At 40.9% G+C, this 57,671-nt stretch carries 57 protein-coding genes, 3 pseudogenes and 1 riboswitch; of the genes and pseudogenes, 9 read left to right on the forward strand and 51 right to left on the reverse strand.

The genetic code is table 11. The features are described from left to right. Nucleotides 1–211: pseudogene (locus AWV70_RS23700) on the forward strand (SRPBCC family protein); the annotation flags it as partial. A 183-nt stretch (nt 212–394) separates the two neighbouring features. Here AWV70_RS23700 and AWV70_RS02740 read toward each other — a convergent pair. The 14 genes from AWV70_RS02740 to AWV70_RS02805 form a co-directional block, all read right to left on the reverse strand. Further along, nucleotides 395–1,627 (reverse strand): Zn-dependent hydrolase, encoded by a 1,233-nt coding sequence (locus tag AWV70_RS02740; protein WP_060204125.1) that lies wholly within the window; start codon nt 1,625–1,627, stop codon nt 395–397. A 65-nt stretch (nt 1,628–1,692) separates the two neighbouring features. Beyond that, nucleotides 1,693–2,922 carry a hypothetical protein gene (locus AWV70_RS02745; protein ID WP_060204127.1) on the reverse strand — a complete coding sequence of 410 codons (1,230 nt, stop codon included), beginning with the start codon at nt 2,920–2,922 and terminating at the stop codon, nt 1,693–1,695. 250 nt (nt 2,923–3,172) lie between these two features. After that, nucleotides 3,173–3,586 carry a MarR family winged helix-turn-helix transcriptional regulator gene (locus AWV70_RS02750; RefSeq protein ID WP_060204129.1) on the reverse strand — a complete coding sequence of 138 codons (414 nt, stop codon included), beginning with the start codon at nt 3,584–3,586 and terminating at the stop codon, nt 3,173–3,175. Nucleotides 3,587–3,699: 113 nt separating this feature from the next. Beyond that, nucleotides 3,700–4,434 (reverse strand): SDR family NAD(P)-dependent oxidoreductase, encoded by a 735-nt coding sequence (locus AWV70_RS02755; RefSeq protein ID WP_060204132.1) that lies wholly within the window; start codon nt 4,432–4,434, stop codon nt 3,700–3,702. A gap of 13 nt (nt 4,435–4,447) precedes the next feature. Then, on the reverse strand, nt 4,448–5,197 hold the full coding sequence (locus AWV70_RS02760; RefSeq protein ID WP_060204133.1) for an SDR family NAD(P)-dependent oxidoreductase: 750 nt from the start codon (nt 5,195–5,197) through the stop codon (nt 4,448–4,450). A gap of 51 nt (nt 5,198–5,248) precedes the next feature. Next, a complete protein-coding gene (locus AWV70_RS02765) occupies nt 5,249–6,511 on the reverse strand; it encodes an MFS transporter (RefSeq protein ID WP_060204135.1) in 1,263 nt (420 codons plus the stop codon). 35 nt (nt 6,512–6,546) lie between these two features. Continuing rightward, nucleotides 6,547–7,341: an SDR family NAD(P)-dependent oxidoreductase gene (locus AWV70_RS02770; protein WP_060204137.1), complete on the reverse strand. Its 795-nt coding sequence runs from the start codon at nt 7,339–7,341 to the stop codon at nt 6,547–6,549. Nucleotides 7,342–7,813: 472 nt separating this feature from the next. After that, nucleotides 7,814–8,227, reverse strand: coding sequence for a universal stress protein (locus AWV70_RS02775; protein WP_060204139.1), 414 nt, complete (start codon nt 8,225–8,227; stop codon nt 7,814–7,816). 12 nt (nt 8,228–8,239) lie between these two features. Further along, entirely contained in the window at nt 8,240–9,649 is a 1,410-nt protein-coding gene (locus AWV70_RS02780; protein ID WP_060204140.1) for a SulP family inorganic anion transporter, read from the reverse strand. A 244-nt stretch (nt 9,650–9,893) separates the two neighbouring features. After that, complete coding sequence (locus tag AWV70_RS02785) at nt 9,894–11,105, reverse strand: amidohydrolase (protein WP_060204142.1); 1,212 nt, start codon at nt 11,103–11,105, stop codon at nt 9,894–9,896. Next, nucleotides 11,102–12,349, reverse strand: a complete 1,248-nt coding sequence (locus tag AWV70_RS02790) for an amidohydrolase (RefSeq protein WP_060204144.1) — start codon at nt 12,347–12,349, stop codon at nt 11,102–11,104. Before AWV70_RS02790 ends, AWV70_RS02785 begins: the two co-directional genes overlap by 4 nt. A 96-nt stretch (nt 12,350–12,445) precedes the next feature. Further along, entirely contained in the window at nt 12,446–13,036 is a 591-nt protein-coding gene (locus AWV70_RS02795; protein ID WP_060204228.1) for an ankyrin repeat domain-containing protein, read from the reverse strand. Between the two features lie 259 nt (nt 13,037–13,295). After that, on the reverse strand, nt 13,296–13,679 hold the full coding sequence (blaI, locus tag AWV70_RS02800; RefSeq protein WP_060204146.1) for a penicillinase repressor BlaI: 384 nt from the start codon (nt 13,677–13,679) through the stop codon (nt 13,296–13,298). A 43-nt stretch (nt 13,680–13,722) separates the two neighbouring features. Continuing rightward, the gene (locus AWV70_RS02805) at nt 13,723–15,495 is read right to left on the reverse strand and encodes a BlaR1 family beta-lactam sensor/signal transducer (protein WP_060204148.1); all 1,773 of its coding nucleotides are present in this window, start codon (nt 15,493–15,495) and stop codon (nt 13,723–13,725) included. Nucleotides 15,496–15,850: 355 nt separating this feature from the next. Here AWV70_RS02805 and bla point away from each other — a divergent pair, with 355 nt between their 5' ends. Continuing rightward, nucleotides 15,851–16,786 carry a class A beta-lactamase gene (bla, locus tag AWV70_RS02810; RefSeq protein ID WP_060204150.1) on the forward strand — a complete coding sequence of 312 codons (936 nt, stop codon included), beginning with the start codon at nt 15,851–15,853 and terminating at the stop codon, nt 16,784–16,786. Between the two features lie 131 nt (nt 16,787–16,917). Next, a complete protein-coding gene (locus tag AWV70_RS02815; protein ID WP_060204152.1) occupies nt 16,918–17,793 on the forward strand; it encodes a LysR family transcriptional regulator in 876 nt (291 codons plus the stop codon). Nucleotides 17,794–17,868: 75 nt separating this feature from the next. Here the strand turns inward: AWV70_RS02815 and AWV70_RS02820 are convergent, their stop codons facing one another. From AWV70_RS02820 to AWV70_RS02865, 10 genes are all read right to left on the reverse strand, one after another. Beyond that, nucleotides 17,869–18,372 (reverse strand): PadR family transcriptional regulator, encoded by a 504-nt coding sequence (locus AWV70_RS02820; protein ID WP_060204154.1) that lies wholly within the window; start codon nt 18,370–18,372, stop codon nt 17,869–17,871. Nucleotides 18,373–18,376: 4 nt separating this feature from the next. Continuing rightward, nucleotides 18,377–20,839, reverse strand: coding sequence for an FtsX-like permease family protein (locus tag AWV70_RS02825; protein WP_060204156.1), 2,463 nt, complete (start codon nt 20,837–20,839; stop codon nt 18,377–18,379). Next, entirely contained in the window at nt 20,808–21,527 is a 720-nt protein-coding gene (locus AWV70_RS02830) for an ABC transporter ATP-binding protein (protein WP_060204158.1), read from the reverse strand. The genes AWV70_RS02825 and AWV70_RS02830 overlap by 32 nt, the downstream gene beginning before the upstream one ends. Nucleotides 21,528–21,699: 172 nt before the next feature. Further along, a complete protein-coding gene (locus AWV70_RS02835; protein ID WP_060204160.1) occupies nt 21,700–22,395 on the reverse strand; it encodes a response regulator transcription factor in 696 nt (231 codons plus the stop codon). Further along, a complete protein-coding gene (locus AWV70_RS02840; RefSeq protein WP_060204162.1) occupies nt 22,367–23,860 on the reverse strand; it encodes a sensor histidine kinase in 1,494 nt (497 codons plus the stop codon). Before AWV70_RS02840 ends, AWV70_RS02835 begins: the two co-directional genes overlap by 29 nt. A 239-nt stretch (nt 23,861–24,099) precedes the next feature. Next, nucleotides 24,100–25,095 carry a DUF4822 domain-containing protein gene (locus AWV70_RS02845; protein WP_060204164.1) on the reverse strand — a complete coding sequence of 332 codons (996 nt, stop codon included), beginning with the start codon at nt 25,093–25,095 and terminating at the stop codon, nt 24,100–24,102. A 157-nt stretch (nt 25,096–25,252) separates the two neighbouring features. Next, entirely contained in the window at nt 25,253–26,218 is a 966-nt protein-coding gene (gene ftsZ, locus AWV70_RS02850; RefSeq protein WP_060204230.1) for a cell division protein FtsZ, read from the reverse strand. A gap of 262 nt (nt 26,219–26,480) precedes the next feature. Next, nucleotides 26,481–27,623: an MFS transporter gene (locus tag AWV70_RS02855; RefSeq protein WP_060204167.1), complete on the reverse strand. Its 1,143-nt coding sequence runs from the start codon at nt 27,621–27,623 to the stop codon at nt 26,481–26,483. 64 nt (nt 27,624–27,687) lie between these two features. Continuing rightward, nucleotides 27,688–28,284 (reverse strand): TetR/AcrR family transcriptional regulator, encoded by a 597-nt coding sequence (locus AWV70_RS02860; RefSeq protein ID WP_060204169.1) that lies wholly within the window; start codon nt 28,282–28,284, stop codon nt 27,688–27,690. 60 nt (nt 28,285–28,344) lie between these two features. Further along, nucleotides 28,345–29,523 (reverse strand): MFS transporter, encoded by a 1,179-nt coding sequence (locus AWV70_RS02865; RefSeq protein WP_060204171.1) that lies wholly within the window; start codon nt 29,521–29,523, stop codon nt 28,345–28,347. A gap of 100 nt (nt 29,524–29,623) precedes the next feature. Here AWV70_RS02865 and AWV70_RS02870 point away from each other — a divergent pair, with 100 nt between their 5' ends. Beyond that, complete coding sequence (locus tag AWV70_RS02870) at nt 29,624–30,490, forward strand: LysR family transcriptional regulator (RefSeq protein WP_060204173.1); 867 nt, start codon at nt 29,624–29,626, stop codon at nt 30,488–30,490. A 382-nt stretch (nt 30,491–30,872) separates the two neighbouring features. Here the strand turns inward: AWV70_RS02870 and AWV70_RS02875 are convergent, their stop codons facing one another. The 4 genes from AWV70_RS02875 to AWV70_RS02890 form a co-directional block, all read right to left on the reverse strand. Continuing rightward, a complete protein-coding gene (locus tag AWV70_RS02875; RefSeq protein ID WP_153009882.1) occupies nt 30,873–31,250 on the reverse strand; it encodes a hypothetical protein in 378 nt (125 codons plus the stop codon). Between the two features lie 292 nt (nt 31,251–31,542). Beyond that, nucleotides 31,543–31,857, reverse strand: coding sequence for a hypothetical protein (locus tag AWV70_RS02880; RefSeq protein WP_060204177.1), 315 nt, complete (start codon nt 31,855–31,857; stop codon nt 31,543–31,545). Between the two features lie 507 nt (nt 31,858–32,364). Further along, nucleotides 32,365–32,880, reverse strand: a complete 516-nt coding sequence (locus AWV70_RS02885; RefSeq protein WP_060204179.1) for a GNAT family N-acetyltransferase — start codon at nt 32,878–32,880, stop codon at nt 32,365–32,367. Then, nucleotides 32,846–33,325, reverse strand: coding sequence for a MarR family winged helix-turn-helix transcriptional regulator (locus AWV70_RS02890; protein WP_060204181.1), 480 nt, complete (start codon nt 33,323–33,325; stop codon nt 32,846–32,848). Before AWV70_RS02890 ends, AWV70_RS02885 begins: the two co-directional genes overlap by 35 nt. A 143-nt stretch (nt 33,326–33,468) precedes the next feature. On the opposite strand from AWV70_RS02890, the gene AWV70_RS02895 reads away from it, so the two are divergent. Both AWV70_RS02895 and AWV70_RS02900 read left to right on the forward strand, forming a co-directional pair. Then, the gene (locus AWV70_RS02895; RefSeq protein WP_060204183.1) at nt 33,469–33,945 is read left to right on the forward strand and encodes a GNAT family N-acetyltransferase; all 477 of its coding nucleotides are present in this window, start codon (nt 33,469–33,471) and stop codon (nt 33,943–33,945) included. Between the two features lie 233 nt (nt 33,946–34,178). After that, nucleotides 34,179–34,896, forward strand: a pseudogene (locus AWV70_RS02900) (IS110 family transposase); the annotation flags it as partial. 275 nt (nt 34,897–35,171) lie between these two features. Here AWV70_RS02900 and AWV70_RS02905 read toward each other — a convergent pair. The 4 genes and pseudogenes from AWV70_RS02905 to rlmD form a co-directional block, all read right to left on the reverse strand. After that, the gene (locus AWV70_RS02905) at nt 35,172–35,873 is read right to left on the reverse strand and encodes a CPBP family intramembrane glutamic endopeptidase (protein ID WP_235588530.1); all 702 of its coding nucleotides are present in this window, start codon (nt 35,871–35,873) and stop codon (nt 35,172–35,174) included. After that, nucleotides 35,857–36,141 carry a MarR family winged helix-turn-helix transcriptional regulator gene (locus tag AWV70_RS24315; protein WP_235588531.1) on the reverse strand — a complete coding sequence of 95 codons (285 nt, stop codon included), beginning with the start codon at nt 36,139–36,141 and terminating at the stop codon, nt 35,857–35,859. Before AWV70_RS24315 ends, AWV70_RS02905 begins: the two co-directional genes overlap by 17 nt. 594 nt (nt 36,142–36,735) lie before the next feature. Then, nucleotides 36,736–37,692: pseudogene (locus AWV70_RS02915) on the reverse strand (beta-propeller fold lactonase family protein); the annotation flags it as partial. Between the two features lie 440 nt (nt 37,693–38,132). Beyond that, complete coding sequence (gene rlmD, locus AWV70_RS02920) at nt 38,133–39,506, reverse strand: 23S rRNA (uracil(1939)-C(5))-methyltransferase RlmD (protein ID WP_060204234.1); 1,374 nt, start codon at nt 39,504–39,506, stop codon at nt 38,133–38,135. Nucleotides 39,507–39,722: 216 nt separating this feature from the next. On the opposite strand from rlmD, the gene AWV70_RS02925 reads away from it, so the two are divergent. Beyond that, a complete protein-coding gene (locus AWV70_RS02925; RefSeq protein WP_060204187.1) occupies nt 39,723–40,955 on the forward strand; it encodes an MFS transporter in 1,233 nt (410 codons plus the stop codon). A 5-nt stretch (nt 40,956–40,960) separates the two neighbouring features. On the opposite strand, the gene AWV70_RS02930 is transcribed toward AWV70_RS02925, so the two are convergent. The 14 genes from AWV70_RS02930 to ahpC all read right to left on the reverse strand — a co-directional run bounded on the left by AWV70_RS02930 (nt 40,961) and on the right by ahpC (nt 51,863). Continuing rightward, on the reverse strand, nt 40,961–41,854 hold the full coding sequence (locus tag AWV70_RS02930; protein WP_235588532.1) for an AraC family transcriptional regulator: 894 nt from the start codon (nt 41,852–41,854) through the stop codon (nt 40,961–40,963). Nucleotides 41,855–42,217: 363 nt separating this feature from the next. Continuing rightward, complete coding sequence (locus tag AWV70_RS02935; RefSeq protein ID WP_060204190.1) at nt 42,218–42,955, reverse strand: hypothetical protein; 738 nt, start codon at nt 42,953–42,955, stop codon at nt 42,218–42,220. Next, nucleotides 42,945–43,445, reverse strand: coding sequence for an RNA polymerase sigma factor (locus AWV70_RS02940; RefSeq protein ID WP_060204192.1), 501 nt, complete (start codon nt 43,443–43,445; stop codon nt 42,945–42,947). Before AWV70_RS02940 ends, AWV70_RS02935 begins: the two co-directional genes overlap by 11 nt. A 183-nt stretch (nt 43,446–43,628) precedes the next feature. Beyond that, the gene (locus AWV70_RS02945; RefSeq protein ID WP_060204194.1) at nt 43,629–44,267 is read right to left on the reverse strand and encodes a FusB/FusC family EF-G-binding protein; all 639 of its coding nucleotides are present in this window, start codon (nt 44,265–44,267) and stop codon (nt 43,629–43,631) included. Nucleotides 44,268–44,556: 289 nt separating this feature from the next. Beyond that, the gene (locus AWV70_RS02950; RefSeq protein ID WP_060204196.1) at nt 44,557–44,946 is read right to left on the reverse strand and encodes a DoxX family membrane protein; all 390 of its coding nucleotides are present in this window, start codon (nt 44,944–44,946) and stop codon (nt 44,557–44,559) included. A 106-nt stretch (nt 44,947–45,052) separates the two neighbouring features. After that, the gene (locus AWV70_RS02955) at nt 45,053–45,577 is read right to left on the reverse strand and encodes a nucleoside deaminase (RefSeq protein ID WP_082713445.1); all 525 of its coding nucleotides are present in this window, start codon (nt 45,575–45,577) and stop codon (nt 45,053–45,055) included. A 90-nt stretch (nt 45,578–45,667) separates the two neighbouring features. Beyond that, a complete protein-coding gene (locus tag AWV70_RS02960) occupies nt 45,668–46,216 on the reverse strand; it encodes an alpha/beta fold hydrolase (RefSeq protein WP_201024305.1) in 549 nt (182 codons plus the stop codon). Next, nucleotides 46,206–46,460, reverse strand: a complete 255-nt coding sequence (locus AWV70_RS24100) for an alpha/beta fold hydrolase (protein ID WP_060204200.1) — start codon at nt 46,458–46,460, stop codon at nt 46,206–46,208. Before AWV70_RS24100 ends, AWV70_RS02960 begins: the two co-directional genes overlap by 11 nt. 25 nt (nt 46,461–46,485) lie before the next feature. Continuing rightward, nucleotides 46,486–47,241 carry a phosphotransferase family protein gene (locus AWV70_RS02970; RefSeq protein WP_060204203.1) on the reverse strand — a complete coding sequence of 252 codons (756 nt, stop codon included), beginning with the start codon at nt 47,239–47,241 and terminating at the stop codon, nt 46,486–46,488. An 18-nt stretch (nt 47,242–47,259) separates the two neighbouring features. Then, entirely contained in the window at nt 47,260–47,748 is a 489-nt protein-coding gene (locus AWV70_RS02975) for a DinB family protein (RefSeq protein WP_060204205.1), read from the reverse strand. A 15-nt stretch (nt 47,749–47,763) separates the two neighbouring features. Continuing rightward, on the reverse strand, nt 47,764–48,297 hold the full coding sequence (locus tag AWV70_RS02980) for a GNAT family N-acetyltransferase (protein WP_306464356.1): 534 nt from the start codon (nt 48,295–48,297) through the stop codon (nt 47,764–47,766). Between the two features lie 275 nt (nt 48,298–48,572). Next, nucleotides 48,573–49,193, reverse strand: a complete 621-nt coding sequence (locus AWV70_RS02985; protein ID WP_060204209.1) for a superoxide dismutase family protein — start codon at nt 49,191–49,193, stop codon at nt 48,573–48,575. Between the two features lie 202 nt (nt 49,194–49,395). After that, a complete protein-coding gene (gene ahpF, locus AWV70_RS02990) occupies nt 49,396–50,925 on the reverse strand; it encodes an alkyl hydroperoxide reductase subunit F (protein WP_060204211.1) in 1,530 nt (509 codons plus the stop codon). A 368-nt stretch (nt 50,926–51,293) separates the two neighbouring features. Further along, complete coding sequence (gene ahpC, locus AWV70_RS02995) at nt 51,294–51,863, reverse strand: alkyl hydroperoxide reductase subunit C (RefSeq protein ID WP_060204213.1); 570 nt, start codon at nt 51,861–51,863, stop codon at nt 51,294–51,296. Nucleotides 51,864–52,430: 567 nt separating this feature from the next. On the opposite strand from ahpC, the gene AWV70_RS03000 reads away from it, so the two are divergent. Further along, nucleotides 52,431–52,778 carry a PadR family transcriptional regulator gene (locus AWV70_RS03000; RefSeq protein ID WP_060204215.1) on the forward strand — a complete coding sequence of 116 codons (348 nt, stop codon included), beginning with the start codon at nt 52,431–52,433 and terminating at the stop codon, nt 52,776–52,778. Then, nucleotides 52,765–53,775, forward strand: coding sequence for an HAAS signaling domain-containing protein (locus tag AWV70_RS03005; protein WP_060204217.1), 1,011 nt, complete (start codon nt 52,765–52,767; stop codon nt 53,773–53,775). The genes AWV70_RS03000 and AWV70_RS03005 overlap by 14 nt, the downstream gene beginning before the upstream one ends. A 169-nt stretch (nt 53,776–53,944) precedes the next feature. On the opposite strand, the gene thiW is transcribed toward AWV70_RS03005, so the two are convergent. Genes thiW through tenA form a run of 5 tightly spaced genes read right to left on the reverse strand, consistent with a single transcriptional unit; the run spans nt 53,945 to nt 57,407 of the window. After that, nucleotides 53,945–54,439 carry an energy coupling factor transporter S component ThiW gene (thiW, locus tag AWV70_RS03010; protein ID WP_060204221.1) on the reverse strand — a complete coding sequence of 165 codons (495 nt, stop codon included), beginning with the start codon at nt 54,437–54,439 and terminating at the stop codon, nt 53,945–53,947. Then, a complete protein-coding gene (thiE, locus tag AWV70_RS03015; RefSeq protein WP_060204239.1) occupies nt 54,436–55,062 on the reverse strand; it encodes a thiamine phosphate synthase in 627 nt (208 codons plus the stop codon). Before thiE ends, thiW begins: the two co-directional genes overlap by 4 nt. A 19-nt stretch (nt 55,063–55,081) precedes the next feature. Continuing rightward, nucleotides 55,082–55,921, reverse strand: coding sequence for a bifunctional hydroxymethylpyrimidine kinase/phosphomethylpyrimidine kinase (thiD, locus tag AWV70_RS03020; RefSeq protein WP_060204223.1), 840 nt, complete (start codon nt 55,919–55,921; stop codon nt 55,082–55,084). After that, complete coding sequence (gene thiM / locus AWV70_RS03025) at nt 55,918–56,727, reverse strand: hydroxyethylthiazole kinase (protein ID WP_060204225.1); 810 nt, start codon at nt 56,725–56,727, stop codon at nt 55,918–55,920. The genes thiD and thiM overlap by 4 nt, the downstream gene beginning before the upstream one ends. Next, on the reverse strand, nt 56,724–57,407 hold the full coding sequence (tenA, locus tag AWV70_RS03030; RefSeq protein WP_060204241.1) for a thiaminase II: 684 nt from the start codon (nt 57,405–57,407) through the stop codon (nt 56,724–56,726). The genes thiM and tenA overlap by 4 nt, the downstream gene beginning before the upstream one ends. A 100-nt stretch (nt 57,408–57,507) precedes the next feature. Continuing rightward, nucleotides 57,508–57,615: riboswitch (TPP riboswitch) on the reverse strand. Between the last annotated feature and the right edge of the window lie 56 nt (nt 57,616–57,671).

Consider the following 57,671-nt stretch of genomic DNA (forward strand, 5'->3'; position numbering starts at 1 on the left):
GAATGAAAACTTCGCGGGCAATGGCTATTTCAAGGCAGAAGTAATCTCGGAGACCCAAACCGTGATGCACGGGAACCTGGACATCACTGCAAAAGGGGTAATGGGCCCGATGATCAATGCAATTTTGAAATCATTTGTCCCCAAAACCGCCGAGGACTTAACGAAAGCAATTGCAGAGGAAATCACGAGTATTGAATTGAAAAGAGTGTAATTCCTATAAGGTGACCGCCTTCCCTAGAAGGTGCCAGTGCAAGGTGCATTTATGACAATTCAATATACTGGATAAAAATAAGGCGTGGAACCGATCAAAGATTGATGCGATCGGTTCCACACTTCTTTTTTATTCAATTGTAGTGTATTGTCTGAATAGTCCCATGCATAGGCACCACAAATTTTAGAGTGTCTTTGCTTGTTGCAGTAGGAAGGCACGTAGTATGTCCGCGCCTTCCATGAGCTGTTCCATAGATGTATACTCGGCCGGATTATGGCTGAGCCCATCCTTTGATGGGACGAAAATCATGCTTGTCGGACAGAGCGACGCCATATTCATCGCATCGTGACCAGCACCGCTTGGCATTTCGAACCATGCCACTCCTCTTTCTTCACAGATTGCTTTTAACTCAGCTACGAGTTTGCTGTCCATCTGAACAGGTTCTTCTTCTGAAATCTTGTCCATCCATATGTTCAGTCCACGTGCTTTCGCCACGTCATTGAGTGCTGTTTCGAGTGCAGCAGCTACTCGCTGGCGTGATTCCCGGCTCGTTCCCCGAATATCGACGTACAGATCCGCAGAGCCCGGTACGACATTCATCGCACCTGGCTGAATAGAAAAGACACCAACTGTGCCGACCGTGCCGTGCTCGAGCTCCGCGAGTGCCGCCCGCTCGACAGAAAGGGCGATTTCAGCGCCTCCAAGCAAAGCATCATGACGGTAATCCATCGGCGTCGTGCCGGAATGATCGGCTGTCCCGTCAACATGCACATGAAAGCGGATAGGCGCTGCAATGGCAGAGACGACACCAATCGCCTTCCCTTGCTTTTCCAGAACTGGGCCCTGTTCAACGTGTAGCTCGACAAACGCTTTGATTTCATCTTGAAAACGCATCGCCAAATGGACCTCTTCCAAATCTAGGCCATTTTCTTCGAATGCCTGCATCAGCGTAACGCTGGTTTTGTCAGCGAGCGACCTCGTATACGCGGGATCCAGACGGCCTGTCATCGCTTTGCTTCCTAAAGTGGAAGCGCCGAAACGAGCTGATTCCTCGCATGCAAAAATGATGACTTCAAGCGGGTGATCCGTTTCCACGCCTTCATCGGCTAGAGAACGCATCACTTCAAGTGCAACAAGGACACCAGCGGTCCCATCAAACTCACCTGCCGCATAGACGGAGTCGATATGCGAACCTGTCGCGACAACCGGCAGATCGGGGAATTTCCCTTCCCGGCTCGCAATGACATTTCCCGCGTAATCGGTACGCACTGTCAATCCAGCACATTCAAATTGCTCAATCAAAAAATCGCGTGCATTCCGCTCGGTTTCGGTGTAGGCCAGCCGATTGATGCCTTCCCCTTCGTCTGTAAACCTTGCAAGTTCTTCAAATGACTGACGCAAACGTTCCAGCTTCATGGTGGCAACCTCCATTTCATCCTCTTAATTATCACAATTTCACTTAGGCCTGTCTTACAATTCCTTCAAGCCTTTTTTATGAAATAACTTCCTTTTACGTTCTCAAGTCCATCGATAAAATTGAATTGCTCACTCTCCGAAGGCGTATGTGAGCCATATCGAACAGCATTGTAAATCGATAATATATTTTCGTTATTCTCCCAACCCATGCGCGAAAACCATTCTTTCACAGTCTCCTCATGCGACCGATGCAGTTTATATTTTTGCGCTTCCTTTTCGAATCGTTCGAATGATTTTCGAACTTCATCCCTGGCGATTGAATAATCATACAACGGTTTTCGTTGCTTCTCTTCAGGTCCCCTTTTACCTTTAAATGAAAAAAAGTAAGTTTCCTGTCGATCATTAAATCGTTTGTTTTTATTCAGCACAATCAGAGCGGCAATGAACATTATAAGAACAACTACAACAAATATGAGCAACGAGTATTCAAATATGGAGGAGGTGGCCTCGCGTTCTCCAAAATAGAAGAAACGGGGCTCACTTTCTTCAGCGTTGTCTTCGCTGACCTCCTCGGTACCAATTTTAAAGAATTCCAGTATAGGGTCGATTGCTTTTCCGAATACCATGGATAACCCGCCAAATAGAAAACCCATCGTCTCAGTAATGAGCAACCTCACAGGCTTGTGGACAGTCAGGACCATGGAAAATACAAAGGCGCCTAGCCCAATGATGATACTAAAAACTTTCCCCGCTTCCCTTACTTTAAAATTGCCTAACTGCCTACTATTTATCGTAATTGTGACCATACGTATAAAATAAAACAGAAATGATGTTAACAAGTAGAGAATCATTTGTTGCTGCATTAATTCCTCAGGACGATCATTTACAAAAATCAGTCTTGCCAGGACATACATTGAGATGAAAACGACCGTGTTAGCAACAGTTATAAACGGCCAGCCATGAATTCGGGAACCACTGAAATTCGCTTGAATTCTCCAGAGCACATATACGAAAATAAACAGTATATTCATCAAAGGAGCTCCGAATAGAAACAAAGGCACCGTTACCCCTACTGCCAGTCCAATACCGCGGCCAAGTGAGTAAGCATGGGAATAGAATATGAAATAGGCCGAAATTCCACATGCAATGGAGATCAGAAGCCAAATATATGGTATTGCGGAGCCAGTTTCCCCTAAGAAAAAGATGAAAATATAGGATAGAAGAAACATGTCTGCAACTAGATATTCAGAGAGGTTAAATCGGTTCTGGTCATTTTCAAACCTTTCCTGTCCCATCCATCTTCGCCCCTTTCACTCTAGCGCCATATCAATTACACCAACATTCAGACAGTAATTGGTATGTACTTTCGAACAGGTGCCTGCGCAACAACCAATTATGACTATTCGATGAGAAGTATACTAATACGAAAAGAAGCCACCTGATTGTCGATATAGTTGGCTCCTCTAATTATTTCATGTAATTGTAGTGTATAATCTGAATTGTGTGCTGCACAGGCACCAAAAGATGGCGCAAAAAAGGCAGTTCTTACTCATTCAACTTCTGATAAATACGGAGCATTTGCTGTTGCTCCTCGAATGATAGTTTTTCAAATAGATTTCTTCTCAATACCTGGCCTTCCAGGTTTGCGCGTTGTAAAATTTCTTTCCCCGCTTCTGTAATACTCAAATAGACGATACGTCTGTCTTCTTCATCAGTCGAGCGCACGGCCAGTTTCTTTTTTACAAGTTTCTCTGATAAATGAGTCACAGTGGGAGGGGTTAGCCCAAGTACTTTCGCGATATCGGATGGCCGGCTTTTCCCATTGGAAGAGATATGACCAAGCAGGAGTATATGTGATACACCCAAATCTTCATTAAAGATCTTATTCCATTGAATGATTAAGTTATTCGTAAACTTGTCCATATTGTGTATGATTTCAAAAATCGTTTCTTCTTTCATTTTTTTCCCTACTTTCTAATTACACAATTCAATTTTATCATATACAGCCCATTAAATGAAAATGAACCCAAACTCAATTTGATTTGGGTTCATTCATAAAAACACCTATTCAATTATTGTGCCGAAAAGCCACCGTCGATGACAATTTCTGCGCCTGTAATATACGAAGAATCATCACTTGCCAAAAATAGTGCTGCATTGGCGATATCAGCAGGCTTTCCAAGACGTTGCAAAGGCGTTGCGCGAACGAGCTGGTCAAGCAACTCCTTGGATGTGCTCAAGCTTTGTGTCATTGGCGTTTCAATAATTCCAGGGAATAGCGCGTTTACACGCACGCCAAGACGTCCGAATGTTGTCGCTGCTGCCTTTGAAATCGCGCGGACAGCCCCTTTGGATGCGGAGTAATGGTTAAACCCTTGTCCGATTTGTGCTGTATACGATGAAATATTAACGATCGAACCACTCTTTTGTTCAGCCATGATTGGCGCTACATGCTTCATACCTGCAAATGGACCGAAGCTGTTGATTGCCATCATTTTTTGCCAATCATCCATGCCGATTTCCGCATACGGTTTTTCAGAGGAAATGCCGGCGTTGTTCACAAGAATATCAATGCGGCCGAATTTTTCTTTCACTTCTTTTGCAAATGAAGCCCACTCTTCGTCGGACGCTACATTCAACTTCATGCCATGCACATTTTCCTTTTCACTTGCACGTTGTAAAGCTTCTTCATTAATGTCCGCTGCAATCACAATCGCACCTTCCGCTTGGAATAGATCAACCATTCCTTCGCCGATACCAGAAGCTCCACCTGTTACAATCGCTACTTTTCCGTCCAATTTACCCATATCGAACATCTCCTTATCGTAATTTAATTGAACCGCCGTCAACCATGATTGTTTGTCCTGTAATGTAATTCGCATCGTCGCTCGCCAAAAATACAGCTGTGCGGCCGATATCGCCTTCCGGATCACCTAAACGGCGCAACGGAATGCGGTTGATCATCGCTTCATACATGTCTGGTGCACTTTGTTTCCATGCTTCCACGCCAGGTGTCAACGCAATCGGTGAAATCAGGTTTACATTGATGCCTTCAGGACCCCACTCATTCGCCGCCACACGTGAAATCGCGCGGATCGCTTCTTTCGCTGCTGCGTAAGATGCTTGTGTCGGCTGGCCATCCAAACCAGCACCCGATGCGAAGTTAATCACTTTACCTTTTGTCTTCTTCAACTCAGGATACGCAGCTTGCATGAAATGGAATGTCGGGTAAAAGCCTGTCCCAAAAGACAAGTCAATCATTTCCATCGTCGTTTCAGCGAACATAGCTTGTCGGGACGCGTGCGCATTATTGACAAGTATATCCAACTTGCCGAACTTCGCTACGACTGCTTGTACAATTTCAGTGACATTTTCAGGTTTCGAAATATCTTTGATGAACAGCATGCTTTCAGTAAGCTCGTTCAATTCTTTTAACGTCTCTTGCCCTTTTTCTTCATTAATATCAACAACCGCGATATGGGCGCCTTCTTTCGCCATTGCAAGCGCCATTCCTCTTCCAATTCCTGATGCACTTCCTGTAATGATTGCTACTTTTCCTTGTAATCTCATTGTAGTCCTCTCCTTATCGTTCATAATGAAAACCATACGTACCTTACATCATTAATCTGTCCAGAAACCTTGTTCAACCAACTTCTTTTTATTGTTAAATGCGACGAATACACAACCAATATTGATAACGAGCATAATAATGATTGCATAGAGGACAGACGTATAGCTGCCTGTCGCATCATATACGAAACCATATGCCGGCAATGCAATAATTGAAGCGATTGCAAGACCTAGAGAAGCTGTAGAGTAAATTTCACTATACGCTTTCTTACCGAAAATCGTCGAAGCCAATGCGGGCGCAATAATTCCAATCGAAGAACTAATCAACCCGAACAGACCAACGGCAAATGTAATAATCGCTGTACTATTATTTGCGAAAAGAAGTAAGCTGATCGCTATGATTCCGGAAGCCATCGCCAGAATCGCCGTATATTTCGAGCCAAGCTTATCGACAAGGAATCCAAGAATGAGCGACCCTATCAAAATTCCGATCATATACGTTCCCATGACATTCCCTGCAAACGTAATATCAAATCCTTGATTGACTAGATACGTAGGAATATGCATGGAGAAGCTCGCAATCGATGTGATGAAAAAGAAGAACAGCATTAACGCGTAAAGAGCTGTTGATTTCTTAGCTGTCACCATATCAATGCCAGCCTCGCCGACTGTTTGATGCTGACTATCTTGCCCTACCACTTCCGTTGCGCCGTACGGCAATACGCCGTGTGCTTGAGGAGAACGTTTTATGAGCAACATTGCGATCGGCACGACAATAATAATCGCTGCAATGCCGACAATCATATAAGCAGTACGCCAGCCGAGCCCATCAATCAAGCCCGCCGCAACCGGTTGTGCAATCGCACCGATTCCGCCGCCGACCGCGCTAAGCACACCTAATGCCAATCCATTGCTCTTTTTGAACCATTGGTTAATGATGACGGGTCCTGCAATGACAGTGATGAAGACCCCGCCTACCGCCAAAGGAATCGCTAGTACATACCAGCCCCACACGGAGCTCATCAAACCGAATAATGCAAACGCTCCTGCTTGCAACACGATGCCGACCGATAAAATCAAACGGGTATCATATTTCGCCATCAGCTTTCCGCCAATTGGTAAAAAGAGCATCGTCACGACAGCAGAAACACTAAAGTAAAGCGATAATTTCCCCATCCCGAATCCGAGATCATTTGTCACACTCGTTAGAAAAAGACCCGAAGTATTATTAATGGCTCCTTTTCCGACCCCCACGATAATGCTGAGCGCAATTAGTATCCACCATGCATAGTGAAGTTTAGATTTCTGTTTCATTTTTGTTTTTCCTTTCTCAACCAGCAAATATATAGTTAGTTAAACATTTCTTTGAAGTCCGGAGCCGTCGGGTTCCCGAGATAATGGCCACCTTCAACTTGGATCGTCTGCCCGGTGATGAACTTGGATTCATCAGACGCTAAGAAGAGGACAGTATTTCCGATATCATCCGCTTCTCCGTGATAAGGCAATGCGTTATACTTCGCGAACACGTCCAATAATTCCTGAGACATATTGTTTTTTGCTGCCGGTGTCAAAATCAAACCAGGAGCTACTGCATTACAACGGATATTATGTTTTCCGTATTGTGTCGCTGTATATTTTGTTAAATTGATGACGCCAGCTTTTGAGGCACCGTACGCAACGCGAATTGCATCACTGAAAAACCCTGCCATCGAAGCGGTATTAATAATCGAGCCGCCGCCATTTTCAATCATGTGTGGAATCGCATATTTGGATCCTAAAAGGACACTTTTCAAATTGACATTGATAAGTCGATCCCATTCATCCAAATCGATATTGACAATGTCCAAGTCTTTACGGATATTCGTCAAGCCGACATTATTGAAAAGGATATCGATTTTTCCATAGTGACTAACTGTATGCTCAACTGCATGCTTGATCGATTCTCCATCGCCAGCATCTAAGAAAATACCGATTGCTTCCCCGCCTTGTGCACGAATCTCTTCAGCCGCATTGCGAGCGCCCTCCTCATTGAAATCTGCCAAAACGACTTTTGCGCCTTCTTTTGCCAATAGTTGCGCAGAAGATAAACCGATCCCTGAGGCGGCACCTGTTACCAACGCGATCCTATTTTCTACTCTGCCCATCTTTGTCATTCCTTCCTGCTTGTAATATGAAGCAATTGAACAGAAGAAAACTCATCTTTATTTATGGTGGTTGAAATCGCAAAATCTACACATCGAGATGAACGACTCACTCACTATTAATTTATGGTGTTTAATAATTAGATGACTAATCATTGTTCAACTAAAGATTAATCAACTATCAGAGAAAAAGCAACTAAAAAAGACTATTTTGTGACAGATTTATTTTTTCCGAAGCAAAAAACGCACCTTTTCTATTGACAAATCACCCTCTCTTACATAGAACACACCTACACCTGAACAACGTGTCTTATAACAAGTTCAAGGCAGGTGCCTGTGCGTCAACCATTTATGACTATTCGGTAAAATGTATAGTAATACAAAAAGAAGCCACCTAATCGTTGACATAGTTGGCTTCTCCAAATATTTTATGCAATTGTAGTGTATTCACTGAATAGTGTGCTGCACAGGCACCTTATTTCACAACCGTTACCGGGCAATTTACATGCTTCATTACTTTATGGCTGACACTGCCGAGTATCATTTCCTGAAATGTATTTAAGCCTCGGCTGCCGATGACGAGTTGATCGATCGCTTCTGCGTTCACATATTTAATGATTTCCTGGCTTGGGTCTCCTTTTAACATCGTCATTTTCGCTTGCACGCCGGCATTATGGGCTAGTTCCAAAACAGGATCGACTTTTTGCTTTCGTTTCAGCTGAAGACTTTCTTCGCTTTGCGATAAGAGCCGTTCGTCTTTCGCTTTATTAAAATCCGCTACATAGATGAATTCCAATTGCGCTTCCGGGAAGTGTTGGGCGAGCGTAATGGCGTGTTTCGCAGCGCGCAGCGCATTTGTCGATCCGTCGATAGCTACAGCAATTTTCATGTCAATCCTCCCTTATTGTAACTTCTCATATAGCTGTTCACTTGAAGAATTCAGCCCTCGGATTGTCACAGAGACCCCCTCTTCCTCAAGCTTCCCCTTCACTTTACTAATCGCACCGACAGCAGACTCGTCCCATAACTGGCTATCCCCAAAGTCGATAATGATGTTCTTTTCCTTAACGTCTTTAAATGATTGGATGAATTTTGTCGTGGACGCGAAAAACAGCGGTCCTTTTACTTTATATTTGCCCGCATCTCTCGTCACAGTCACACGAGAGATGTTGGCGACGAAAAATAATGAACTCATGATGACACCGACAACAACGCCAATCGCCAAATTATGCGTATACAAAATGATTGCAACAGTGATCAGCATGACGATCGATTCTGTTTTCGGCGCTTGTTTCAGGAACTTGAACGAACTCCAATTGAATGTCGTCATCGCCACCATAATCATCACTCCTGCCAGCACCGGCATCGGGATTTTCACAACGACATCTCCTAATACAATAATCAAAAACATGAGGAAAACACCTGCCGTAAATGTCGATAGACGTCCGCGACCACCTGATTTGATATTGATCATCGATTGCCCGATCAACGCACATCCTGCCATTCCTCCGAAAAATCCCGTGAAGAAGTTGGCGATGCCTTGCCCGCGGGCTTCCCGATTTTTATCGCTCGGCGTATCCGTCATATCATCCAGCACTTGGGAAGTGAGCAATGATTCCAATAAACCAACAATCGATAACGCCAATGAATACGGGAAGATGATTTTCAGCGTTTCCAAATTTAGCGGAATATCCGGAAGGAAAAACGTCGGCAGTGAACTCGGCATCTTTCCTAAATCACCAATTGTTTGCAGCGATACGCCGCTTAAAAGTGCAATGCCTGTCATGACGACAATCGCAATGAGTGGCGCGGGGATAGCTGTAAAGAAACGCGGGACCGCGTAAACGAGAACCAATGTCGCGATTGCAAAAACAAACGTCATTGTGCCATGTCCACGCAAGTATGGGAGTTGGGTGATGAAGATCATGATGCCGAGCGCATTAACGAAGCCCAACATGACGGAGTTTGGAATGAAGCGCATTAAATTCGCAACCCCGAGGCCTCCGAGGATCAATTGAATAATACCGGTCAATACCGTTGCCGCCAATACATATTGCAAGCCATGATCCGCCATCAAGTTGACGAGGACTAACGCCATGGCACCGGTCGCAGCTGAAATGAGACCCGGACGGCCGCCGACAAATGAAGTGATGACGGCGATTGTGAATGAAGCGTAGAGTGCGACACGCGGATCCACTCCAACGATGAACGCAAAAGCTAGCGCTTCAGGAATGAGTGCAAGTCCTACAACGATTCCAGCTAATATATCGGCCCGGATATTTCCGAACCATTGTTGTTTCAAAGTATGCATATATTGTTCTCCTCTTACTAGTTGCATTGTAAATCGTTCTTCATTATAACAGAATAGGCGCTTTGTAGCTGAATTGATTGGGTACCTGTGCATCAACCATTTATGACTATTCAATAATCAGTATAGTAATGCAAAAGAAGCCACCTACTAGTTGACATAGTTGACTTCTCCAAATATTTTATGCAATTGCAGTGTATTTACTGAATAGTGTGTTGCACAGGTATCTTAATCCTATTTCTATGCCTTATTTGTACAACTTCCCTTTATGCATCAACTGTCTGTTTTTCGGTAGTCTGGCAACGGCTTCTGCGCTGCAGCTCGCATCTACAAATACAAAACTGGCCTCATCGCCAACCATTGGCCACACTTGTTCACCTTCACGATTCAAAGGCGTTACTCCTTGTGTAATCAAACTTAAACTTTCGCGTAACGAACGTTCGCTTGATTTTCCTGTATAGTCGCAGAAATTATGCACTTTTTCCAAAACATCTCCAGGAACATAAGGGCTCCAAGAATCAAAGAAACCGTCACAGCCTAAGGCAACTTTAACACCTTCCGCTCTCATAATATCAATTGGAATGAGTTGAGAGTTTATAGAAATCGGGATAGTAGACATAATTTCCACGTTATGCTCGCTCAATTTTTTGGCAAATTGCTTTTGCATATGAGGCGTCAATTTGCTTAAACCAAATGCATGACTAAAAGCAGTGGATCCTTTAAAATCTTGTTCTTTCACCATGTCCAGCCATTTATCCATTGTATAGAAACCCACTTGTCCTCTATCATGCAGATGCATGTCGACATCGACATCATACTCTTTCGCAATATCCATTGTGACTTGCAATGATTTTTCGATATCTTTATCAATGCCTGCCGGGTCAAGTCCCCCTAAGATTGTTGCGCCAGATTCCAATGCTTGTCTTAATAAGTCTGGCATTTCTTCATGAGCTAACAAGCCATGTTGCGGAAACGCGATAATTTCATACGTTACATATTGCTCATAAGTTTTCAGTGCTTTTTTAACGCCTTCTAAATTTTTCAATTTAATGAAGGGATCAATATTCACGTGTGTTCGAATATGATTCACGCCATTATTCAAATGCAGTTCAATCATGGCAGATGCTCTTTGTTCCGCTGTTTCAGCAAGTTCCTCTAACTCAGCAGCTTCAAGAGCCAATCGCTCGGATAAACTCTTTACAGGACGACAAGCTCTCCATCCTAATGACAAATAAGTTTTATCCAAATGATTATGCATATCTTTGAATGCAGGAAGCGCTAATTTCCCTTCCATATCAATTGCATCAGGATCTGGCACAATTTCAGTTGCAGAAATAATCGTCTGAATTCCTTCTTCCGAAACTTGAATATGAAACAAATCGGTTACGGTTTGTATGCTGCCATCTTCATACGTTGTTTCACCAATTTCCAGTCGAACGTTTCGTAGCCATGTGCTCATCGGAATTCCCCCTTTAGCTCTATCTCTTCTTTATGAATTATGTTCCCTTTTGAAATCACTGTTGAAATAGGGCATTGTCTAGCAATCAGATGTGCGGAGCTTACTGCATCCACGAGTAGCGCATTGGCTGTATCGCCAACTTTTGGCCACTGTTGCGCGCCTTCGTCATTTAATGGTGTTAATCCACCTGTAGCATATTTCAAGGATTGTCCAATATGCCATTCGTCAATATAGCCAAAACGTTGTACAAACTGATTTAATTTTTGAATCGTATCGCCGCTTCCAAAAGGAGACCAATGATCAATAAGGCTATCATGCCCAAAAGAAACTTTTACGCCCCGATCATACATATACTTCACAGGAATTGTAATCGGACCTGCGCCAATTGGAACCGTTGTTGTCACTCCAACATTATGTGCAGCCACTCGATCGATTAGATTGTCTAATAATTGTTGTGGCAAATCCGCAAACGCGAATGCGTGACTGAGAGTTACTTCTTTATTAAAAGATCTTCGTTCGATTTCATTCAGAATTTGGTGGATTTCGAATTCCCCTAATGTATTTCGGTCATGTAAATGAATGTCGATTGCGACATCGTATTTTTCAGCTAATTGAAAAGTAGTTTTTAAAACTTCCCCACTATTGCGATCCATTGTAGCAGGGTCCACCCCGCCAATATGGGTCGCTCCCATTTGTAATGCTTTTTCAAGGATTGTTATAAATTCTGGACCGTTACGTAACAAACCATGTTGTGGGAATGCAACGATTTCATACGTAATTTGATCTTCATAACTTTCTAAAACACGCTTTGCTATTTCTATATGTTTCGTCTTAATTTGTGGGTCAACATTCACATGTGTACGAATATGTGTATGTCCGTTTTTTATATAATGCCGCACCATCGCATGCGCTCTCTCTTCAGCTACATCCAATTGTTTAGGCAATAAAGTCGCTTCTTCTTTTAAACGAGTAAAAATCCCTTCTGTAGCTGGAGTTGGTGCTTTCCACTCCCCACCGAAGTATGTTTTATCGATATGTGTATGCATTTCTTTGAACGATGGAACGAGTAGTTGCTCTTTGGCATCTACTACTTCTGCATCGTTCGCTTCGATTGTTGGGGCTATTTCAACAAACTCGCCATTTTTAATCAAGATATCAACTATTTTCGTTTCTGTAGCTGTGACAAAAGTTTGATCATACAAATATCCTGTTTCCAAACGTACATTCTTTAATAATAATGTCAAAACAATCTCTCCCCTTTTATAAATCTATCCCTTGAATTCAAAATAGAATGAAAACTTATTCTAAAATGATAAACATAGTTTATCACTATAAAATTATCACGCACCAGCTTCTTTCAAAATACGTTCAATTTCTTTAAATCCACGTTTTTCCGCATGTTCCAAAGGGGTAACTCCATCTTTATCACTAATATTGACATCAGCACCATGGTCAACTAATAATTGCACGATTTCTTGATAGTTCTCCTCACCATTTCCTAAAATGACAGCTTCCAATAATGCAGTCCAATGCAAGTTATTCAGGTGATTCACGTCCGTGTCAGAGTTCGTTAAAAGCTCTTTCACAATATCTACATGTCCTCGATCCGAAGCCGGAATGAGCGCAGTTCCACCAAAGCGATTTGTAATTGTTGTATCGGCCCCAGCTTGAACGGCAAGTTTCACGATTTCCAGCAAACCTTCTGCTCCTGCATATAAAAGCACATTATCTTTATTGTTATTGCGGATATTGATGTCTGCCCCTTTTTCAATAAGTACTTTAACTGTATCTACTTTATTCTTTTGCGTCGCAGCCATCACTGCTGTAACTCCCTGATTATTTGTCGCATTGATATCTGCTCCGTCTTCTAGTAATTCCAAAACGGTTTTTGTGTCTCCTTCTGCTGCTGCAGAAATTAACTGTTGTTCCATATTCTTTCCCTCCCTATTTTCTTGTATAGGTGAACCTTCCTCGGAGTTTGGAGTCGTGCTACATGCAGTAAGCATAACTACAAGGAAACTTATAAAAATCCCTTTCAGCTTCATAATAGTCTGCACCTCCTATATAAACATGTTATCATGAGGGTATTTATATGAAAAATATTAATAAAATTTGTTCTACTAATGTTTTGCATATACAAAGAGACATAAAAAAAGATGCTTATTATAAAATAATAAACATCCCCTGCATTCACTTCTTTTTAGGCTTTTCGTTCAAAATGGAACGTAATTCTTTAATATCCGTTTCCGACAAGGAATCATCCTCCACGAACTGAACTAACATCGACTTTAACGTCCCACCATAGATTCGTTTAATAAATGAACGTGCTTCGGCTCTCTGACATTCATCTTGCGAATAAAGCGGGAAAAAAGTATAGACTCTCTGATCTTTATTAACCCCTATCACTTTTTTGTGAACGAGACGATCCAAAAGAGTGCGTACGGTTTTCGGCTTCCAATCAATTTTCTCCTGCAAGGAGGATATAACGTCATTGGCCGTTTGTGGAGCCTTTTCCCACAGGACATTCATTACTTCCCATTCTGATTCTGAAATATTTGGGATTTCTTTCGTCAACCTTATTCCCCTCCTTCTCTTGAATGACGACTTCCTTTTATCGTTAATAGATTCCTTTATCTTTTAAAATTGATAACGTGATTTCCGCTGCCTTGCTTCCATAACTATTATCTTCATTTTGTATATTTGTTGCAAAGAAATAAGTATTGTCCTCAGTCTCTACATATCCAATGAACCAGCCGTTTACATTCTTGCCATTAACATTGCCCGTACCTGTTTTCCCAGAGAGGTGGTAACCATCGTATCCCTCTAAAATTAGGGAATCTTTAACCGCTTGGATATTCTTGTCCTCGAATCCAAATTGATTTGTATAAAACGCTACTAGCAATTGGACCTGTTCAACTGGAGATATCCTTAATGAAGATTCCAGCCAATAGTCTTGTCCACCAGAAAGATCATCATTTCCATAGCCCATCTGTTCCACATACGCTTTTGTAGTTTTCCGTGGGATTTTTTCGTCCACTTCTTGAAAATACCAGGTCACTGAATTTTTCATGGCCGTTGATAAGTTTTGGTCTGTATTCCAAGATACATAAGGATATTTCGTTCCATTCCATTTCATCGTGGAATTGTCACTTGTTATCACATCTGATTCCAATCCAATTAATGCACTATACATTTTGTAAGTAGAATTCGGAGAAACTCTTAGCGTGCTTTTATCCTCATTATAAATACGATATTGACCAGCTTCCAAGTCATATAAGACAAAGCTTCCATCGTACCCATCAAAATAAGAGCTTAAATCCTCATAAACCGTGTCTTCATTATTAAAATCGTAGTGGTCATTCGTAGTGGCCATTGCGGAAATAAATGGTACCTGACTCGCTACAAATACACCTATCAATGTAAAGATTGAAATACTCTTCAACTTCATCCACTTTGACTCAATTGTAAAGGATGCGATTCTTTCAATCCGCTTTTTCATTTGCTCCTTTGAACCGTTAAACTGATTGGCCAAAGCAAAATCTTTAGAGTGGGATGTCATAGCTGCGAAATTAATAATCGCATTCCCGTAATCTAGGTGACAATGCTCATCTAAAGATTTCAAAACAGCTATGTCACAAGCTATCTCACGATCCAATCTCATTTTTTTAAAAGCAATCCATACGAGTGGATTAAACCAATACAAAATTTGATAAATAATCATGAGATAATTTGTTGCTATATCTTTGTATTTATAGTGATGCAGTTCATGCATAAAAATATATTCGATATCTTTTATAGACATCCATTCGTCAAGATGTTTCGGCAGCACAACATACGTCTTAAACAGACCGAATGTCATTGGAGATTTGACAAGGGATGATTCTCCAACGGTTAAAGGTTTAGATATATGTAAATGATGCTTGCATCGTTCAAATAAGTGTACAACGTCTTGATTGTTCAAGACTGTTGTCGTATTTTTGATTTTCCTTACTTTGAACCACGCTTGTAGGAATAGAACAGCCATAACGAGCATGCCTGCAATCCAAATAGTTGTTAATCCGACAGTTAAAAACTTCAGATTAAGTTGATTGACAGGTATTGCAAAGTCCTGCATCCAGTTTACGTTACTAAGCCTTGAACCTTCAACGGTGCTTATAGAGGAGTCGCCGACTTTATTGCTTTGATTTATATGAAAAAAAATAAAAGGATTTTTAAAATGAATCAATTGCTTAGGTATAAATGGAAGCGTTAATGCGATCAATAATAAAAACCATAGATTGTATTGCCATTTTGCTGAAAGCTGCTTAGAGAATAATTTCCTAATAAGCAAAATAACCACTATCGTAATAGTAGATACAAAAAAACTTGTGATTAAATGGGTGAAAAACATACTTCTTAACCTCCTTTTCCCGAAGTACCACGATTAATGCTTTACATTCAGCTGATTCCCTTCAAGAAAATTCAACAACCCTATCCATTGGTACTCGAAGTTTAACACTTCATTACAATCTTATCAATTCATCATTTTTTCGAAATGGACTTTATGATTTTTTCCTTAACGGTAGAGTGAGGATTTTTTTAGTTTAACAGGTTGACATTTTTCGATTACAATTGTAATATCAGACTACAGTTGTAGTCAACATTGAGAGGAGGTAAATATTTGATCGGCTACATCTGTGAGTTTAGATTGGTGCTGTAAGTAATGAAACAGTAACTAACTAACAGATAAAAACTAGAAAGAGGTTATGAATGTGATAAAAACATATAAACACAAATTCAGCATGCAGCATTTTACATTGCTCATGTTATTGGTCGCAGCGCTTACACTTACTGCTTGCACGGAGAAAGACAAGCCGTCTAAAGAGGAGAATGAAGTAGGACAAACAGTAAATATAGATGAAAAGTTTAGCCAACTCGAGAATGAGTTTGATGCACAGATTGGTGTCTATGCCATTGATACAGGCTCGAATGAAACCATTGAATATAAACCAGAAGAGCGCTTCGCTTTTGCCTCTACTTACAAAGCATTAGCTGCAGCGATCTTGCTGCAGCAGAACTCTTTGGAAGATCTTAAGGAAGTCATTACTTACACCGAGGAGGATTTAGTTACCTATTCTCCGATTACAGAAAAACATGTCGATACCGGGATGACCCTTTTGGAATTAAGTGAGGCGGCGGTTCGGTTCAGTGATAACACCGCGGGGAACCTCTTATTTGAAGCATTGGAAGGGCCTAAAGGATTTGAGCAAGCATTACGAGAAATAGGTGATAACGTTACAATTGCGGATCGGTTTGAACCAGATTTGAATAATTTCACACCAGAAGATTCCCGTGACACTAGCACACCGAAAGCTCTTGCTACGAGTCTTCAGGCATTCGCAGTTAGCGACTTACTATCTGATGATAAACGGGAAATGTTCACGGATTGGCTTAAAGGAAATGCTACAGGAGACAAACTGATTCGCGCAGGCGCACCTAAAGGCTGGGAGGTTGGTGATAAGAGCGGAGCGGGTGCTTATGGAACAAGGAATGACATTGCCGTTGTTTGGCCGCCAGACAGAGCACCAATTGTCATAGCGATTCTGTCTAAACATAATACGGTGGATGCTAAGTACGATGATAAGCTGATCTCGCGGACTGCTGAGATTGCACTTAACGCTTTGAAGGAATTAAGAGACTGATACGTTATTATTAAGGAGTTGCATAATCATTCATTAACACCTGAACATGCTATGATTAAGTTATATGAAAAACATTAATAAAATTCATCCAATATATGTTTTGCATATACCTAATGGAAAGGGTGTTAATGATGGATATTCGGCAATTACGCTATTTCATCGCGATTGTTGAAGAAAGAAAGATTTCTGCTGCTGCTAAAAGACTTCATATGTCCCAACCTCCATTAAGCCAGCAATTGAAAGCGATGGAAAAAGAACTCGGTTCAAAATTGGTCGAGCGAAGCGGAAAGTATTTGGAAGTGACAGAGGCAGGAAATGCTCTATATAAAAATGCTTTGGAAATAACTCAATTGATGGAAGAAACGAAAACTGAAGTAATGGAAGTCGGTAAAGGCGTAAATGGAAGGCTAACGATTGGAGTCAACACCTTTTCGGTCAGCGGATTGCCTGAAGTTCTTGAGAAGTTTCAAACACAATTCCCAAAGATCACGTATAAAATTCAACAAAACGAATCCTCACATCTTTGTCAATTAGTCAGGGATCGAATTGTGGAATTAGCAATTATCCGCTTGCCACTGCCGTTGGACGATTTTTCTGTGCTCCATCTATGTAATGAACCATTTTATTTCATTACATCTAAGGAACACCCATCATTTGATGAAGAAATCTCACTTACTGAGATTCAACATCATCCTCTTCTTTTTCCAAGTACAGAAGGATTAGGTGTGCATTATTTGATTCTAGAAGCGTTTTCCCGATTCAAGCTACAGCCTACTATTGTTGGTGAGTGTTCTGATATTAGTCTTTTGATGGATCTCGTTTCAGCTGACTTTGCCGCATCTATTGTCCCAGAAACCTTACTTCATCGATTCCGAGGATACCCGATAAATGCTTATCGAATATCAAGCTCAACCGAGTTGACTGGATCCGTCGGATTAATATGGCTCAAAGATCATAGCTTGTCCAAGGCTGCTCAAAATTTTATTGAGATAATTCAAACTATATAAGGGCCTATTCTTTATTAAACAACTGCATTAAAAAACCCAATTTCTCCTTAATAAATAGAGAAATTGGGTTAAGTTTCAACGGTTCCGGTTTACGACTTGGTTGATCCAGTTTAAATCTGCGTCTAAATGGAATAACATGCCGGTGGTCAATAAATATTTTGTTTCGTCCCCCTCAAATAGAAATTCCGTTTTTAACTGGGTCAACTCCATCACTTCTTGAATAATCAACGTTTTCTGTTGCTCCAGCATCTGCTGTTCATCGTGGAACTGAATTTTACGAGCACAACTCCATTTAAAGAAAAAATCCTCTTTTGATGTGTTGTAAGGCACCGGCTCCAACAGCCACTTTTCCAATTCTTCCTTGCCTTTTAGCTCCAATTCGTATACCTTTCTCTCCTGCTGATCCATCCCCGCCGAAGAGACAAGCTGATCGCGAATAAGACGATCCAAAGTTGTATAGATTTGGCCCGGATTAATTTTTGCTTTCGTGCCAAGAAGGGAATCCAATTCTAACTTCAATTCATAGCCATGATTTTTTTGCTTGTATAATAACGTTAAAATACCGTATTTGACTGACAAATTATCAACCTTCTTTGAGTAATGTTTGGATATCCATTTTACTCGCACTCTTGCTGGAAATCCAGGCTGCAACCAAGCTTAGAAAAACGCCTGCAACTATTGCTAGCAACATGTCACTATATGGCAATTGGAAAGATAGAAACCCGTCCATCAGCTGTGATTTGCTAGTCAAATAAATTAAAAGGATGCCAGTTGCCAGTCCTCCCAATATTCCTGTCAGTCCAATGAGCAAACCTTCAGCCAGTATCATATTCCGTACTTGCCGTTTCGTAAACCCAAGAGCCCGCATCGTTCCAAGTTCTGATACACGTTCCAATGTATTCATCAACAATGTATTCGCTGTTCCGATACTAGCTAACCCGACGACGAGGACTAACATGACAAAGAGAAGCTCGTTCATTCCTGAAATTGCGGAAGTTGTCGACTGTATTTCATCCTCGACTGTTTCTACCTTGGAAAGGTGGCTACTAAAATCAGTCCATAATTGATCCCGTATTGTATCATACGGCTCCTTATCTACGGATAGCAGCAAATCAAAACTGTTTGCCCATCCGAATACATCATTCATGACGAGAGCATCCATAAAAGCAACATAACCGGCATAATGCGATGTTTTCCCAACACCGATCACTTCAAAAGACTTTTTTCCGTTCGGGGTATTCAAGACAATACTTTCGCCAATTGTACCTCCCCACTCGGCAAAAGCACGTTCGCCAAGCAGGACGGAAGGATTTTGCCGTAAACGATTCATAATGTCCTTTTCCTGTCCGTGAGTATATAAGGAAGGGCCGTTTTCCCGTACCGCCAGAACGGAGAATTGTCTCATTTGCCCTTCAATCGTTTCCCACGTAATAGGAGTTGCCTCAGCTAATGGTTCAACATTTGTCACGCCACTATACGAAAGTATTTTTTCCATATCTTCAGCTAACCACGGTGCCTCTGATTTGACTCTCATATTTCCGCCATAAGTGCTTCTAATATCATTATCGATTCCTCTTGGTGCTGATTCTACTACCGCGCTTAACAACAAAATAACTGCTATGCCAATGGCTAGGATCGCCGCTGTATTTCCATTTCGGTTTAATTGTCGCGTAACATTACGGGACGCCAATGTACCGGGATACTTATAAAAGGTAACGAACACCGGTTTCATGAGTGCACTGAGACCCTTTAACAGGTACGGGAATAAAAGGATGGCTCCTGCGATAATCGCTGCATAGGAAACAGGGTGATCGATTGTTCCTAATAAAAGGAGCACGACGCCGAAGAACGCTTTTACATAATGCCGTTTGGATGTGGAAGTCGTACGATCTGCCATCTTCATTGTCAATAAGATTGAAGTCTTTCCCGCATAATAGATTGGAAAAAGAGAAAATACAATCGGAAATAGCAAACCGATAAGAACACCTATCAAGGAAGGCATTTCCCAATTCATTGTATAAACCATATCGAATTCAAATACTCCGAGAAGAGCTTTCATGAACAGATCTCCAAGCCAAATTCCAAGCGGTACGCCAATCGCAGTACCGATAAATGCCAATAGTGTCATTTCAATCAATACAAGCTTGGAAACGGAAGATTGCGTATAACCGAGACTTTTCATGATAGCGAATTCTTTTTTTCTTTCAATCACGCTTGTGTAGATCATATTAAAAACGATAAACCCACTGATGAAAATGGATAAACCGGCGATTAAATAGAAAAACGTGTAAAGCCCACCGATGTCATTGCTCTGTAGGTCATCCGCAACGACCGGTTCAATATATGTGCTCGTTCCTTGGAAATTTTGCTGGAAAGTGTTAAAAAGCTCCGTTCCATCCCCTTCCACTTGAAATCGCATATAGGAGATTTTATCCTGTTTTCCGGTCCATTCTCTGAGTAATGAAAGAGGAGCCAATACACGAAAACTAGTTGATTCAGCCCGTTCCCAATTGGAGGGACTTGCTAGTAGTTGGGTGTACTCGACGATGGCGGAAATTTTTGCTTCCCCCATTCCGGTAAACTGAATTGTATCACCGACACCCTTCCCTAAAAGTTCTGCGACCGGTTCTGGTACGATGAGTCCTTCATTATCCAACTTACCTTCGATGACCGGAAGTGTTAGTAGAGGACTGCTTTGATCGCTCACCCCTGTAATTCGCACGGCCCTTTGACTGAGGGACCGATCATCCGCAAGCTCGAAGAAAGCTTGCTTATCAAGTGCAAGCAATGAGTTTGACACAATGGGTTCATTGAGGATAGGTGAAATCAGATCTTCCGGGAACGTATAGTCATCACTTAAAACCCAATAATCCGCATTCGCCACATACATTTGCTCATAGTAATCAAACACATCATCCGTCGTTTTATCGGCAATTAACATGGACGTTACAAAAGCCGTTCCTAAAACCATCGCAAGTAAAGTGAAGAATAACCTTTTTTTGTTTTGCGTCATGTTACGCCATGAAATTCGCCAAATACTTAGCATAGTCACTATCCTCCCTAGAGATAACTTGATCGATGATTCCATCTTTAAAGAGAATGATACGATCCGCGAATCCAGCCGCAAAAATGTCATGAGTAACCATTACAATCGTTTGTTTGTTTTTACGATGAAACGTGGACAGCAAAACGAGGATCTCCTCCGCCCTGGCTCGATCCAAATTCCCTGTCGGTTCATCAGCCAATAAAACGGTTGGGTGATTCGCTAACGCTCGTGCAATCGCGACACGTTGCTGTTGGCCACCACTTAAAAGATTCACACGCTTGTCATTCAATCCTTCTAATCCAACAGATCGGGTTAACTCATGAATCCACTCAATGTTTTCTTTCGTTAATTTTCCGTCCGCATGAAGAGGAAATGCTATATTTTCTTCCACCGTCAAGTTTGGGAGCAATTGATAATTTTGAAATACGAAGCCCATATTCTTTCTCCGGAAGACTGTTCGTTCCTTTTCCTTCATGGCATGTATTGGTGTATGATCAATTTCAATTTCTCCTTTAGTAGGTACATCAAGACCTCCAAGCAATTGGAGCAACGTGCTTTTTCCGGAACCACTTGGTCCCATAATCGCTATGAATTCTCCCTCTTCAATATTTAAATTTACTCCCTTTAACACTTGTGTTGACTCTTGCCCATTCAAAAATTCTTTTTGTAAATTGCTAACTTCAATCATATGAATTCCTCCCATTCCTGCTTTATTATATACTAAGTATATATTTTTTCAAAGAAAATTCGTTGAATATAACTAAAAATCATTAATTAAAGTTGATAATTCAATAAAAAAACCAATAAAGTCATATACTAAGTATATAACCTTACCGGTTTCAAATACGCCCCGACAAATTTCAATTATTATTAAATCGATACCCCGAACCCCAGATCGTTTCTAAAAACACTGGGTTTTTCGGATCGAATTCTATCTTTTCTCGCAAGCGTTTAATATGAACAACAACAGTTGAAGTATCACCGAGCGAATCTAATCCCCAAACGCGTTCAAATAAATCTTCTTTGCTAAACACTTGATTTGGGTGCTTCATGAGAAATTTCAATAGCTCAAATTCCTTTGTCGTCAAATTAATTTCTTGGTCAAAGGAAAATACTTTATGTGATTTGGTATTCAAACGAATATCGTTCACTTCCAAGATTTCATCCGATGTTGTCTGAGGTCCCTTTGTTAAGCGTTCAAAACGATTTAAGTGTGATTTTACACGAGCGACCAACTCATTCGGGCTAAAGGGTTTCGTAATATAATCATCCGCACCAATTCCAAGCGCACGGATTTTATCGATATCTTCCTTTTTAGCAGACACCATCAAAATAGGTGTATTCACTTTCCTACGTAATCTTTTACAAATTTCAAATCCCGTCATGTTGGGAATCATAATATCCAGTATGATTAAGTCATACTTTCCGGTGAGCCCTTCTTCTAAACCGACTACTCCATCGGAAACGATATGGACATTCATTTCATTTAGCTCAAGATAATCCCTTTGCAATTCTGCTATGTCCTGATCATCCTCCACTAATAGAATTTCCTTCATTGTCTCCATTCTCCTTTAAAGGCAGCGTAAATGTGATGCTTGTACCTTCACCTAATTTGCTATCCGCTTTTATCGTTCCACCGTGCTCTAAAATAATTTGCCTAGCAATAGCGAGGCCCAAACCACTGCCGCCTTTATCACTATTTCTTGAGCTTTCAATACGGTAGAACCGATCAAAAATCATTTCTAAATTTTCCACAGCCATTCCGGCACCATTATCTTGTACGGTAATGCTTACTGTCTCGACTTCTTGTCTTGCAATAATCGTTATCCGCTTTTCTTCCTTATTCATATGCTTGACGCTATTTTGGATCATATTATCTAGCACTCGACGAATTTGTTGTACATCGATTCGTACAATGGCTTTGTTCAAATGGACATCTTGTAAAGTAAGGTGAATGTCTTTTTGCTCAAGGTCTAATTGATACTCTTCAACGAAATGGACGAGGAACTTTTTCAGATCAATATACTCAAAATGAAACGGTAATTTTTGAAGATCTAGTTTAGAAAACACAAAGAGGTCATCAATTAAAAAGTTCATGCTTTTCGCCTTATTATAAACAATGTTCAAGTATTTATCTTGTTTTGCTTTTGTATCAGCTACACCATCTTTTAATCCCTCTACATAGCCGATAATCGAAGTGATCGGTGTTTTCAAGTCATGTGAGATATTAGAAAGTAATTCCTTTCTATTTTCCTCATACTTTCTATTTTCTTTACTGACTCTGTTTAACGCCTCACGCAACTTCTCAAATTCTTGAGCAAGCTCACTCACTTCCCCTTTGCTTGTTGAAATTTCAATTTTCCCTTCCAACTTACCTTCTTTTAGTTGCTGCACTTTTTTACTTAATTCACGTAAAGGGACAATAATCGCTTTATTTAGCGAACGGTTAAACAAAATAACAAGAAAAACAGCAATGGCTAAAATTAAGGTGATAATAATGAACCCCCACCTTTGTAAAAATTCAGCAAAGCTATTTACTTGCTTTAAAATCATCACACTACCTTTATCGTTATCGGAGAAATGAAAATCAAACTTAAGATAGCGATAAAGGCTACCTTTGTTATCAATGGTGCCTTGCGTATAAATATTTTCAGTATCAAATTTAGGTGCATGAGCGATTAACGATTTTACAATAAGGTCAGGAGAATGATATAGGATTTCATCTTGTTTCCGGATAACAATATTCAAACCTTTCATTTCATACGTATCAATACTTTGTCGAATGTTGGGCTTCATCAAATCATCCGGATTTTCCTTAGCGATTTTACGGAATGTAACCAATGCTTCTTGCTCATCATATGTAATTTGCTTTTGCTGCGTAACGGATTTATACAGCTGTACAGGTGAAGAGGCCTGTCCATTTATTGCAAACAACAGAAGCCAAAATATAGCTACCATCGAGCAAATAATAACAAATAGACTCCCGAGAAATGTGATTAAAAACCGTGAACGCATATTCATACTACCTCCCCACCTCCTTAGCTATATTATTTGGACAGCTTATGTTTATCAATTACGCCTTGGCGTAATTGCGTCCAGATTTTGAATTGCGCTTGCGCAATTCACTCCTTTCAAAATCTGTGACATCCGCCAGAGGCTTAACTTGCAATCAGCAGGGAGTTTAGACTCCCTGCTGATTGAAATACTTTCTGGCATTCATCCCGCCACTTATGGAAGTGGGGGACTTCTGCTGAATCAAGTTAAAATCCAAAGGAAGGATTAAATTCACCTTCATAAGGCTCATGTTCCACATAGATTTCGATGTCATTCCCATCAGCAGCTTTACCCATTCGTTTATAAGTAAAGCGCTCATCGTTTAACTCAGTGATTTCAAGGGCAGCACCATATTTGTTTTCACCGATCGATACATGTGTACGTATTTTATTATCATTGATAACGTCAAAATATCCAAAATCTCCGCGGCTTTTCCCACTAGTTACATCGAAGAATTCATATTTGCTTGTCTCCGCATCAAATTTAGCAATACTAATGAAATTACTATTGTACTCTGTCACGTCATTGCCGTCTTTATCCAACACTATAGTACCATTCCACAAAGTATCCGCTAAAATACGAACTCCTGGAATATCTTTAACAATTTCGCCCGTTTCACTAGTTAACTGTGGACCAGCATTTGTAAACTCGAGCTCAGCCTCAGTATATGGTACGTGTTCAACATACACTTCAACTTCGTTGCCATCTTTGTCTACACCCATTCGTTTGTAGGTAAAGATTTCATTAGTGATCTCCGTAATATCCACGACTGCTTGATAGCCCATACTTTGAGAAATTAAAATCCGCTTTTCCCCATCATTCGTGATGAAGAATATTCCTTCATCACCGCGTGTTTCACCCGTTGCTTTATCGAAAAATTCATAGCGATTCGTTACTTGATCGTATTTTGCTAACCCAATGAAATTACTATTTTCTTCTGTTAGATCATTTCCTTCTTCATCATATACTTCAGTACCTTGCCAATTCGTAGAAGTAAGGATGTTGGATAGTTCTTCACCCTTCGACAGCTCTTCACCTTGGGCTACCTCTTCAGTTTTTGATGCATTTTCAACTTGACTCGTTTCTTCCTGAGTTGTAGTTCCTTGCTCTTCGTCTTCGCTAACACTTCCATTTGCACTGCAACCCGCAAGAACAAGGCCACCACTCAAAATGAACAACGATAAACTTTTCTTAGTAAACATAGATTTTACATCTCCTTTAACTTTTGTCTAACCCTATCGTAAACAATGAGTATAAAATCCATATAAACTATAAATAAAACGTTAATGAACAATATATTAAATTTATATTAACTCCTACCGACCGGTTGGTTGTGATCTTTTCCCATGAAGGTCGTCTTTAAATGATTGGCGCCCTCCAATCATTAAAGCCGGTAGCAATGACGGTTATAATAATTTCGTCTTGTAAGTTTTCATTAATGACAGAACCGATAATCATATTGGACTCGTTGTCTCCGACAGAAGCAATAATATTCGCAGCCTCCTGTACTTCATTTAGGCTTACATTTCTCCCGCCCGTAAGTTTCATTAGCACACCTTGAGCCTCATTTATGGAGGTACCAGCTCCGAATAACGGACTAGAAATAGCCTTTTTTGCAGCTTCAGCAGCACGGTTTTCACCTGTTGCCCTGCCAATGCCGATTAAGGCCGAACCTTTATCGGACATGATTGTTTTGACATCAGCAAAGTCAACGTTAATTAAGCCCGGTACGGTAATTACATCCGAAATTCCTTGGATCGTTTGACGTAGCACATGATCCGCTTCACGGAACGCTTCAACTATAGGTGTATTTTTATTTATCATATCCAATAAACGATCGTTTGGAATAACAATTAAAGTGTCTACTACTTTCTTCATCGTGGTGATTCCAACTTCCGCTTGCGCTGCACGATTACGCCCCTCAAACGTAAAAGGATATGTTACAACACCAATCGTAAGTATGCCTAGCTCACGGGCAATTTCGGCAATCGCAGGGGCGGCCCCTGTTCCTGTACCGCCCCCCATTCCGGCTGTGACGATGACCATGTCTGCATCTTTCATTTTCCTTTTGAGCGTCTCCTTACTTTCTTCAACTGCCTTCTTACCTATTTCCGGATTAGCTCCCGCTCCTAAACCTTTTGTCAATGTTGCACCGATTTGAATCTTTGTCTCTGCTTTTGATAATTTGATAGCTTGCACATCTGTATTAACAGCAATAAACTCTACACCCTGAACCCCATGCTCGATCATACGGTTTACAGTATTGTTCCCTCCGCCACCTACACCGATTACTTGAATGACAACTATATTCGTATCAAACTCCATCTCCATCGCTCCCTCTGGCTCTTCCATATGACCCTTTTCAAATGATCTACTTTTGATAATTAAAGAAAAAGGCATTATTAAAGCAGTTCCTGAAAGGAAACTACTTTAACAATGCCTTCATGAAGTTCTATTACTCCCCAAGATCTGTAGGATCCAACACCGGACGGGGAATTATTGTTTTTAATTTTATTATAATATTACCTGATAAGCAATAAACGTTATTTGAATGAGAGGGTCTGGATGATACAACTTTATATCCAATCTACACTAGTCTTTTCTTACGTAAATAAGGGATTAGAGAAATTAACCCTAGGATAGCTAAACACACTCCAATCCATAGGGGAGAGACAAAGCCATATCCTTTACTAATTCCTAAACCACCTAGTGACGAACCAATAACAACACCAAGTGTAATAAAAGAACTATGAACAGTATTTATCATCGCTCCATTTTTAACTGTTTTCATTACCCTTGCAATCATAGCTGGATTCAATGCCACCCCAGTTAACCCAATAAAAATAGTAGAAATAACCGCCATATACTTATTTTCCGCGCCAAAAGCAAATAAAGACATCGCTACTATTAATATAATCAATCCACCCATAAGTATTTTCATTGTAAATTCATCTGCATATTTGCCGATCACTATATTCCCAACTACCGTTGCGCTGCCATAGAGAACAAGTAAATATGGAATGCTTGCGCTTGAAAAGCCCGTGACATTTGTAAAAATAGGAGTGAAATAACTAAATGCTGCAAACGTACCGCCAATAATAAACATACTTGTGATGTAAGCTGCCCAAAGATGCCTATTCTTAAAATTTATAAGTTCGTCTTTCCAGTTTAGTTGCTCTTTAATTTCTGATGATGGTAGCAACCATTGAATCATAATCCCTGATACAAGAACAAGAACAGAAACAGCCCAAAAGCTTGTCCGCCAGCCAAAATGTTGTGAAATAACAGTAGTGATAGGTAAACCTATTACAGTTGAGATCATTAAACCTGCAAGTACAATTGATGCAGCTTTCCCCCTTGAATTCGGGTGAACCAATGTTGCAGAATAGGAAATTGCAACTCCAAAAGCTGATGATGAAGCAATTCCAGTTATAATACGAGAAATCATCATAATATCATAGTTCCAAGCAATGGCCCCAAGCGACTGACCAATTAAAAATATAAATATTAAAAACAATAATGCTTGTTTACTGCGTATTCGTAGTAGAATTGCAGTTAAAATGGGTCCCCCTATTACCATTGCACCTGCATAAGCTGTAATTAAATACCCAACAGATGAAACAGAAACCTGAAATGCAAGTGCCAGTTCGTTCATCATACCCGCTATCATAAACTCTGATGTGGTCATACAAAAAATTGCTAAAGCTAGTAAATAAATAATCGATGGCATATAAACTCTCCTAAATTCATTATTGTAACGAACGGTACAAAAATAATTCTAAAAAAAGAGCGCATTAAGCGCCAAAAATAGATTCTAACGTTCCGTTCATAATCTGTTCAGCAAACATCCGATTTTGCATCGAAGTATTAAGAACACGGAGCCCATAATAACTGCTTAAAAATAGACTAGCTAATTCCTCAGCTGTTTGTTTTTTAGAAATTTCTCCGGTCTGCAATCCTTCCGCCATTACTTTTTTAATAGCTTGGTTCAGAAGTTCAACATGTCTTGAGAAAATTTCTTGAACCATTAAATCATTATTAGCTCGTTCCACACTCGCATTGATCAATAAACATCCTTTTTGGTCAACAAACTCAAAGTCCTCTTTCAATGCCCATTCAAAAAAATTACGTAACCGTTCTTTAACTGGGATTGAGGCATCTAATATTTCTTTTTGTTCCCTAATCCCAATTTCATGGTAACGTTCCAGTACTTGTTTATACAGTTCATGTTTACTGCCGAAAGTATTGTATAAACTTCCTTTACCAAGTCCTGTATCACTGCATAAATCTTGCGTAGAGCACCCCTCATACCCTCTTATCCAAAATGTTTTCATTGCAACATCTACAATTGAGGAGTAATCAAACTCTCGTGGTCTGCCGCGTTTATTCAATCTTATCCCCCTCTCATTTTAAAGGTAGCATGAATAGAATATACCTTTTGTACCGAATGGTCAATAACTAGGCTCGAATTTTAATTTACCAGTTAAATAGAGAGAGTATCTGATAAAGATAAGTGCAATTGCCACAAATATTCCGGCAATCCAGCTTAAATGGACAATGTCCATATATTGAATAATAATTCCTCCTAAAGCAGATCCAAGCATCATCCCAACATTCATTAATGCTGTATTAAAACTTAACACCGTTTCAGCTGACTGGGGTTTCAATGAAACTAAATAAAATTGCTTTGCTGGTGTGGTCGTCCATGTTGCTATTCCCCATACAGCTAATGTAATAAATACGCCTACTGTAGAGTACTGCGTAAATGTTAGTACAATTAAAGCAGCGATGTGAACAGAAAGACTGATAGATATCGTTAGGTTTGGGCCCCATTTATCTACTGCATAGCCCCCAAAGCGTGAACCAATAAAAGCAAATGTGCCTAAAACAAATAATGCAACACTCGTCATCTCTATAGAAAAGCCAGCAGTTTTACTTAACAATGGGGCAATATAGGCAAATACCATCGTATAGCCTAAAATCCAAAAAATTGTTGTCGTTAAACCTGTAAGGACTCGTTTGTCTTTCATGATTTGTAACTGTTGCTTAAATGGTAATGGTTTATTGCCGCCTATAGTCGGTACTAATTTATAAAGTGCTACTAACAAAAACACTGTACCCAGTGCAATGATAAGGAAAATGTAATGCCAATCAAAATATCCAGCTAAAAATGTCCCGATAGGTACTCCAAGTACTAATGAAACGGTAAAACCAGTAATAACCGTCGCCATTGCACTGCCTCGTTTTTCAGGCGCAGCAATTTGAGCAGCATAGTTAGTGGCAACGACAATATACAGCCCTCCACTCATAGCCATAATGACTCTGGATAACATTAGAACAACGAAATTATAGCTCACAAATGCAACTAAATTTCCTAGAATAAATGTGAAGATAGCATATAAAAGTACTTTTTTACGGTCAAATTGAGATGTAAGTATAACTAAAACCAACGCTCCAATGGCATAAGAAAGAGAATAAATCGTAATCAACTGACCCGCTATTGAAATAGAAACATCCAGTTCAAAAGAGATCAGTTCTAAAATTCCAGAAACAACAAACTCAGCTGTTCCTGTTACAAAAGCTCCCAGAGCTAAAAGTATAATAATAAATTGGTCTATCTTGTTTTTCATGTTGTTTCCCCTCTCCTTACTAGAACATTGAATTTATTGTAATTGCTGTGTTAGCATAAGTAAAATTGATGTTTTTAATAAAGGAGATGAGTAATTACTCATGAGCATTATACGTTTTGAAATCATAGCAAAAGTAGTTGAGCTAGGAAGCTTTACAAAAACCGCTGAAAAATTAAATATGACACAGTCAGCCGTAAGTCATGCAGTGGCAAGTTTAGAATCTGAATTAGATGTTCCCCTGTTAATACGAGATCGTAAAAGAGGAATAACACTTACAGAAGTTGGCAAAAAAATTCTTCCCCATATGAGAGAGATATTGAAAAGAATGGATAGTATTAATCAAGAAATTGCATTAGCAACCAATTTGGAAACTGGACTCATTCGTATTGGTACGTTTGCTAGTGCCTCTTCTTGCTTATTACCTAAGTTACTTGCTAAATTTCAAAAGAAGCATCCTAAGATAGAATTTAAGTTTTACGAAGGAACATATGAAGAAATCACAGAATGGCTGAGTTCCGGAATTATTGACATTGGATTTGTCGTAAAGGGAAAATCAAACCCGGGTTTTGATTTGGTTCCTTTGATAAAAGACGATATGGTGGTGGCATATCATCCTGAACATCGATTTCTTGCCAAGGAAACAGTGGATATGGATGAGTTATTGGAGGAGTCTTTTATTATGCCGACCGGAATGTATCAATCTCATGTAGAAGCATTATTCGAGGAAGCACAGGTGAAACCTTCTATCCGTTTCGAGGTGCACGATTGTACAACGATTGCCAACATGGTACAAGAAGGGCTTGGAGTTACTATTGGTCCAGAACTTTTTTTAAAGACACAGCAAAACGTAAAAATCAGTAAACTAAATATCGAAAACAGTCGTGAAGTTGCCCTCGCTTGTCAATCGATTGAAAATGCATCTCCTGCTGTGAAGGAATTTCTTCATACTGCACAAAACGTATTTTAATGGAAACACCCAAACGACTCGCTGAGCTTTGTGAAAATGGCTTGTTGGAGAAAACACTAATTACAGAACCAACACCGAAATATACGTATGCATTGAATAGTGATACGGAGCCGATTGTACGAAATGCATTTTGGAAAAGTATTGACTCTACTACTAACAGGTTCGGTTGATAGGGAGAAAAGTACAATTAACAACGTAAATAACAGGTTAACCAGCATATATTTTAACAATGAAATCGCTTAGAATAGAGCGTTTTGGGCGAAATAACTTACTATCCTTATTGAACTAAACCAGCACCCGTTAGTTCAATAAGAAATGCTTCAAAGTAGAATATTTCTTCATCCTCGCAAACAAAAATTCCTTTTTCGTCTTAGAGCATTAACTATTCAGTATCAATTTCCTTTAAATGATTTGCTACCACTGAACAATTCGTTCCAACTGATACAACTGATCCTGCATTTTCAAAAGAAAAGAAGGTTGATTCCTCTAGCATCGTACCGACAACTTTGTTTTTAGAATTCGTCCAAAACTTAGGGACATCTTCTTCAATATGAAAAATACTTTTTGAAGTTGATAATAAACTTAATGATTGTACTAAAGCTAAATAGCTAATCAAAGGAGCAATTTTCAAAAATTCCTCTTCGTTTGCTATTTTGATTAAAATGTAGAATTCATCTGGATGATTATTCATTATTTCGAAACTAAAGTTTAGTTTTTCAATCTCTTTCCTTAAAAATTCAAAGTGATTCTTATCTTCCAATGTTACAAAATTCAATGGATAAGTATTGGAATCTTTTAATACCTTACAAAGAACTTCCTCACAAAACTATTTACAATCAATACCTATATCGAAAGTATATTTTATATCTCCCATTAGGTCGCAAGGAAAATATTTCACAAAGTCATCATGTGATTCAAGCACCATCCAAATGCCTCCTTTTAATAAAGCCGTCTTGCTCATTGAACTAACCTGCTTTGTTAGTTCATTAAATTTAACACAAAGGTGCGTAATCCTTCTTGGATCAACGCACCCGTTAGTTAAATAAGAACCTTCAATCATTAACTGTTTTCATTACGAATTTCATATTGTCTAAATCCCAAACATCATCATCAGCATTAGAAAAAACAGTTATTTCAAGCTTCTGTCCAATGCTATATTCCCCAATACCTTCAACAGGAATTTCGTATATATTTCCGTCTTTTCTACCTTCATCAACCCCACCATATTCTTTAATAACTAACATTTCTTCTTCAACAAGTATCTCCTCCACTGATCCTGTGAAAGAAAAGTCCCCACGGTATTCAGAACAACCTGCAATGAATAATACAATTAAAAACAAAAAACTTATCTCAATCTTATTCTTCACAATAACCCTCCTTAAAAAGATAGAAGAATAAACGACTTAAAGTATCCAATTGATATTCAGCTAAACTCCCGTTAGCCATCCACGCAGCAAAAAACGCTGCACCACAGAGGATGAAAATTGTTTTAGAACGGGTATAGTTTTGTATGGCTGGCGAAGAAGGTCGATCAACTATGGTGCCATAGAGCCCATCCGTTAGTCTGACTCCAACGACCACGGTGCATCACAGAATGTCGCACTCTGTACGAGTAGCACTCATGGGAGATTAATCCTACTCTGGTTATTGCACCAGCCTTGCCTATATTCTAAAATGAATGGAGTTGGTTCCTGATATAACTATCAACTTAATATACACAATCTGAAGGCTCAGCCTTTTTAAAAATGCTTTTTCTGAGTCTCTTTTGTTATGCAATTTTATCGATTTTGAGCATTTATTAATTTTTACGGGAGTTCAATAAGAAAAGCTACCTTACAGGCACCCTTTACTAAAGCACCCAATAGTTGAATAAGCTAAGATTTCCACTCCTCATCTAAGAGTGCATAATAATACTCATCCCACCATTCGTTTCCTTGCCGTATACACTTTTTGAAAAAACCTTCTCTTCTCATACCAATTTTCTCCATAACTCTATATGATGGAATATTTTCAGGCTGACAAGTCGCTATAATCCTATGTAATTTCATTGTCTCAAAACCATATTTCAATATAGAATGTGCTGCTTCAGATGCATACCCTTTATTATGATATTTTGGATTTAACACCCATCCTATCTCATACGTATGTTCACCAAAATACTTATGGAACACAATGTGACCAATCAATGTTAGGTCTTTCTTTAACAACACAGGGAAATTCTTAGCATTTTCACTACTGTTGTTAATTACAAATTCCTTTGAATCTTCATCAGAAAAAACACCTTCTGGCATATATTTCATAACATTAATATCTGATGTATACTCATGTACACATTGCCAATCGTCATATGTAAATTTACGTATTATTAATCTTTCCGTTGTTATGTTCATTTGCTTCCCCTCGTACCTTATTTTTTTCTAATTTTTCTTTTATTATCATCATCGAAATACGAATTTCATTAATCTCACTATCAGTTAGTCCATTGAACAATTGCTTTATTTGTTCATCAGACTGAATATTAATCTTATCCAGCAGTTCCTCTCCTTTTTTTGTCAAATAGAGAAAGTTTTTTCTACTGTCCATTATTGTGCTTTTTTTCTCTATTAATTCTTCTCTCTCTAATTTGCGTAAAATTCTGCTCATATAACTTCTATCAATATTAAGTTCTTGAACGAGATTATTCGCAATACACTCAGTTCTCTCGCTAATTTCAAATAGTATTCGTGCTTCGATTAATGAATAATCTATATCCAAAATTTGGTTATTAAACACACTTAGTAACCTTGTATAAAATCTATTGAATTGTCTGATATCATAAATAATCTCTTTATCCATACATTCTCCTTTAGTTGACTTTGTCCACATTATATTTTAATATAATTATAACCCTAATATGTTGACTTTGTCCACATTTTTGGAATTCCATTCTAAAAAAACTTTCGCAACCTTTATTAAGAGCGAAATGAAGGAGATAATATATGATTATTAGAGAAATTAGAAAAGAAGACAATGTAAAAGTAAAGAAAATAATACAAGACTCACTAAAATCACTTGGATTAGCGATTCCTGGATCAGCTTATTTTGACCCTCAACTTAACGATCTTTACCAGTATTATAATAATTTTAAATATGCGAACTATTGGGTAGTAGAAATGGAAGGAGAAGTTGTTGGTGGAATTGGTATAGCACCGTTTAACGAACATGATAAAGTTTGCGAATTACAAAAGCTATATTTAAGTACAAAAACACAAGGTTTAGGATTTGGAAAGAAGCTAATGGAAACGGCTTTGTCATTTGCCTCTAAACATTATGAAAAGTGCTACTTAGAAACGATGCACGAATTAAAAACCGCATGTATATTATATGAAAAATTCGGATTTATACATTTACATGAAGCACTATCAGGGTCTGACCATTCCGCTATGGATGCGTGGTATTTAAAAGATTTGAATTAGCAGCAAGAAGTCCATTAATCAGTTATAATTAGAAATTAATATATTGAAAAAAGCCGATCTCCAATTAAATTGTGGAGTTCGGCTTTTTTTATGTACTTAAACTCATCTACTGCGTTTTCGAAAGATGGTCATGTTTAACTAAAGCACCCGTTCGTATTATAAGGTCAGCCAGATATTTCTGGTTGACCATTTTTTATATGGTTTTATGATTACTGTAGCCGGGGTAGGACATTGGGGATTTATATTCGGCTGTCTCCTTATTGACCTTAGTGGAATTCCCCACATCTAACGATGTAACAGCTGAAGAACAAGAAATATCTAATAAGATTTATGAACTTTGTAAGAGCCGTTCATATAGCTGGGCGGAAGCGAGATCACAGAAGTTAATTGATGCAGTTAAACGTAATCCGTTTCAAAACAACCTTTATCATAGCCATATTGGAAATGTATATAAAAGTGTTGTTGAAAGACCAAAAGCACCTATCCAACTTGGAAAAAGAGATAGATGCTTCGGCAAAAGAAATTGAAGAATAAAAGATTATCCAATCAATTCCGGGTATCGGAGAGAAGATCGCGGCAACGATTATTTCCGAAATCGGCGAGATTGATCGGTTTAATCATCCAAAGAAACTGGTTGCATTCGCTGGAATAGATCCAAGTATCTTTGAATCCGGCAGATTCAAAGGAACCGTAAACAGGATCACCAAAAGAGGGTCAAGTAGACTAAGACATGCCCTATTCATGGCTGTCAAATGTGCAATCCGGGACAGCCGCAAAATGAAAACTACTGAAGAAGTTATCCCACGCAACAAGAAAATGCGAGCATTCTACGATAAGAAACGTGAAGAAGGAAAACCATATAAAGTAGCTGTCATTGCCTGTGCAAATAAACTTTTACATTGGATTTATGCCCTGTTAAGAACCAATTCTGCTTTTGTAGATAACGCATAAGAAACGATAACCAAATAAAACAAAACCCTCCAATACGCTAAGAGGAAGATTATTTGGTATACCCTTTTTTAATTATTACAAGAAGTATTTCATGTTTCATTAAAAAAGGTTGACAAACTATTAGCTGGTTTAGTTTAAGTACAATGTTTCACATTCTCAACTAAACCACTTTTTCATACTCGGATTAGTAAGTAAATGTACTATCATACATTTCTATATTTCACTGAAACTTTCTCGTACAAAAATAAGAAATTCCATACATTTTTTTGTGTTTCCTAGCGTCTTTTGTATCGATAATAAAGAATGGCCTGAATCGGATACCAAGTTAAATGAAAAAGCATATGTACAACAATCGCAGCAAACAAGCCTGATTCGATAAAAGCAAAGGAAGCACACAAACCTACCCATATATTTCCTACAATTGTATAGACGTACATTTCTTTTTTGGGTTTTGTTGCGACGAGCTTTATTGAAGGTATATGTACAATAGCAAACAACAAACTAGTGACGAATACACTTGTATTTAAAGAAAACTGATTGTCCAAGCCAACTAATTGAAATATCCAAACGAATAGCGATAGTAAGCTCCAACGAAAGATAACTTCTTCTAAAACACCGCCATAAAATACTCGGCTTAGAATTCCTGTTTGACGGTAATGTGCTTCAATTTCAGCATAGTCATTAGGCGAAATTTTTGGTTTTAAGTAACCATAGTACATCATGAAATGAATTGTAGAACAAATAACTCCTACGATAAATCCAGTAAGTATTGCTTCATTAGAATAGAAGTAAAAGCCCACTTGATTTGCAGCAAATGCACCCAGACCCGAAAATAATATGACAGTTAATAAATGTGCGATCAATCTTTGACCATCAGTGGTATTATCTTTTACATGAATCTTTTCGGCATGGAACATAAAGTATACGCCTGGCAAGGAGATGATAGTGACAAAAAGCCAACTACTCCAATCCATCATAGTCACTTCCTTTCTCTGACCTGACAATTGCATGTAGCTTATTTACGGCGTATTCAAACTGATCAATGACTCCAGGGGAAAGTTTGGAATAATATTTGTCCACTATTTTTTGATCGACTTTCTCGTACGCTTGATATAAATCAGTACCTTTTTTTCCTAGTGTTACAAAAATTTCACGACGAGATTTTGGATTGATCGAACGGACAATGTATTGTTGTTGTTCTAACTTAGCTAAAAGTTGACTTATAGCTCCTGGTGTGACGTTCATTTTACTCGCCAATTCACTAACTAATAATGTTGAATGCTATGTACATGTTCTAGTACCAATGCTTGCTTCGGTGTTAAATTATGACCGATGATTTCTTCGTAATGATGAAGTAAAGCATAATTAATTTCATCCAGTTTTGCGAAAATGGATTTCATTTTATTTATATTCATATTAAATGAACACCCCTATATAATCACTCTAAACATTTTAGAGATCTATAATGTTTAGAGTGATTATATCAATGTCCTTTTACAAATTCAATTCAAATTAAATTTCAACTTAAGCATTACCTCTTTCTTGATGTCGATTAGTCGATTTTTTCAGCAATACAAAAATATTTTCTTATTCAACTAAACTGCTCCGTTAGTTGGGTTAAGAAGCTTTATTGTATAACGTATTTATTAAATTTGACTTGGATTGATTTCCCCCCAGGGTTAGGTGGTTGTCCTTCCAACAGATGTTTGCTCACCATACTAATTCTTGTTATTCAGAAGGTTTATCAACTCGCTTTTGCAAATAGGATAACTAGGAAACCCTTGGGTCCCAAAGACTCTGGATTATGAATTCAACTCGTTTATATAAATAGTTTATCTTCTATTGACAAATTGTCCCGGTTTTTATACCAGTAGGACCGTTAAATCCCGGGATTGTAGCAATTACCATATTTGTTGCTATATTGATGACAGACACGGTATTGTCAGCTTGATTTGTGACATAAGCAAGTGTTCCATCCGGCAAGATGGTTACTTGATCAGGGGATGCTCCCACGGGGATTGTAGCGATCACCGTATTTGTAGCTGTATTGATGACAGATACAGTATCACTACCTTTATTTACAATGTAAACAGATGTTCCATCAGGTGTAACTGCTGTTCCAACAGGTCCTGTTCCCACAAGGATTGTAGTAACTACCATATTTGTAGCTACATTTATTACAGATACTGTGTTACTACTTTCATTTGTAACGTACGCAAATTGTCCGCTTGGTGTGAAGACGATTGATCTCGGGCGAACTCCCACAGGGATTGTAGCGATCACCGTATTAGTTGCGGTATTAATAACAGATACAGTACCTGAGTTTTCATTTGCAACATAGGCAAACGCACCATTCGGAGTAAAGGCTATGCCTTGAGGTTGGAGTCCTACTGAAATAGTAGCAGTTACGGTATTTGTAGCAGTATTGATGACAGATACAGTGTTATCTCCATGATTTGCTACATAAACAAGTGTTCCATTTGGTGAAACCGCTAAACCGAGAGGATTGACTCCCACTGGAATGGTAGTGATCGGAGTGTTTGTTGCCGTATTAAAAACCGTTACATCATTCGATAAGAAACCTGGAGCATACCCAAGTGTTCCATTCGGTGAAATCGCTACTTCTAATGGACCAGTCCCTACTTGAATCGTTGCGACTATAGTGTTTGTAGCTGTATCAATCACCGATACTCTATTATCAGGACTTTCTAGCGTACCAGCGTCCGTGACATATACGAGATAGTTACAAATTGGTGGTACAGGTAAAAACGGCGGCTCAGTGCAAGGACAACTACAACAAAAGTGGCAACAATGACAACGACAACTTGGATTTGATTTAAACTTGAACTTTATAAACTTTTTATGTTTTTTTTCCACACTATACACCCTTTTCTATCATATATTTATACTATATGCAAACAGTATTATGATTCTTGTACTTTTACCACGTGACGCTTACTTCTCTATACGACGCATATTAGTCCGGATACGAGATAAAAAAGACCATCAACGGACGATTTCTTCATTTACAAGTATTTTTAACGCTGGAAACGTTTCTTCTTTGAAAGTTTTTGTTTTTTTGGTTTCGCTTTTTTGAATGTATAGAAAAAACTGTAGGCAAACACCAAATGCCATGGTATTTGTCTACAGTCTGAGACGTTCAATTTAATTAAACGTCTGAATATCATAAATCTATTAAATTAAAATTTATTACACTGTCGCTTTTCCACAACAGGTTAATTACTTGTCCGTTGCAACAACGCTACAACTTCCACATGCACCGTATGCGGGAAGAGGTCGACCGGCTGCACTTGTTGGAGTGTATAGCCGAACGGCAGCAATTCCGCTACATCCGTCGCAAATGTATCCGGGTTGCACGATACATAGACAATCCGTTCCGGTTGGGCACGTCCAATCCGGCGCATCACTTTGCCGCCAGCTCCGCTACGTGGCGGGTCGATCAATAACATGTCCGCCAAGCCCCAACTTTCGTGAATTTCATCGATTCCTTTACGCGCATCACGCGCGAGGAACGTCGTGTTATGCAAATCATTATCGACCGCATTCCGTTTTGCAGATTCAATTGACGTCTCCACAATTTCAATACCTGCGAGTTCCTTCACACGCGCAGCAAACGGCAGTGAAAACGTGCCGACGCCACAAAATAGGTCAATCATTTTTTCGTCTGCTTGCGGATTGCCCATCTCTAGCGCAAGGTCAACAAGCTTCTGCGCCTGGACTGGGTTCGTCTGGAAGAACGTATCGAACCAAAGTCGGTAGCGATAGCCGCCTAATTCATCATAAATGAAGTCGCGGCCCGCCAACACGAATGTCTCTTCGGATTGCGTACGATCAGCCAAATCCGTGTTCACAAGCCACATCAAGCTTTTCACATTCGGATACTTCTTCGTAATCCGTTCAATCAAATCTTCAGTTGCGGACGCCAATTCACCAGTAGGCGCTTTTGTCGCAAACAACGCCAGCATAAGTTCTCCCGTTTCAAACGATTCGCGGACCATCAAATGACGGAGAAGCCCTTCATGAGTGTCTTTATTGTAGCCTGTAAGGCCGAACGCCTTCACCCATTCGCCCACTTCCACTGTCGCGTCGACCATATTGCGGCCGGCAATCAAGCATGTTTCAAGCGGAATGATATTGCGGAAATTCCCTTGCTCATGCAGCCCAAGTTCCCCTTCAGGCGAAAAGGTGAATTCCATTTTATTGCGGTAATGCCAAGGGTCTTCGTCCATGCCAATCGTGTCCAAAACGAGTTCCGGATCCATTTCCACACTGCGTAAGGCCTTTTTCACGTATTCTGTCTTATACTTCAGTTGGCCTTCGTAATTCCAATGCTGCCAAACACAACCGCCACAAAGTTCGAAATGCGGGCAAGGCGCCTCAGTACGGTCCGGGTTCGCGACCAGAATCTCTTCCGGCATGACCTTACTCCACCTCATGGACGGATCTTCCACAGTCACCTGTACGGTCTCACCCGGCAACGATTGCGGAATGTAAAGCTTCAACTTTCTCAGGTTGCCCAATTCATTCTCACGCCAAATGGCCGCTTGTCCATTACCTTTACCATCCAAATGGTCAATCTTCGCTACCATTTTCTCTCCTATTACGGTCAAGATATGATTCTCCTTTCGATAGTTCCTTCATCTATTACACGGCCGCCGTCAAACGGCTTGCCTGTTTCTTCAACTGCCCTATTATAACGGAATTTGAGTGGAATGAAAATGAATGTTCATTTCCAAGTGAAAACCGCAAATTTGGACAAGTTTATCCGAAGCCCTTTTCCTATAATCAGGTGGAGGGGGAAGATTATGAGTTCATTCAACAGAAAAGATCCATATGCAGTTTACTTGTTCACATGCTTTTTATCACAACTGTTTTTCACTTTCATCTTTACGGTGAATTTGTTATACCACGTACAAGTTGTGAAACTTGACCCGCTCCAACTTGTTTTGGTCGGAACCATTTTGGAGCTGACGGTTTTCCTATTTGAAATTCCGACGGGTGTACTAGCCGACCTGAAAAGTCGAAAGCTCTCACTCGTCATCGGCTATTTCCTAATCGGATTCGGATTCATGATGGAAGGGATATTTCCTCTATTCGCCGCTGTCATCTTCTCGCAAATCGCTTGGGGTATCGGGTATACGTTCACAAGCGGCGCCCAACAAGCGTGGATTGCAGATGAAATCGGAGAGGAACGGGCGTCACTCGCATTCATTAGAGGAGCGAAATTCGGGAAGCTTGGTCAGATTATCGCTATTCCTTTAAGTATCCTGACAGGTTATTTCATGATTCACTTGCCGATCATTATCGGCGGCATCTGCATGCTTGGGCTGGCCATTTACTTACTGTTTTTCATGGAAGAGAAGAATTTCAAACCATTACGGGCAGGTGAGAGGATTTCGGCGTGGAACAGCATGAAGGGGAATATGAAAAAGATCGTTGTGTATTCGAAAGCGAGTTTCCTCATGAGAATGCTGCTTCTGATTGCATTGTTTATCGGCTTGTATAGCGAAGGCTTTGACCGTTTATGGATGACGCATTTCATTGACGTATCCGCTTTGGCTTCATTATCAAATGAAAAACTGGTCCTGTTCATGGGCGGGCTTCAATTCATTGTCGTTATCCTTTCCTTTTCGGCGCTTCACTTTATGAACCGGAGTACGATCCATTTGAATTTGCGACATATTTACGTGGCCCTTTTCATCGGCAGTTCACTTATTGTCGCTTCACTCATCGGATTTGCATTCTCTGCCTTTGTCGTTAGTTTGTTAGTCTTTTACGTTTTAATCGAAGTGACGAGGCAAGTGATGTACCCGTTGGAAGACATTTGGCTGAATAAAATCATCCCTGATGCCTCGACACGGGCGACCTTCTTTTCGGTGAAAGGACAAGTCGATGCGATCGGTCAAATTGGCGGTGGGCCGATCATTGGGGTGATCGCTTCACGATTCGCGGTGAAAACTGCAATTTTCGCAAGCGCTTGCTTTGTCATGCCCGTTTTGTTTTTATATACAGTCGTCTTGAAAAAAGACAAAGCGTGATTCATTCACACTTTGTCTTTTTCTTTAATTGGCACATATATTTCCATCGTAATTTTCTCGTACAGCCAGTGATGGCAAAGTTCATCGTAATACTCGAAATCATACCCCTGCTCATCGACTTCGTAAGATGATTGTGGCAGCCAATCCTCCACTATGAATTTCCACGTTCCTTTAATCGCCTGGACAAACTGCTCCACATCTACCAAGGGAATCTTGAATACGGCATACGTCGCCGGCTTTATATGCAGCTTCGTCAGCCCTTCTGGAAGTCGGGCATCTTCATCATCGCAATCGACTGCAAATAAATACGTGAATGTATGATTCATTTCTTGATCATTCAGGTTCACGCAATACTCCCCATGCTTTTTCGGGGATAATTGTTCATACAACATCGTTTCGATCGCCTCTTCCGGCGTGATGCGCTGATTCCAGAAAGCAGGGGCATCCCTCGTGTAAAATACGTTGTCTACCGTACTTTCATAGGTTTTTCCGGCAATCACAAAGCCGTCCTTCCGCACAATTTTCGGTTGCATGACGATACCGCCAACTTCCTTTTCACGCAAATTCAGTAAATCGAGCTTAGGTGGCAATGAAGTCGGACAATGCAGCCTGTAAAGACTCGGAGGACTTCCAAAAACCCGTTTGAACGCTTTCGTAAATCCTGAATGGGTTTCAAACCCATAGTCGAGAGCAATCTCAATCACTTTTTTTCCGTTCACCAACTCATATAAAGCGTACTGCAGCTTCCTTTTTACGACATAATCCATAACCGTATAGCCGATATGCTGATGAAAGATCCGATAAAAATGGTAAGGAGAGTACCCGATCACTTTCGCCAATTCTTCAGGTTTGATTTCTTCCTTTATACGGTCTTCAATCGTGTCGATGACCTTTTGCAATAATTGTATCTGTTGAATCGGAAACGCCTACCTTCATCATCCATTTATTCTTTTAATTATACGGGGAAATATGGTGCCTGTGCAGCACACATTTATGACAATTCACTAGGAGTTATATAAATACAGATAGAAGCCAAACGGATATTGAAATGTATGGCTTCCTCATTTATTTTATGCAATTGTAGTGTATCGTCAGAATTGATTGGATGCCTGTGCAATATTCAAGAATTACTATTCACTAATAGTTATATTAATACATAAAGAAGCCAGCCATATGTTGATTTTGGTTGGCTCCTTTATTAATCTTATACAATTGTCTTGTATATTCTGAATAGTGCGCCACACAGGTGCCGATACAATTGTTTAATTAAGCTTCAACGAAATAGAATCTGCTTCTTGCGTTACAACGATATCTTGTTGTTCAGAGCTTCCATCTATATATTTTACATTTACTTCGATTACTATGTCTTCAACTAATACAAAATTACCATCATGAGGAATTGCAAGTGTATATTTATGTTTTTCCTGCTCATTATAGTTAACTGTGTACGTATTCCCGATTTCCTTTATACCTTGGGATATATTCGACCCAGGCTCAGTAGTAATAAAATTTATCTTTTCCGATACTAACCAGTCATAGTCTTTGATTAATGGTAATGTAACATCCTCTACAAACTTGCCTTCGCTTAGGGTATAAGTGATTGAGTCGATATCCTCTCCGGTTATATTTAGCATAACATCTGTAAAAATAAAATTAGGTCCATCACCTCCTACACCACCTATTACACCCATTCTTTGTATTGTTGATAATTCAAAAGTAGCTTTTTCTGTTGAAAGATTTGTATTCAGCTGATTCTCATCATCACTCAATGCATAAGCCGTGATTGTAAAATTTACAACTTGGAGCTCTCCATTTTTATTGAAATATGGAATGCCAATCATAATGGACAATAGAATTGCCAATGCACTTGCTACCGGAAGCAACCTTTTAAAAAGTACTTGTCCCGATTTTCTCTTTCCTATATTCTCTTTCACACGATGTTCCATAGCCTCTGACATTTCAATAGAAGTAACAGCATCTTTGATCTTCTCAAAGTCCATATTCATTCTCCTTTCGATATCTTTCTCGAAGAAGCTCTCTTCCTCGTTGTAATCGCTTTTTTACAGCTGACGTAGTAATGGCAAGGATTTTTGCTATTTCATCGACTTTATAGCCCTCTACATAATGGAGTAACAATACAACTTTATGTTTAGTTGGCAATCTCATAAGATGATCAAGCAAACCATAGTTCTCATTATCCTTGGAATATAGTTGCAAATCACTGATATCCATATGTTTACGAATAAAATTGTACCTTCTCATATTTTTGCAGCGATTCGTAGCAATCGTTATCAACCATGCTTTCTCATGTTCAGAATCGTTAAAAGTCGGAGATTTCGTTAGATACGTAATAAAAGTATCTTGTACGACATCCTCCGCATCTTTTTCATTGGATAACATAACAAGACATATCCTAAATAGCATATTGCCATATGTATCAACAATTCGCTCTACATCAAGTTCAGCCGACCAAACTACTTGTTGCAACATCCTCTCCCCCTTTCACTACTAACACACTTCAAGAGGCTAGTTGGTGACTTTTTAAAAAAATATGTATCACTTTCAACTTCTCCATTTCCTTCATAAGTTCCTCTTAATTTACCCTAAGCTTACATTTGCTTTATCTATATGCAAAAAGAAACCAACCGAGGGCCGGTTGGCTTCTTCATTACCTTATTTAATGTTATCAACAAACTCATATAGTTTATCCAACGACCATACATGATGGTTGCAGTCGGTGGCATCTTGGCAAATGTAATTCCCTTTTTTCGTGTACGTACCTGGAATTTCACCTTTTGTTTTTGTCATGAACATGCAGACGTGCGTCAAGCGGTTACAAATTGCACATATTTGCTTGACGTTCATTTCATCGTAAGTACCTGCGAGTCCAGCCATGCCCTTTTGGGTAGGTGCTATCATATACCTTTTCTTCGTTCCAATATCATCGAAACTTAAAAAGGACATTCTATTAAAGTCGAAACCTTCCGTGGGCAGCTTCATTTTTTTCACTTTCGGGAACAGCTTTTTCAGCCTTTGCTCCGAAGGTTTGGTGAACGGAATGACGTAGGATTCCAAGTCCAATAAGAATTGTTCGGCCTCTTCTTTATCTGTAATCTCTACAATTTTGTTGAGAATTTCTCTTTGCTCGTCTGTCACGTCCGTAAACAAATCAGTCACTTTTTCAATAGAAAGTGATTCAAGGGCGCCAATGACGTGTTTGTCATTCACCGTTGCGTGGCCATTCACGAGTTGTTGTACTTGTCTTTTAATGAAATTATATTGATCGTTTCTTAGAAATTGTTCATCATTCATTTCTGTTAGCTCCTTTGTTTTTCATTACATAATAAACAAAGCGCAAAGCTTTCAATTCAGAAATGGAAACCTTCCTATAGGCGATTAAACGTCCATTCGCCCCATGCAAAGTATCGCCTTTTCCTCATTCGGCTTTGCATGAGTTTTGTTAGAAGCTGGCAATGCCATTTGATTTGCCATCTTCACATCACCTCCCGATATGTAGCCTTATCGATGCTACGTCAATTATCATACTGCTTTCTGTTTTTCGTGACAAGAATTTTTGCCATACTCGCACTTCTGAAGATATTTATGATGGATCTGATTTCCTCTCCAATACTCCGAGAAAGTTCTTTCTGTATGAGAACAACAAATAGCCAAGGGCAATAACAAGCAGGACGGCGAGAAGGAGTAATGAATGGTCGAGGAACAGATGGAGTAATAAAATATTGAAGATGATTGGAGCTAAAATTGCAATGGCCATTGGAATAAATCGGTTGAGTAGCAACAAGATCCCGCAAATTACTTCTAATGATTTTTCTACAATAAGAAGATATTTAAACTCGAATAACGCCATTGCTTCAGGGCTCGTTGCGATGAACGGCTCCATGTCGAAGATGACAAAGTAGCCGTTAATTCCTGCGACTAAAAAAACGACGCCTAAAAACAACCTGCTTATGTGAATGAGTACTTTTGTCAACTTGCACACCTCCCCTCTCCCCTGAATTCATACACTTTTCATACTCCTTTATCCTACGAAATAACGCTCTATAAGATGAAGGTGAAATCAAGGAGAGGTCACGTCGTTACTTACTCAAAGCTGTTGCTACACTACTTGCGCTACGCAAATTGGCTACGTGGTTGGAGCTATTCTCCCATTGGCGCATAAGCTCGATTTGCCTATTTTTGAGTTCTATATCCGGCTCCGCAATCATTTCGATTTTATTAAACTTGGCTTCAAAAATAGCAGCATCCTTCATCTTTTGAAAACCGCCAAATCCTAAGTCATCATTCAGCAGCCAGACTACTCTTTGGATTTTCGCAAAAAGAATTCCGCCTGTGCACATCGGACACGGTTCCAATGAACTGTATAAAGTGAACGTTTTATTATGTATTTTTGCGTCAAAGATGGCTTCCCCCGCATTGCGAATCGCTTCAATTTCAGCATGCGCAGTAGCGTCTTGAGCCGGATGCACCCGGTTGCGCCCTTTCGCAATTATGTTGAATTGGTCATCCACTAGAATCGCTCCAACAGGATACGTATTCTCCTTGAGAGCGAGCTCCGCCTCCTCCAGTGCCATTTGCAGAATATCTCGATCCGTAATCATCATCCACCAACTCCTTTTGCCTAATCATCATCTTCTCCATCAAAATCCCCCGTAACGTACACGACATTCAAAATGCTTTTCCTGAATAGGCAACTACGTAAACTTACGCAAAAACTGACCAAGCAGTACATTAAAAGAAACTGGGTTGTCTTGGTTGGAGCAGTGCCCTGCATCTTTAATCCAATGAAACTCACAATATGGCTCATGCTTTGCCCATTCCGGGGCCGTCTTTTTGATATTCCCTGTATCGTCGTGTTCTCCGCACACAAGCAGCATCGGCTTATTAATTCGATAGTCTTTCTCAAAGTGTAAACAGGCTGCTGTTTCAAGAAAAATTTTCGAAAAATCTTTTTTACCTACCATTGAAAAAGCATCTTTAAGATACTCCTGCACTTCCAATTTCACCGCGCTTGCACGAGCGCTTTGTGCAATCATGGCGTTCCACGGATAAAGTTTAACGATAAATGGCGCCATCTGGATCGACAACTTCTCTCCAACGGAAAGCTTCCACGTGTTGCATGCGCAGTCAATCAATACAAGTTTCTCTACCTTGCCTGGGTAATAAAAGACCATCTCTTGCGCCGTATTCCCGCCCATGGATTGACCAATGAAAGTCGCTTTTTCAATCCCTTCAATCTTCATAATGGCCAATAACGAGCAGTTTTATACTGAAGTCAGCGCCCATCGGCCTGGATAGACCATGCCCTCTCGCATCCCACATCAGTATTCCATACATAGGATCGAGATCTTTGACTTGCTCACTAAACATTCTATGATCAGCGCCTGCGCCGTGTAAAAAAATGAGCCATGGTCCTTTATGACCGGGTGTAATCCAATAATGGATAAGGCATTGATTCTTTTCTAGAATTTTTTCCACTACTGCCATTGCAGTTCACCCACTTCCATCTTGTTTATTCAACCGGAGGCCAGTACAGATTCACAATTTCCATTAACCGTTCAGCGCTTTCCGTGGATACGTTCTCCGCTAATCTAGCTCCTGCGAGGATCGGTGACCATTGCAAAATTTCATCTTTCGACAATCCGCTTTTTCCACAATACAACCGTAAATAGAGTTCCGCCACTTCCGCAGATAGTTCTGAATACAAAAGATATGTCCGGCACACGTCAGCACGGATATCTCCAGCGCTCGCATCCACCCAATCGATAATCGTCACTTTATCATCCGACATTATCACATTTAATAAATGAAAATCCCCATGGCAAAGCCTGTTTTCGTATGTCATCGAATCCAATTTCCTTAGTAACTCTGCTTTTTGAATATTACCCAAATAAGGGGCTGCCTCAAGTTGCCGACTTAATTTTCGTGACATCGGTTCAAAGGATTCAGCATGAATCTGATGGATTTCTCGCTGTATATCAATGGAAAGATCTAAGTAATACTCCGCCTGATCCATGTTTGCAAAAAACAGCTCCCCAATTGTTTTCCCTTCGATATATTCCATAACAATCGCTTGCTTTCCGTCTATTTTCGTGACGTCTAGTACTTTTGGAACGGAAAGTCCGCATGAGTAAGCAAATCGTTGTTTATTCGCCTCGTAAGTCGATTCGGTATGTGGTAAATGATCCTTAAAAACTTTTACGATCTTGTTTTCATGAAGATAGATTTCAGCGGTGTTTCCGAATGCAATCGGATTCCCTATAATCATTTGTTATCCCCCAACAACTTAATTATCAACCTTAAGCGGAATTAACCCTCGACCGATTACGTTAGCAGAGACCGGCTTCTTCCCGATTTCCCTAGCCCATACCGACAGCTGCCCGATATGATGAATTTCATGCGCGATAATATGCCGCATAACCTCACCCCAGGCATCTGTCACAATCCGGCCATCGGGCATCGTATCCTGCAGCACGTTAAGCTCCATATGTTCCTCCCAATTCCCGACAAACACCTCCACTTCGGGCTTAAATCGGGCATCCAGCTCCCGGACTCGCTGCAGACTTCTAAAGTCTTTAAAGTTCTCTTGATAATCCGGCTTCCCTTGCAGCATCCGGATCCAACTCCATTCCACATCGATAATATGGAACAACGTCTCTAAAATGTTGCCCACCCCACCAGTACGGGTTCGGAGCAGCTCCGCCTCCTCCACCTCTTCACACCAGCGATACCAATCCTCTCTGACTTGCCAATTGTACGCAAATAATGTTTTCAAACGATCACTCCTTCATTAGCTCTTCAAAACCGAAAATACCCGCGCATCAAATGATTGTCCACCTTGGAACAGATAGCTGCGCAGGATGCCTTCTTGTTCAAACCCATGCTTTTCTAATAACTTAATGGAAGCCACATTGTCCATGAACGTGACAGCTCCCATTCGATGCAGACCCATTTCTGTGAATGAATAATGCAAGACTGCCTTCAAAGCTTCAGAAGTAATGCCTGTTCGCCAAAAATCTGGATGCATCTCAAATCCGATTTCCGCACGTTTCATTCCTTTTGAAAGATTATTCAAACCAATTGTTCCCACGAAACGATTATCTTCTTTCCGTATAATAGCCCACCGCATGCTGTGACCTGTTAAAAAACTATTCTTGAAACGCTCAACCAACTTTTCCGCCTGCACCAATTCAGTCATCGGATCCATTCCATAATACTGAACGACCGCCGGATTTGAAAAATTGTCAAATAGTCCCTGAGCATGCTCCTTATTGACCTCTACAAGATGCAGCCGGTCTGTTTCTAATACAGGAAATGTCATCATCTGCAGCTCCTTTTTCGATAGCACTCATAATTATTGTAAAAAGTTACTAGATTTCTTTATATAGAATAACACAATTTTGGAAATTGTCATTATAAAATAAGTACACATTTCGGTGCCTGTGCAACACACATTTATGACAATTCAATACAATTTATATACATGCAGAAAAAAGCCAACCAAAAGTTGATGTGGTTGGCTTCTATATTTATTTTATTCAATTGTAGTGCATTGTCTGAGTTGTTTTTCGCACAGGCACCGAAAAGATTCTGAAATCATCATTCCACTACGCCACAAGCGATGCGGTCACCGGAGTTGCCGGATGGCTGGGTTTTTCCGTCGTCTGCTTCTGCATGGATGACGACGGCTGTACTGCCTTCATGGAATAATGAATTTTCCTCTCCAGCCAATAATGTAAGATTTTCAACGAAGAATTCTTCCTTCGCAGTACCGTCCGGACCTACTTCGAGGTTTGGCAAGTCGCCGGCATGCGATCCACCTTCGTGATCAAGTCCATGGCTTGCTTCCGTCGGATTGAAATGCCCTCCTGCCGATTCGAAGTCCGGCGCTTCACAAACCCCTTTTTCATGGAAATGAAATCCGTGAAGACCTTCAGGCAAATCTTTCGCGTCCACCATGACCCGCAACGCATCCTCTTCCTCTGTCAATTCCACAGTTCCAACCGGCTTTCCGTTGCCATCCATTAGATTGACGGTAACAAATGGCAATTTATCATCCTCGACTACATCCACTTCAGTCGATCCCGTCGTATTCTCGTCATTCATATCACCATCTGACGTCCCTTCTGTTTCAGTAACCGAGTCATCCTTTTCATCGGCACAAGCTGCGAAAACAAAAGCACAGATGAGGATCATTGTAATCCATATCCATTTTTTCATATCCACACGCTCCCTCTAGTAAAGTATTAACACTTATACAATTCACTATTTTTCGTGTGCTAAACGGAAATCATCCAAAAGAGCCCTAACCGATCATTCGAAATGGGATGTATTGACAGCAAACCGAGTAAGATTTCCCACAAAAAAAAGGAACAGGCCTACTTTCCTGACCTGTTCCCATTCAAATCTATTGATGTTCCAATTAATTCCGTACGAGATAATCAAACGCGCCTAGCGAAGCAGTTGCGCCGGATCCCATGGAAATAATGATCTGCTTAAACGGACTATCGGTGCAGTCTCCCGCAGCAAATACACCAGGGACATTTGTTGCACCGCGCTTATCAACGAGGATCTCGCCGAATTTATTGCGCTCAACTGAATCACCCAGCCAATCCGTATTTGGTACAAGACCGATTTGAACGAATACGCCTGCTAGCTCGACATGCTTTTCTTCGCCTGACTCACGATCGACGTAAGAGATTCCATTTACTTTATCCGTACCGGTGATCTCTTTCGTTTGAGCATTCGTAACGACAGTGACATTCGGCAAGCTTCGTAAACGCTCCTGTAAAACAGAATCAGCTTTCAACTCAGAGTTGAATTCAAGAACAGTTACGTGATTAGTAATTCCAGCAAGGTCAATTGCCGCCTCGATACCAGAGTTCCCGCCACCTACAACCGCAACGTCTTTTCCTTCGAATAAAGGGCCATCACAGTGCGGGCAGTACGCAACTCCTTTATTCCTGAATTCCGCCTCACCTGGAACGCCGATATTACGCCAGCGTGCACCTGTTGAAAGGATGACGGATTTACTCTTCAATATAGCTCCGTTTTCCAATTCAATTTCAATAAGATCTTTCTTCTCTAAACGTTTCGCACGCACCAAATTCATCACGTCGATGTTATAGTCTTTTACATGCTCCTCAAGGCTAGCAGCAAGTTTAGGACCTTCCGTACGATTCACGCTAATGAAGTTCTCGATCGCAGCCGTATCCAAAATCTGACCGCCGAAACGCTCGGCAACAATACCTGTACGAATCCCTTTACGAGCCGCGTAGATTGCCGCACTCGCACCTGCTGGACCGCCGCCGACAACGAGAACATCAAACGGATCTTTATCAGCGAATTCCGATGCATCCGGGCCGCTTCCAAGCTCAGCAAGGATTTCTTCAATCGTCTTACGCCCATTCGTGAACGGTTCCCCATTCAAGTAAACCGTCGGAACAGCAAGGATGTTTTTGCTTTCCACCTCTTCTTTAAACGCCGCGCCGTCAATCATCGTGTGCGTAACGTTCGGGTTCAATACGCTCATAAGGTTCAGTGCTTGTACAACTTCCGGACAGTTTTGGCAGCTTAAGCTGATATAGGATTCAAAGCGGAGCTCGTCTTTGATATTTTTCACTTGCTGGATCACTTTCTCATCCACTTTAGGAGCTCTGCCGCTCACTTGCAATAAAGCGAGCACCAATGAAGTGAATTCGTGTCCAAGCGGGATGCCGGCAAATGTGATGCCAGTATCTTCTCCAATACGGTTGACACTAAAGCTTGGCGTTCTTTCCAATTCTGCCATTTCCACTTTAATGTGGGACGACATTGTAGCCAATTCATCCACTAGTGCCGCCATCTCACGCGACACCTTATCTTCTCCAACGCTTACTTTTAGAAGTACATCGCCCTCCATCAATTCAAGATACTGGGCTAATTGTGCTTTAATATCTGCATCTAACATCATGAAATCTACTCCTTAACTTATACTTTAGCTCAACATAATTCGGCATGATTGCCTTAGATGTTGAATCGAATTAAGGTACGCGGTCTAAGTTCGCGACGTCAATGAGGATGGCAACCTAAGTACGCCACGTCCTAAAAGTGCCTTAATTTCCGCAAAGAACGCAGAAATACGGCAAATCGAACCCTTCGCTGTTCGATTGGCAATAGTTGCATGACCCGCATCGTGCGGCCCTCAACGACCGCATGACCAGCATCCTACTGGCCTCAATTCAACATCTAAGACATCTGCCGAAAACTTATCAAAAATAAAGGGAGCCCCTATCCCTAAGGAAGGGGGCCACCCCCATTATTCCGCTATCGCGAAATGAATTAGATTTTACCTACAAGGTCAAGGCTAGGCTTAAGTGTTTCTTCGCCTTCTTTCCATTTTGCAGGACAAACTTCACCTGGGTTGTTGCGCACGTATTGTGCAGCTTTGATTTTGTCGACAAGCGTGCTTGCGTCGCGTCCGATTCCGCCAGCATTGATTTCAACTGTTTGTACAATACCGTCTGGATCGATGATGAATGTACCGCGATCTGCTAGACCTGACTCCTCGTCCAATACATCGAAGTTACGGGAAATCGTTTGTGAAGGGTCACCGATCATAATATATTCAAGTTTGCTGATCGTTTCAGAGTGATCGTGCCAAGCTTTATGTGTGAAGTGCGTATCAGTTGAAACAGAATAAACTTCAGCACCTAGCTCTTTAAGAGTTGAATATTGATCTTGAAGATCTCCAAGCTCAGTCGGGCAAACGAATGTGAAGTCTGCTGGGTAGAAGCAAACAATGCTCCATTTCCCTTTTAGGTTCTCATCTGTAACATCGATGAACTCACCAGTACCGCTATTGTAAGCTGACGCTTTGAATGGTAGTATTTCTTTTCCGATTAGAGACATAAAAAAATTCCTCCTAGTGTGATTTTTTTCATAGTTAGCTTAGGTTATTTCATCAAAACCTAAACCGCAGTAATAATTATGATGCAATCCCTACCGCTTAACTATAATAATTCTAATTACATACTCATTATCATATAGATGTCGACTTTTGTCAACAAATACACTTTTATTGTAATAAACCCTTATACACCATGCATTTCGGAGGTAATTCATTATTATTGGTTCCATATTATTTACAGGATAATAAGATTTGTATTCAAACAACTAATTCTCAATTACCTACTCACGTTATCGATTATTAATTATTCAAAATATAATGAATACAAATAATATGATAACATCTATCCAAGAAACCCTTTCGATGCCTGTGCATCACACATTTATGACAATTCAATAATAATCATATATATACATATAGAAGCCGGCCAAGTCTTGATTTGGTCGGCTTCTTCATTTTTTTCATGCAATGAATAGTGTGTTGCACAGGCACCCAAACAATTCTTTTACTATTGTTGTCGGAATCATAATAGTGTATGATGCATAGTATAGGAAGACGAGGTGACAACTATGGGGCCATTATTGGATACATTCACGACTGAATTAAGGAGGGGAACGTTGACGCTTGCTGTATTGAGTCAATTGCGGACGCCTCAATATGGTTATTCATTAGTCCAGCGTCTTGAAAAAGCAGGCGTTGCCATTGAGCAAAGTACGTTATATCCGCTGCTTCGCCGATTAGAGAAACAGGAATTGTTAACGAGTAGTTGGGATACAACGGAAAGCAGACCCCGTAAGTATTACGTAATTAGTGAGTATGGCAGTGAAATTTATGAGCAATTGAAAAAGGAGTGGGAAACGATGACATTGGAACTGAAAACATTACTGGAAGGGGATGAGAATAATGAATCTGATTGAGGCCTATGTATATGAGGTGACGAGAAGACTGCCGGAAAAATCTCGAAATGATATCGCTCTTGAACTCAGATCCACCATTGAGGATATGCTGCCAGAACAGTTTACAGAGCAAGAAGTAATGGAAGTACTTACGAATCTTGGAGATCCGTCCCTCCTTGCCGCAAGCTACCGCGACACACCCATGCATTTGATTGGCCCGAAAGTATACGATGCTTATATATGGACTTTGAAAATGATCATCCCATGGGCGGTCTTCATTACCATTTTAGTTCATGTAGTTGAAACGATTGTCCTTTTTTCAGGAGAAGAAAGTGTTCTCTCTGTCGTGATAAAAAGCTTTGGAATCATCATCGCCAATATCATACATGTCCTCATCCAAACGTTCTTTTGGGTGACCATTGTATTTATCTTCATCGAAAGAGTCGGCTTATCAAAAAGCGATCTCCCTATGACAAAGTATGGAACGGAGTGGACTCCCGAACAATTGAAACTTGTTCTTGCCATCCCAAAGAAAAAAGCGATTCCAAGGGGCGAAGTTATTTTCGGATTGATCTGGACAGCGTTTTGGGTTGTTCTTTATTTCAATGCGGACCATCTTGCGGGTGTTTATCGATCAATAGATGGCGCTGGGTTGCAAATGGTGATGCCAGCTCTGAATCAAGATGTATTGATGTCATACTTGCCGATTGTTCTGCCATTCGCTGCATTCGAATTTGGATTGTCGCTTTTTAAATGGAAAGAACGGCAATGGACGATGAGGCTTGTAGCAATAAATGCTTTCATTAAAGTATTCAGCTTGATTGTCTTCGTTGTCATCGCCAGCAACCTTGCCCTCATGAACGAGGCAATGATTCCTTATTTGGCAGATGTACTAGAAATCAATTCGTCCTCCGTCGGTAATTTCATTGAATGGGCGAAATGGACCATCATCGTAACCGTCTTCGTCACCGTAGCAATTGAAATCTATGATAGTTACCGGAAAGCGAAAGCGATTTGAGCGATGCAAGGTGCCTGTGCAGCAAACATTTATGACAATTCAATAAAAATCATATATATACAAAATTAGCCGACCAGGTCTTGATTTGGTCGGCTTCCCCATTTATTTTATACAATTGTAGCTAATTATCTGAATAGTGTGTTGCGCAGGCACCCAAACAATTCTCCGCTCAATAACTTTGTATCCTTCTCCCCGCGGGAATGGCTTGCAGCCGAAGGGCTACGACAACTCCTATAATCGCCCCGCTTACACTGGAGACGAGAAAAGGCGGCATGAAGAAGAAGGCGGTGACGGTCGTTCCCATGAGGACGGCCGCATAGGGAACCGCGAATAGTGAAGCGATGATCCCAGTTCCGATAATTTCTCCCGTTGCCGCCAACCACACCCGGCCCGACTGTTTATACAACAGTCCCGCAAGTGCGGCGCCGATCATCCCTCCCGGAAAGGCAAGCAGTGATCCAGTGCCAGTCAATATGCGGACTAAACCGGTCATGAAGGCAATGATAACGGCTGGAATAGGTCCTAGCAAAATAGCGGCTATGACATTGACCGCGTGCTGGATCGGGTAGGCGCGTGCTATCCCTGCAGGAAAAGAGACGAATACGGATCCCGCCACCGCAATCGCTGTGAATACGGTCATCAGGACAAGCTTTCGCGTACTCATCGCAACAAGCTCCTTTCGCGACCACACTTTAAGGAGACTTCCTTTAATTGCCGTGCAGCCATTTCAGGGTTAGTGGATGATGCAATCGCTGAAATAACGGATATTCCATTTGCTCCTGCCCGAAAGACAGGTTCGGCATTCATCGCTGTAATGCCTCCGATTCCGACAATCGGCAAATCCGGATACATCTTCGCGACCGCCTCGATCATCGCAGTGCCCGCAACCGGTTTTGCATCATCTTTAGACATCGTCGGATAGACAGGCCCCATGCCAACATAATCCGCGCCCGCTGACATGGCCGCTTTTGTTTCTTCTATTGTATGGACGGACACGCCCATTATCTTTTCAGATCCAATTCTTTTTCGTACAAATCGCGCCTCTGCATCGTCCTGTCCGATATGGACCCCATCCGCGTTAATCTCCAGAGCGAGATCAACGTCGTCATTCACGATAAACGGGACGCCAAATTTCGAACATAATCTTTGGCAGCTCTTTGCAAATGCTTTCTTCTCCAATCCACGGAGTGCGCGCTCCCCCTTTTCGCGCAGCTGGAAACAAGTGATGCCGCCTTTTAAAGCTTCTTCCAAGACGGACAGCGGCTTCCCGGCATTTGTCGATCCCATTATGAAATAAAGCGTAACGTCAACGTTTCCCAATCAACTCGACATCCTTCCGTTCCGCATTGCCCCGATTCCGAAACGCCGCATGGTTTGTCGGACCGTGTCCATTACCGATGGAAAGCCCATCTTCAATCGCCACATGGATAAAATGCTTAGCCGTAACGACGGCCTCACGCATCGGTACCCGCTTCGCAAGCTCTGCCGTAATGGCGGCGGCAAACGTACATCCCGTACCATGAGTGTCTTTCGTGTCGATCCGCTTGCTCCTCATTAAAAAGTAGTCACCGGCCATCGACATAAATAAATCCTCTGCATAAGGCGTATCCGTCCGATGTCCCCCTTTCAGCAGTACAGCTCCGGCTCCCATCCGTAGCAATTGATTTGCCGCATTCTCCATATCTTTCATTGAGACAATCTTCATTCCCGTCAGCACTTCCGCTTCAGGGATATTCGGCGTCAGAAGGGCAGCCGACGGAATGAGGCACTCTTTCAAAGCCGCAATCGCTGTCTCTTGAAGAAGCGAAGCGCCTCCTTTCGCAATCATGACAGGATCGATGACTAAGGGAATCCGTTCATGACGGTTCAATGTAGCAGCGACCGCTTCAATGATTTCCGCAGAGAACAACATCCCTGTTTTAGCAGCTCCAACTGTGAAGTCATTTAGCACCGCCTCGATTTGCGCAATGACGATGTCGGTTTCAATAGGCTGCACCGCATGGACGCCCAACGTATTTTGCGCAGTTACTGCCGTCAATGCAGAAGTTCCGAACGTCCCAAGCTCCTGAAATGTTTTCAAATCGGCCTGGATGCCTGCGCCGCCCCCACTGTCCGAGCCGGCAATCGTAAGCGCAACTGAAGTCATTTGGCTACCTCCTCTTCAACAATGAATTGGTCGAAATCTATTGCCGCATCTTCTAATTGATGCATAGCATTTAGAAAATGGACGGCAAAATCCCCCGGGCCCGAAGCTTGTTCCGCTGCCACTTCTCCCGCCTTCTTATAAAACGCGAGACTATAAGCGACTGTCTCAATCGGCGCGAGCTTACCGATCGAAAGGAAAGCGGCGGAAACAGCGCTTAACAGGCAGCCCATGCCCGTGATACGCGACATGAGCGGGTGTCCGCCTTTTATTCCAATCACTTTTTCACCATCCGTCACGATATCGGTCTCACCGGTAACCGCGACGAGACAACGATGACGGCGCGCCACATCCTTTGCTGCCTCCACAATATTAGCCGTCCCGTTCCCCGCATCGACGCCTTTCGCTTTCCAGTCAACACCCGCGATGGATGCGATTTCACCGGCGTTTCCGCGGATGAGCGTAATCTCTAATTCCTCCAGAAGTTTAGCGACCGTCTGTTTACGGAATCCAGTCGCCCCTGCTCCGACGGGGTCCAATACAAGTGGCTGTCCTTTAGTGGAAGCGGCTTTTCCAGCAGCAAACATTGATGTAACAGCCGAACTGTCCAGCGTTCCGATATTAAGCAATGTACAAGAGGAAATGGCGGAAACATCCGCCGCCTCCTCAATTGAATCCGCCATGATCGGAGAAGCGCCCAATGCAAGCAGCCCATTTGCTTGAAAGTTTGCAACGACAATATTCGTGATGCAATGAACTAACGGGTTTTGCTGACGCAGTTTATTCAGCAATGAAATTCGGGCCTTCATGCATGCACCTCTCCTTTTTCAAGGGCCCATTTTTGCTTCGTCCATGCCATTTCCCAAAACTGCAATTCATAATGGACACTTTTACTGAAATGGGCTTTCAAATGTTCACGTCTTTTATCCGAAAGGTCTTCCGTCAGTTTATTCAAACGGTCGATCTGCTCTCGTGTTGCCTGTTCGAACCATTCGGAGCTGTACGTAGCAATCCATTTATCATAAATCGGATGATTCGGCTTCGCGTCCTTCAGCCGCTCACCGATTTCGTAATACAACCAATAACATGGCAGCAATGCGGACAAAGTTGCAGCCAAGTCGCCTTCCAATGCGGCCCGGTATAAATGCGACGTGTACGCATACGCTGTCGGCGCCGGCTCAAATTTTTCAATATCCTCATCTGTAACGCCCAATAGTCCAAAGAAGCCTTCATGCAAGGAAATCTCCGCCCCGCAAGTCCCATCCGCATGTTGTGCAAACCGTTGCACCGTCAATAAATCCGTTGCCTGCACAGCCGCCATTGCATGCACTTTCGCAAAATGCTTCAAATAATACGAGTCTTGCAGGACATACTGTTTGAACACCTCTTCAGGCAATGTCCCCTCCGCAAGCGACGCAATGAACGGATGATGAAAACTCGCCTCCCAAACAGCATTGCATTCCTTGCGTACCTCTTCACAAAAAGTCATCCAAACCACTCCTTTTTCATTTTGGAAAACCAAAAAAGCCGCTTCACTCAACACAATCGTTGAAGAAGCGGCTCGCATATCGGCGTAAGATAACCTTTGGAAGACGTGCGACCCACTTCCCTACGCTGGTATGAGCCAGATCAGGTTCGAAGGGTCCGCGTATCCATACACGTCTCAGTCTTTCACAAAGACTCCCCCAGTGGTTAACTCTTTTCAGTTTTCAACTTCACTATAACATAGATTACTAGTTTCGCAAGGTCATTG

The sequence above is a fragment of the Sporosarcina koreensis genome, from assembly GCF_001531445.1.
Taxonomy (GTDB): Bacteria; Bacillota; Bacilli; order Bacillales_A; family Planococcaceae; genus Sporosarcina; species Sporosarcina koreensis_C.

Bases quoted from the DNA above. Each gene is read 5' to 3' on its own strand.
- AWV70_RS02740 (WP_060204125.1), bottom strand. From the start codon at position 1,627: ATGAAGCTGGAACGTTTGCGTCAGTCATTTGAAGAACTTGCAAGGTTT.
- AWV70_RS02745 (WP_060204127.1), bottom strand. From the start codon at position 2,922: ATGGGACAGGAAAGGTTTGAAAATGACCAGAACCGATTTAACCTCTCT.
- AWV70_RS02750 (WP_060204129.1), bottom strand. From the start codon at position 3,586: ATGAAAGAAGAAACGATTTTTGAAATCATACACAATATGGACAAGTTT.
- AWV70_RS02755 (WP_060204132.1), bottom strand. From the start codon at position 4,434: ATGGGTAAATTGGACGGAAAAGTAGCGATTGTAACAGGTGGAGCTTCT.
- AWV70_RS02760 (WP_060204133.1), bottom strand. From the start codon at position 5,197: ATGAGATTACAAGGAAAAGTAGCAATCATTACAGGAAGTGCATCAGGA.
- AWV70_RS02765 (WP_060204135.1), bottom strand. From the start codon at position 6,511: ATGAAACAGAAATCTAAACTTCACTATGCATGGTGGATACTAATTGCG.
- AWV70_RS02770 (WP_060204137.1), bottom strand. From the start codon at position 7,341: ATGGGCAGAGTAGAAAATAGGATCGCGTTGGTAACAGGTGCCGCCTCA.
- AWV70_RS02775 (WP_060204139.1), bottom strand. From the start codon at position 8,227: ATGAAAATTGCTGTAGCTATCGACGGATCGACAAATGCGCTGCGCGCT.
- AWV70_RS02780 (WP_060204140.1), bottom strand. From the start codon at position 9,649: ATGCATACTTTGAAACAACAATGGTTCGGAAATATCCGGGCCGATATA.
- AWV70_RS02785 (WP_060204142.1), bottom strand. From the start codon at position 11,105: ATGAGCACATGGCTACGAAACGTTCGACTGGAAATTGGTGAAACAACG.
- AWV70_RS02795 (WP_060204228.1), bottom strand. From the start codon at position 13,036: ATGGAACAACAGTTAATTTCTGCAGCAGCAGAAGGAGACACAAAAACC.
- AWV70_RS02805 (WP_060204148.1), bottom strand. From the start codon at position 15,495: ATGTTTTTCACCCATTTAATCACAAGTTTTTTTGTATCTACTATTACG.
- bla (WP_060204150.1), top strand. From the start codon at position 15,851: ATGAATGTGATAAAAACATATAAACACAAATTCAGCATGCAGCATTTT.
- AWV70_RS02815 (WP_060204152.1), top strand. From the start codon at position 16,918: ATGGATATTCGGCAATTACGCTATTTCATCGCGATTGTTGAAGAAAGA.
- AWV70_RS02825 (WP_060204156.1), bottom strand. From the start codon at position 20,839: ATGCTAAGTATTTGGCGAATTTCATGGCGTAACATGACGCAAAACAAA.
- AWV70_RS02830 (WP_060204158.1), bottom strand. From the start codon at position 21,527: ATGATTGAAGTTAGCAATTTACAAAAAGAATTTTTGAATGGGCAAGAG.
- AWV70_RS02835 (WP_060204160.1), bottom strand. From the start codon at position 22,395: ATGAAGGAAATTCTATTAGTGGAGGATGATCAGGACATAGCAGAATTG.
- AWV70_RS02840 (WP_060204162.1), bottom strand. From the start codon at position 23,860: ATGAATATGCGTTCACGGTTTTTAATCACATTTCTCGGGAGTCTATTT.
- AWV70_RS02845 (WP_060204164.1), bottom strand. From the start codon at position 25,095: ATGTTTACTAAGAAAAGTTTATCGTTGTTCATTTTGAGTGGTGGCCTT.
- ftsZ (WP_060204230.1), bottom strand. From the start codon at position 26,218: ATGGAGTTTGATACGAATATAGTTGTCATTCAAGTAATCGGTGTAGGT.
- AWV70_RS02855 (WP_060204167.1), bottom strand. From the start codon at position 27,623: ATGCCATCGATTATTTATTTACTAGCTTTAGCAATTTTTTGTATGACC.
- AWV70_RS02865 (WP_060204171.1), bottom strand. From the start codon at position 29,523: ATGAAAAACAAGATAGACCAATTTATTATTATACTTTTAGCTCTGGGA.
- AWV70_RS02870 (WP_060204173.1), top strand. From the start codon at position 29,624: ATGAGCATTATACGTTTTGAAATCATAGCAAAAGTAGTTGAGCTAGGA.
- AWV70_RS02885 (WP_060204179.1), bottom strand. From the start codon at position 32,880: ATGAACATAACAACGGAAAGATTAATAATACGTAAATTTACATATGAC.
- AWV70_RS02890 (WP_060204181.1), bottom strand. From the start codon at position 33,325: ATGGATAAAGAGATTATTTATGATATCAGACAATTCAATAGATTTTAT.
- AWV70_RS02895 (WP_060204183.1), top strand. From the start codon at position 33,469: ATGATTATTAGAGAAATTAGAAAAGAAGACAATGTAAAAGTAAAGAAA.
- AWV70_RS02905 (WP_235588530.1), bottom strand. From the start codon at position 35,873: ATGATGGATTGGAGTAGTTGGCTTTTTGTCACTATCATCTCCTTGCCA.
- AWV70_RS24315 (WP_235588531.1), bottom strand. From the start codon at position 36,141: ATGAACGTCACACCAGGAGCTATAAGTCAACTTTTAGCTAAGTTAGAA.
- rlmD (WP_060204234.1), bottom strand. From the start codon at position 39,506: ATGGTAGCGAAGATTGACCATTTGGATGGTAAAGGTAATGGACAAGCG.
- AWV70_RS02925 (WP_060204187.1), top strand. From the start codon at position 39,723: ATGAGTTCATTCAACAGAAAAGATCCATATGCAGTTTACTTGTTCACA.
- AWV70_RS02935 (WP_060204190.1), bottom strand. From the start codon at position 42,955: ATGGACTTTGAGAAGATCAAAGATGCTGTTACTTCTATTGAAATGTCA.
- AWV70_RS02940 (WP_060204192.1), bottom strand. From the start codon at position 43,445: ATGTTGCAACAAGTAGTTTGGTCGGCTGAACTTGATGTAGAGCGAATT.
- AWV70_RS02945 (WP_060204194.1), bottom strand. From the start codon at position 44,267: ATGAATGATGAACAATTTCTAAGAAACGATCAATATAATTTCATTAAA.
- AWV70_RS02955 (WP_082713445.1), bottom strand. From the start codon at position 45,577: ATGATGATTACGGATCGAGATATTCTGCAAATGGCACTGGAGGAGGCG.
- AWV70_RS02960 (WP_201024305.1), bottom strand. From the start codon at position 46,216: ATGAAGATTGAAGGGATTGAAAAAGCGACTTTCATTGGTCAATCCATG.
- AWV70_RS24100 (WP_060204200.1), bottom strand. From the start codon at position 46,460: ATGGCAGTAGTGGAAAAAATTCTAGAAAAGAATCAATGCCTTATCCAT.
- AWV70_RS02970 (WP_060204203.1), bottom strand. From the start codon at position 47,241: ATGATTATAGGGAATCCGATTGCATTCGGAAACACCGCTGAAATCTAT.
- AWV70_RS02980 (WP_306464356.1), bottom strand. From the start codon at position 48,297: ATGATGACATTTCCTGTATTAGAAACAGACCGGCTGCATCTTGTAGAG.
- AWV70_RS02985 (WP_060204209.1), bottom strand. From the start codon at position 49,193: ATGAAAAAATGGATATGGATTACAATGATCCTCATCTGTGCTTTTGTT.
- ahpF (WP_060204211.1), bottom strand. From the start codon at position 50,925: ATGATGTTAGATGCAGATATTAAAGCACAATTAGCCCAGTATCTTGAA.
- ahpC (WP_060204213.1), bottom strand. From the start codon at position 51,863: ATGTCTCTAATCGGAAAAGAAATACTACCATTCAAAGCGTCAGCTTAC.
- AWV70_RS03000 (WP_060204215.1), top strand. From the start codon at position 52,431: ATGGGGCCATTATTGGATACATTCACGACTGAATTAAGGAGGGGAACG.
- AWV70_RS03005 (WP_060204217.1), top strand. From the start codon at position 52,765: ATGAATCTGATTGAGGCCTATGTATATGAGGTGACGAGAAGACTGCCG.
- thiW (WP_060204221.1), bottom strand. From the start codon at position 54,439: ATGAGTACGCGAAAGCTTGTCCTGATGACCGTATTCACAGCGATTGCG.
- thiE (WP_060204239.1), bottom strand. From the start codon at position 55,062: ATGGGATCGACAAATGCCGGGAAGCCGCTGTCCGTCTTGGAAGAAGCT.
- thiD (WP_060204223.1), bottom strand. From the start codon at position 55,921: ATGACTTCAGTTGCGCTTACGATTGCCGGCTCGGACAGTGGGGGCGGC.
- thiM (WP_060204225.1), bottom strand. From the start codon at position 56,727: ATGAAGGCCCGAATTTCATTGCTGAATAAACTGCGTCAGCAAAACCCG.
- tenA (WP_060204241.1), bottom strand. From the start codon at position 57,407: ATGACTTTTTGTGAAGAGGTACGCAAGGAATGCAATGCTGTTTGGGAG.